Source organism: Glutamicibacter soli, from assembly GCF_003309065.1.
GTDB classification, from domain to species: Bacteria; Actinomycetota; Actinomycetes; order Actinomycetales; family Micrococcaceae; genus Glutamicibacter; species Glutamicibacter soli.
This window is the reverse complement of the sequence record NZ_POAF01000008.1, coordinates 1-57671: the sequence shown is the minus strand read 5'-3', so window position 1 is coordinate 57671 and position 57671 is coordinate 1. Positions and strand designations below refer to the sequence as shown.

At 65.1% G+C, this 57671-nt stretch carries 50 protein-coding genes, 1 tRNA gene and 1 pseudogene (1 of these 52 running past the window's edge); 19 read left to right on the top strand and 33 right to left on the bottom strand.

What is annotated here, in order from left to right; all coding sequences use genetic code 11:
- Positions 1-2520: the 3' portion of an FHA domain-containing protein gene (locus C1H84_RS15505; protein ID WP_113607908.1), read on the top strand. 1203 nt of this gene lie to the left of the window's left edge; the window shows 2520 of its 3723 coding nt (coding positions 1204-3723); the start codon falls outside the window, past its left edge; its stop codon occupies positions 2518-2520.
- On the opposite strand, the gene C1H84_RS15500 is transcribed toward C1H84_RS15505, so the two are convergent.
- The gene (locus C1H84_RS15500) at positions 2521-2934 is read right to left on the bottom strand and encodes a hypothetical protein (RefSeq protein WP_113607907.1); all 414 of its coding nucleotides are present in this window, start codon (positions 2932-2934) and stop codon (positions 2521-2523) included.
- Positions 2935-3283: 349 nt separating this feature from the next.
- Here C1H84_RS15500 and C1H84_RS15495 point away from each other — a divergent pair, with 349 nt between their 5' ends.
- Together C1H84_RS15495 and C1H84_RS15490 are read left to right on the top strand one after the other, a co-directional pair.
- Entirely contained in the window at positions 3284-3532 is a 249-nt protein-coding gene (locus C1H84_RS15495) for a WhiB family transcriptional regulator (RefSeq protein ID WP_047118688.1), read from the top strand.
- A gap of 202 nt (positions 3533-3734) precedes the next feature.
- Positions 3735-5954 (top strand): Stk1 family PASTA domain-containing Ser/Thr kinase, encoded by a 2220-nt coding sequence (locus C1H84_RS15490; RefSeq protein WP_113607906.1) that lies wholly within the window; start codon positions 3735-3737, stop codon positions 5952-5954.
- 88 nt (positions 5955-6042) lie between these two features.
- Here C1H84_RS15490 and C1H84_RS15485 read toward each other — a convergent pair whose 3' ends face one another.
- Together C1H84_RS15485 and C1H84_RS15480 are read right to left on the bottom strand one after the other, a co-directional pair.
- The gene (locus tag C1H84_RS15485) at positions 6043-7434 is read right to left on the bottom strand and encodes a class II 3-deoxy-7-phosphoheptulonate synthase (RefSeq protein WP_047118686.1); all 1392 of its coding nucleotides are present in this window, start codon (positions 7432-7434) and stop codon (positions 6043-6045) included.
- Between the two features lie 104 nt (positions 7435-7538).
- A complete protein-coding gene (locus C1H84_RS15480) occupies positions 7539-8213 on the bottom strand; it encodes a lysophospholipid acyltransferase family protein (RefSeq protein WP_047118685.1) in 675 nt (224 codons plus the stop codon).
- Positions 8214-8358: 145 nt separating this feature from the next.
- Here C1H84_RS15480 and C1H84_RS15475 point away from each other — a divergent pair, with 145 nt between their 5' ends.
- The 3 genes from C1H84_RS15475 to C1H84_RS15465 all read left to right on the top strand — a co-directional run bounded on the left by C1H84_RS15475 (position 8359) and on the right by C1H84_RS15465 (position 11484).
- Positions 8359-9132, top strand: a complete 774-nt coding sequence (locus C1H84_RS15475) for an alpha/beta hydrolase (RefSeq protein ID WP_113607905.1) — start codon at positions 8359-8361, stop codon at positions 9130-9132.
- Positions 9129-9563, top strand: a complete 435-nt coding sequence (locus C1H84_RS15470; RefSeq protein ID WP_113607904.1) for a hypothetical protein — start codon at positions 9129-9131, stop codon at positions 9561-9563. The genes C1H84_RS15475 and C1H84_RS15470 overlap by 4 nt, the downstream gene beginning before the upstream one ends.
- A 109-nt stretch (positions 9564-9672) precedes the next feature.
- Complete coding sequence (locus C1H84_RS15465; protein ID WP_047118682.1) at positions 9673-11484, top strand: AMP-dependent synthetase/ligase; 1812 nt, start codon at positions 9673-9675, stop codon at positions 11482-11484.
- On the opposite strand, the gene C1H84_RS15460 is transcribed toward C1H84_RS15465, so the two are convergent.
- Together C1H84_RS15460 and C1H84_RS15455 are read right to left on the bottom strand one after the other, a co-directional pair.
- Positions 11457-11999 (bottom strand): hypothetical protein, encoded by a 543-nt coding sequence (locus C1H84_RS15460; RefSeq protein ID WP_113607903.1) that lies wholly within the window; start codon positions 11997-11999, stop codon positions 11457-11459. The two genes, C1H84_RS15465 and C1H84_RS15460, sit on opposite strands and share 28 nt — an antisense overlap.
- 134 nt (positions 12000-12133) lie before the next feature.
- Positions 12134-15586, bottom strand: coding sequence for a pyruvate carboxylase (locus C1H84_RS15455; RefSeq protein ID WP_113607902.1), 3453 nt, complete (start codon positions 15584-15586; stop codon positions 12134-12136).
- Between the two features lie 352 nt (positions 15587-15938).
- On the opposite strand from C1H84_RS15455, the gene C1H84_RS15450 reads away from it, so the two are divergent.
- Entirely contained in the window at positions 15939-16754 is an 816-nt protein-coding gene (locus tag C1H84_RS15450) for a ParA family protein (RefSeq protein WP_047120635.1), read from the top strand.
- Between the two features lie 97 nt (positions 16755-16851).
- On the opposite strand, the gene C1H84_RS15445 is transcribed toward C1H84_RS15450, so the two are convergent.
- The 4 genes from C1H84_RS15445 to C1H84_RS15430 form a co-directional block, all read right to left on the bottom strand.
- Positions 16852-17442, bottom strand: a complete 591-nt coding sequence (locus C1H84_RS15445) for a MerR family transcriptional regulator (RefSeq protein ID WP_047118679.1) — start codon at positions 17440-17442, stop codon at positions 16852-16854.
- A 247-nt stretch (positions 17443-17689) separates the two neighbouring features.
- Positions 17690-18172 carry a bifunctional nuclease family protein gene (locus tag C1H84_RS15440; RefSeq protein WP_113607901.1) on the bottom strand — a complete coding sequence of 161 codons (483 nt, stop codon included), beginning with the start codon at positions 18170-18172 and terminating at the stop codon, positions 17690-17692.
- 41 nt (positions 18173-18213) lie between these two features.
- Positions 18214-18969, bottom strand: a complete 756-nt coding sequence (gene ftsR / locus C1H84_RS15435; protein ID WP_244910926.1) for a transcriptional regulator FtsR — start codon at positions 18967-18969, stop codon at positions 18214-18216.
- 74 nt (positions 18970-19043) lie between these two features.
- Positions 19044-19496 (bottom strand): FHA domain-containing protein, encoded by a 453-nt coding sequence (locus tag C1H84_RS15430; RefSeq protein WP_047118677.1) that lies wholly within the window; start codon positions 19494-19496, stop codon positions 19044-19046.
- Between the two features lie 238 nt (positions 19497-19734).
- Here C1H84_RS15430 and C1H84_RS15425 point away from each other — a divergent pair, with 238 nt between their 5' ends.
- A complete protein-coding gene (locus tag C1H84_RS15425; RefSeq protein WP_047118676.1) occupies positions 19735-20094 on the top strand; it encodes a DUF488 domain-containing protein in 360 nt (119 codons plus the stop codon).
- 193 nt (positions 20095-20287) lie between these two features.
- Here C1H84_RS15425 and C1H84_RS15420 read toward each other — a convergent pair whose 3' ends face one another.
- Together C1H84_RS15420 and C1H84_RS15415 are read right to left on the bottom strand one after the other, a co-directional pair.
- Entirely contained in the window at positions 20288-22177 is a 1890-nt protein-coding gene (locus C1H84_RS15420) for an FAD-binding monooxygenase (RefSeq protein ID WP_113607946.1), read from the bottom strand.
- Between the two features lie 150 nt (positions 22178-22327).
- Positions 22328-24043 (bottom strand): ABC-F family ATP-binding cassette domain-containing protein, encoded by a 1716-nt coding sequence (locus C1H84_RS15415; RefSeq protein WP_181728170.1) that lies wholly within the window; start codon positions 24041-24043, stop codon positions 22328-22330.
- Positions 24044-24276: 233 nt separating this feature from the next.
- Between C1H84_RS15415 and C1H84_RS15410 the strand changes: the two genes are divergently transcribed.
- On the top strand, positions 24277-24732 hold the full coding sequence (locus C1H84_RS15410) for a hypothetical protein (RefSeq protein ID WP_047118674.1): 456 nt from the start codon (positions 24277-24279) through the stop codon (positions 24730-24732).
- 26 nt (positions 24733-24758) lie between these two features.
- On the opposite strand, the gene C1H84_RS15405 is transcribed toward C1H84_RS15410, so the two are convergent.
- The 9 genes from C1H84_RS15405 to C1H84_RS15365 all read right to left on the bottom strand — a co-directional run bounded on the left by C1H84_RS15405 (position 24759) and on the right by C1H84_RS15365 (position 32827).
- Positions 24759-25589: a PhzF family phenazine biosynthesis protein gene (locus tag C1H84_RS15405; RefSeq protein ID WP_113607898.1), complete on the bottom strand. Its 831-nt coding sequence runs from the start codon at positions 25587-25589 to the stop codon at positions 24759-24761.
- Between the two features lie 74 nt (positions 25590-25663).
- Positions 25664-25740: transfer RNA gene (locus C1H84_RS15400), tRNA-Pro, on the bottom strand.
- A 102-nt stretch (positions 25741-25842) separates the two neighbouring features.
- Positions 25843-27375 (bottom strand): ribosome biogenesis GTPase Der, encoded by a 1533-nt coding sequence (gene der, locus C1H84_RS15395; RefSeq protein ID WP_113607897.1) that lies wholly within the window; start codon positions 27373-27375, stop codon positions 25843-25845.
- A 66-nt stretch (positions 27376-27441) separates the two neighbouring features.
- Complete coding sequence (gene cmk, locus C1H84_RS15390; protein WP_231735975.1) at positions 27442-28137, bottom strand: (d)CMP kinase; 696 nt, start codon at positions 28135-28137, stop codon at positions 27442-27444.
- On the bottom strand, positions 28134-29234 hold the full coding sequence (locus C1H84_RS15385) for a prephenate dehydrogenase (protein WP_047118670.1): 1101 nt from the start codon (positions 29232-29234) through the stop codon (positions 28134-28136). The genes cmk and C1H84_RS15385 overlap by 4 nt, the downstream gene beginning before the upstream one ends.
- A gap of 3 nt (positions 29235-29237) precedes the next feature.
- Positions 29238-30371 carry a pseudouridine synthase gene (locus C1H84_RS15380; protein ID WP_053797755.1) on the bottom strand — a complete coding sequence of 378 codons (1134 nt, stop codon included), beginning with the start codon at positions 30369-30371 and terminating at the stop codon, positions 29238-29240.
- Between the two features lie 98 nt (positions 30372-30469).
- Positions 30470-31060, bottom strand: a complete 591-nt coding sequence (gene scpB, locus C1H84_RS15375; protein ID WP_047118668.1) for an SMC-Scp complex subunit ScpB — start codon at positions 31058-31060, stop codon at positions 30470-30472.
- Complete coding sequence (locus C1H84_RS15370; RefSeq protein WP_047118667.1) at positions 31053-31970, bottom strand: segregation and condensation protein A; 918 nt, start codon at positions 31968-31970, stop codon at positions 31053-31055. The genes scpB and C1H84_RS15370 overlap by 8 nt, the downstream gene beginning before the upstream one ends.
- A complete protein-coding gene (locus C1H84_RS15365) occupies positions 31970-32827 on the bottom strand; it encodes a ParA family protein (protein WP_047120632.1) in 858 nt (285 codons plus the stop codon). The genes C1H84_RS15370 and C1H84_RS15365 overlap by 1 nt, the downstream gene beginning before the upstream one ends.
- Positions 32828-33161: 334 nt before the next feature.
- Between C1H84_RS15365 and C1H84_RS15360 the strand changes: the two genes are divergently transcribed.
- Positions 33162-33518, top strand: coding sequence for a VOC family protein (locus tag C1H84_RS15360; protein ID WP_113607895.1), 357 nt, complete (start codon positions 33162-33164; stop codon positions 33516-33518).
- Positions 33519-33661: 143 nt separating this feature from the next.
- Here the strand turns inward: C1H84_RS15360 and C1H84_RS15355 are convergent, their stop codons facing one another.
- Positions 33662-34963, bottom strand: coding sequence for a cation:dicarboxylate symporter family transporter (locus C1H84_RS15355; protein ID WP_047118666.1), 1302 nt, complete (start codon positions 34961-34963; stop codon positions 33662-33664).
- A gap of 69 nt (positions 34964-35032) precedes the next feature.
- Here C1H84_RS15355 and C1H84_RS15350 point away from each other — a divergent pair, with 69 nt between their 5' ends.
- From C1H84_RS15350 to C1H84_RS15340, 3 genes are all read left to right on the top strand, one after another.
- The gene (locus C1H84_RS15350) at positions 35033-36844 is read left to right on the top strand and encodes a sensor histidine kinase (RefSeq protein ID WP_052772298.1); all 1812 of its coding nucleotides are present in this window, start codon (positions 35033-35035) and stop codon (positions 36842-36844) included.
- 36 nt (positions 36845-36880) lie between these two features.
- Positions 36881-37639, top strand: coding sequence for a response regulator (locus C1H84_RS15345; protein ID WP_425323572.1), 759 nt, complete (start codon positions 36881-36883; stop codon positions 37637-37639).
- Between the two features lie 67 nt (positions 37640-37706).
- Positions 37707-38447 carry a VIT1/CCC1 transporter family protein gene (locus C1H84_RS15340; protein WP_053797753.1) on the top strand — a complete coding sequence of 247 codons (741 nt, stop codon included), beginning with the start codon at positions 37707-37709 and terminating at the stop codon, positions 38445-38447.
- Positions 38448-38528: 81 nt separating this feature from the next.
- Here the strand turns inward: C1H84_RS15340 and C1H84_RS15335 are convergent, their stop codons facing one another.
- A complete protein-coding gene (locus C1H84_RS15335; RefSeq protein ID WP_113607894.1) occupies positions 38529-40445 on the bottom strand; it encodes an AMP-binding protein in 1917 nt (638 codons plus the stop codon).
- Positions 40446-40632: 187 nt separating this feature from the next.
- Between C1H84_RS15335 and C1H84_RS15330 the strand changes: the two genes are divergently transcribed.
- The 6 genes from C1H84_RS15330 (at position 40633) to C1H84_RS15305 (ending at position 45907) form a co-directional block, all read left to right on the top strand.
- Positions 40633-41277, top strand: a complete 645-nt coding sequence (locus tag C1H84_RS15330; protein ID WP_047118663.1) for a GntR family transcriptional regulator — start codon at positions 40633-40635, stop codon at positions 41275-41277.
- A gap of 7 nt (positions 41278-41284) precedes the next feature.
- The gene (locus tag C1H84_RS15325; RefSeq protein ID WP_047118662.1) at positions 41285-42802 is read left to right on the top strand and encodes an MmgE/PrpD family protein; all 1518 of its coding nucleotides are present in this window, start codon (positions 41285-41287) and stop codon (positions 42800-42802) included.
- Between the two features lie 2 nt (positions 42803-42804).
- Positions 42805-43734 (top strand): methylisocitrate lyase, encoded by a 930-nt coding sequence (gene prpB / locus C1H84_RS15320; protein WP_053797750.1) that lies wholly within the window; start codon positions 42805-42807, stop codon positions 43732-43734.
- A gap of 112 nt (positions 43735-43846) precedes the next feature.
- Entirely contained in the window at positions 43847-44989 is a 1143-nt protein-coding gene (locus C1H84_RS15315) for a bifunctional 2-methylcitrate synthase/citrate synthase (RefSeq protein ID WP_113607893.1), read from the top strand.
- Between the two features lie 166 nt (positions 44990-45155).
- Positions 45156-45653: a DUF2975 domain-containing protein gene (locus tag C1H84_RS15310; protein ID WP_146956135.1), complete on the top strand. Its 498-nt coding sequence runs from the start codon at positions 45156-45158 to the stop codon at positions 45651-45653.
- Positions 45653-45907: a helix-turn-helix domain-containing protein gene (locus C1H84_RS15305; RefSeq protein WP_053797747.1), complete on the top strand. Its 255-nt coding sequence runs from the start codon at positions 45653-45655 to the stop codon at positions 45905-45907. The genes C1H84_RS15310 and C1H84_RS15305 overlap by 1 nt, the downstream gene beginning before the upstream one ends.
- Here C1H84_RS15305 and C1H84_RS15300 read toward each other — a convergent pair.
- The 11 genes and pseudogenes from C1H84_RS15300 to C1H84_RS18715 form a co-directional block, all read right to left on the bottom strand.
- Positions 45894-46391 carry an 8-oxo-dGTP diphosphatase gene (locus C1H84_RS15300; RefSeq protein WP_053797746.1) on the bottom strand — a complete coding sequence of 166 codons (498 nt, stop codon included), beginning with the start codon at positions 46389-46391 and terminating at the stop codon, positions 45894-45896. The genes C1H84_RS15305 and C1H84_RS15300 overlap by 14 nt on opposite strands.
- A gap of 21 nt (positions 46392-46412) precedes the next feature.
- Positions 46413-47399 carry a site-specific tyrosine recombinase XerD gene (gene xerD, locus C1H84_RS15295; protein WP_053797745.1) on the bottom strand — a complete coding sequence of 329 codons (987 nt, stop codon included), beginning with the start codon at positions 47397-47399 and terminating at the stop codon, positions 46413-46415.
- The gene (locus C1H84_RS15290) at positions 47353-48015 is read right to left on the bottom strand and encodes an NUDIX domain-containing protein (RefSeq protein WP_053797744.1); all 663 of its coding nucleotides are present in this window, start codon (positions 48013-48015) and stop codon (positions 47353-47355) included. Before C1H84_RS15290 ends, xerD begins: the two co-directional genes overlap by 47 nt.
- Before the next feature lie 155 nt (positions 48016-48170).
- Positions 48171-49853, bottom strand: a complete 1683-nt coding sequence (locus C1H84_RS15285; RefSeq protein ID WP_047118654.1) for a CTP synthase — start codon at positions 49851-49853, stop codon at positions 48171-48173.
- Between the two features lie 107 nt (positions 49854-49960).
- The gene (gene recN, locus C1H84_RS15280; RefSeq protein ID WP_113607891.1) at positions 49961-51715 is read right to left on the bottom strand and encodes a DNA repair protein RecN; all 1755 of its coding nucleotides are present in this window, start codon (positions 51713-51715) and stop codon (positions 49961-49963) included.
- Between the two features lie 125 nt (positions 51716-51840).
- Positions 51841-52869 carry an NAD kinase gene (locus tag C1H84_RS15275; protein WP_047118652.1) on the bottom strand — a complete coding sequence of 343 codons (1029 nt, stop codon included), beginning with the start codon at positions 52867-52869 and terminating at the stop codon, positions 51841-51843.
- 91 nt (positions 52870-52960) lie between these two features.
- Positions 52961-53752: a TlyA family RNA methyltransferase gene (locus tag C1H84_RS15270; protein ID WP_113607890.1), complete on the bottom strand. Its 792-nt coding sequence runs from the start codon at positions 53750-53752 to the stop codon at positions 52961-52963.
- A complete protein-coding gene (locus C1H84_RS15265; protein WP_047118650.1) occupies positions 53749-53952 on the bottom strand; it encodes a hypothetical protein in 204 nt (67 codons plus the stop codon). Before C1H84_RS15265 ends, C1H84_RS15270 begins: the two co-directional genes overlap by 4 nt.
- A complete protein-coding gene (locus C1H84_RS15260; protein WP_047118649.1) occupies positions 53949-54965 on the bottom strand; it encodes an HAD-IIA family hydrolase in 1017 nt (338 codons plus the stop codon). The genes C1H84_RS15265 and C1H84_RS15260 overlap by 4 nt, the downstream gene beginning before the upstream one ends.
- Before the next feature lie 46 nt (positions 54966-55011).
- The gene (locus C1H84_RS18335; RefSeq protein ID WP_047120628.1) at positions 55012-55818 is read right to left on the bottom strand and encodes a tetratricopeptide repeat protein; all 807 of its coding nucleotides are present in this window, start codon (positions 55816-55818) and stop codon (positions 55012-55014) included.
- A 630-nt stretch (positions 55819-56448) separates the two neighbouring features.
- Positions 56449-57318, bottom strand: a pseudogene (locus C1H84_RS18715) (hypothetical protein); the annotation flags it as partial.
- Between the last annotated feature and the right edge of the window lie 353 nt (positions 57319-57671).

The window sequence follows — 57671 nt, the reverse complement described above, 5'->3', positions numbered from 1 at the left end:
GCACGCCAGGGCACCGCCGGGCAGCTGGCTCGGCACGCTGAGCCGCCTTCCGGTGCCGCCGGGGCATCGGGCGGTCTCGGGAACACGGCAGCGCCGGAACCGATGATCGAACGGATTTTCCTGACCATGCTCAGCCCGGTCCGGCTGCCGCGCACCTTGGTGATCAGCCTTCATCCGGTGCCCGCGGCGCAGTGCGACTACTGGGTTGATCCGGTGGGTTGCCGCGCCCAGCTGCCCGACGGGAGCCTGCATCTGGAATCGCCGGACCGCTTGGATGCGGGGAGGCTGGCCCGGATCGTCCAGGCCTGCCTGGCGCTCCGCCCGGATGAACCCGCGCCAGCCGGGCCGCCGCCGGAGCAGGCAAGATTGGCCGCGGTGATCGGAGAGGATGATTCCCATGGGCAGCAGCTGCTGGACTTCGACGCGGACGGGCCGCATGTGCTGGTGTGCGGCACCACCGGGTCGGGCAAGTCCGAGGCCTTGCGGCGGATCATCGCAGATCTGGCCGGCCGGTGCAGCCCCGAGCAGCTGGCGTTCGCCCTGGTCGACTTCAAGGGCGGCGCGGGCTTGGCGGTTTTCGAGCCGCTGCCCCACGTGCAGCTGTCGGCCAGCGACCTGGATGCCGCCGGAGCCCAGCGGACCTTGGCGCAGCTGGAGCGGGAGGTGGCCCGCCGTGAACGCCTGCTGGCAGCGCATGGTTGCAGCGACCGCTCGGAGTACGTCCGGCTGGCCGATGTGCCCGCGCTGCCCCGGCTGCTGGTGGTGGTCGACGAATTCAGGGTGTTCACCGAATCCCTGCCCGAAGCCGCCGCGCGCATCGACCGGCTGGCGGCGGTCGGCAGGTCCTTGGGCATCCATCTGCTGCTGAGCACCCAGCGGGCCGCCGGCTCGCTGTCCGGGCAGACCCGCGCGAACCTGAACACCGTCATTGCGTTGCGGGTCCACGACGCGGCCGAGTCCATGGAACTGGTCGGTTCCCCGGCCGCCGCCCGGCTGTCCGGCCCGGGCAGCGCGATCATCGCGGGTCCCGGTCATGCCAACCGCCAGGTCCAGTTCGCCCTGGCGGTCAGCCCCGCCCCGCACGGGAGCGTTGCCGAACGCGGCCCCGGGAACCTGGTGCTGCATCCCGTGGGAAGCTTCGGCCGGCCTGATCCCGAGGCGGAAGGACAAGCCCTGCGCCAGCAGGTGCGCCTGCTGGCCGAACGCTGGGAGCATTCGCACCTTCCACCGTGCCCCTTTGCCCCGCAGCTGCCGCCGCCCCAGAGTGCGGCGCCGTTGCCGGAGCAGTGGGAGGGCGCCGAGGGCGGCACCATCTACTGCGGAGTCGTCGACAACCTCGCCGCGGGCCGGCTGGAGGACTTGAGCGTAGATCCAGCCCGCGGCCAGGGATTGCTGGTGTGCGGCGTCCCGGAGGCCGGCGGCCGCCGCCTGCTCGAGGGGTTCGCCCGCCTGGAGCGCCGGATCCTGTGCTTCGGCGAGGCCCTGTTCCCGGATCCCGCCTTAATGCCCGGGGTGCGCACCGTGGGTGGAGAAGACCAGTATCAATTCCTGGAAGCGCTCGACTATCTTGAGTCGCTGCCCCCTGACCGCCTGACGCTGGTGCTGGTGCACGGCATCGCCCGGCTGCAGTCCCAACTGGATCCGGCAGTCTTCCAGCGATTCGACCAGGCGCTCATCGAACTGTTGCGGCATGGAGCTTCGGCCCCGGCGCAGCTGGTCCTGCTGGCCGACCGCGACCTGAATCTGCTCAAGGCCGCCGGGCTGTGCGCCGAGCAATGGTACTTCCCGCTTAATGCCACCGATTCCCTGCGCATGTCCTGGCCCAAGCTTCCGCCTGCCAGCCAGTTGCCAGGCCGAGGGGTCAGGTTCAGTCCCGCCAACGGGCCGATGACCATCCAGTTGACGGCCGTGACCGCCAAGCAGGAACCGGATTGCCTGCCCGGGACTTTGTGGCCCGCGCAGCAGCCGTTCGTGGGCGATGGGAATCCGCGCGATCTTGCGGTGGGGCGGACCGCATTCACCGGGCAGGCTTTCGGCTTCGACCAAGCCCAAACGGCACTGGCCATCTGCCCTCGCGAACGCGACAGGCAGGAGCTCGCTGCCTTCCTGGCCGAACGCTGGCAGGCGGCCATGGTGGATGGCGCCGCGCCCTGGCTGCGCTGGGTCCAGGAGTTCGAAGCTGAAGGTGCGGGACCTGCAGCGCCAACGATCTGCGTCGTGCTGCACGACACTTCCGACCCTAGGCTTGCCGAGCTGCGCCAGCGAACCGCCGCGCTGGGCACCCGGGCGGTGCTGTTTCTCCCTCCCTCGGCCAGGCTCGCCTACGATCTGGGGTTGCCGGGCATGATGCTCGATGACCGGCAGGCGATTGCCGTGGAGGCATGCCATCCGCAGGACCTGTTGCCGCTGGCCTGGCGCCCGCTGCCCCCTGCGGCAGGCCGCGGCTCGTGCGGGAAAAGGCAATGGCGCGCGATCGCCGGCTTTGCCGGGCAACCACGCGCCATCATCATCGGGCCATGACTACTGCGAGGGACGGTCTCCGAGGAATTGAGTGGTCTTCGGCGCGAACAGCAGCACTACGGTCGTTCCGGCCACAATGATCGACAAAACCGCCGCGGAAATGACGATCGGCATATCGGACTGGAAGAAGGAGACCGAGAGGATCAACTGGAACAATTGCCAGACGATGATCGGGGCTCGGGTGTACGCCCTGCCGCGGAAGAAGTTGATGGCCACCGAGCCCTGCCAGATGGCCAGGAAGAGGCACAGCGCAAGCATGAAAAGACGCCCGCCGATGTTCACCGCGCCATCCGAGGTGAGGTGGATGGCGTAGTTGACGGCGTAGGCAAGCACCGCTAGCGCCTCGAACATCACCAGTGCTGCGACGGCAATGACACTGCTCGGACGCGGGATCTTAGTTTCTTCGTTGCTCACCCCAACCATTTTCGTTGAGGCGCTTGCGGAACTCAAACGACAGCGCCGCAACGGGCTTGTAGCCCCTGCCACATCCGCGTCAACTAGCCTAAGCCTAGGCCGATTTCCATGTGAGAAAGCACTCAGGCAATACGACATATTTCGCATCACTGACCCTTGTTTACTTTCTCGTAACATGAAAACCTTATGTGGTTGGCAAAACGATGACCCCGTCGTTCACGTCCGACGATGCGAAAAGCACTACGGCATTAACACCGTCCCCCGCTGACCTTTCCAAGGCGGGGCGTTCGTGTGTTCAGATCATGAGCATTTCGTCCCCCCTCAAAGATTTCAAGGAGCATCAATAAGCATGGATTGGCGTAGCCGCGCGGCGTGTCTGGATAAGGACCCGGAACTTTTCTTCCCGGTGGGTAACACCGGTCCGGCCCTCTTACAGATCGAAGAGGCCAAAAGCGTCTGCCGTCGGTGCGAAGTGACCGAAACCTGCTTACAGTGGGCCATCGAGTCCGGTCAGGACGCTGGTGTGTGGGGTGGAATGAGCGAAGACGAACGTCGCGCTCTGAAGCGCCGCGCTGCACGTGCCCGCCGCGCATCCTAAGAGACCGCTCCCGAGGTAGATCTCGCAACCCGGGAAGCTGCACGAAATCCGCCAGAGGTAGACACCACTGGCGGATTTCGGCTTTAAACCGGAAATTCTCAGGTCGGCTGGGTACATTAAAAGGTAGTAATCATGTTCGAAAGGAGCAGTGGGTGAATCACGCCTATGCGGCGCGCCATCCCAAGTCAGGAGTGCGTGCACCATGAGCCCTGCTCTTGCCGACCCCAATCTGGGTACGACCCTCGATGACCGTTACCGCATCGACCACCTGCTCGCGCTGGGCGGGATGTCCAGGATCTACCGCGCCATGGACAAGCGCCTGCACCGCGCGGTGGTCGTGAAGATCCTGAACGACAACTTCGCCAGCGAGTCCACCGTCCGCGAGCGCTTCGAATCAGAAGCCGTGATCGCAGCGAACATCACCCACCCGAACGTGGTGTCGATCCGCGACCACAACGTCACGGACAACATCGTCTACCTGGTGATGGAGTACGTCCGCGGACGCAACCTCGACCAGGTGATCTCCGAACGCGGTCGGTTCACGCCGCGCCAGATGCTCAGCGTGCTGGAGCAGGTCTGCCACGGGCTGGGCGCCGCCCACTCAGAAGGCATCATCCACCGCGACATGAAGCCGGCGAACGTGCTGCTGGCGGATACCGGCGAGGTCAAGGTGACCGACTTCGGGCTGGCCCGCGCGGCCAGCGCCCACACCCAGTCCGCAACGCTGGTGGCCACCCTTTCCCATGTCTCCCCGGAGCTGGTCTCCGGCGCACCGGCCGATTCGCGCAGCGACATCTATGCGGTCGGCATCATGATCTACCAAATGCTCACCGGGCGCCTGCCGTATTCGGAAACCAATGCGGCCGCGCTGATGAAGCACCATCTGGACTCCCCCATGCCGCTGCCCTCGGATGTCGTGCCCGGGCTGGCCACCGATCTGGACGAGCTGGTGCAGTGGTGCACCGAGAAGGACCCCGAGAAGCGGCCGCAGAACGCCGAGCTGCTGCTGGACGAGGTCATCCAGATCCGTTCGACGCTCAGCGAAGAGCAGCTGGACTTCGACGCGGACACGCTGGGTGGCATCGAGGACCTGACCCCTGGCTCCATGTCGCACATGCCCACCACCGTGCAGCAGCGCCTGGACGACTGGCAGCGCGAGCGCGAGGAAGCCCGCGAACGCCGTTGGCGGCTGCAGGGAACCGGCGCCACGGCGGACGGCTATTCGCTGGACGCACAGCTCGATTCCGAAGCGACCACCATCATCGCCGCGTCGGATGCCACCGAGGTGCTGGATCTGCGCGATGCGCAGGCCACCGTGGTCCACGCCCCAACGGCCGGCGCAGGCTCCCCTGGAGCAGATGCCACCGCCGCCTACTCGCGGACAGACATCGAAACCTTCGGTGCCGATGAGCCCAACGAGCAGGATCCACAGCCGGCCGCGCGCTCCCCGCGCGGCGAGAAGCGTGCCACCAAGGCGGCGCAGAAGCAGTGGCGCAAGGAAGCCCAGGTGCCCACGCACCGGCTGCGCAAGCCCAGGACCGCAGCGCAGAAGACCGGGTTCATCGCGGCATGGGTGCTGATCGTGGCGCTGGTGGCCGCCGCAGGCTGGTTCTTCGGGCGCGGCCCCGGAACGGTGATCCGCATCCCGTCGCTGAACGGCCTGCTGCAGGAACAGGCGGTTTCGCAGATGTCCGAGCAGGGCGTCCCGGTCAGGCTCGGCTCCGCCTTCGACGACGAGATCGCCATCGGGCGCGTCGTCGACTCGCATCCGGCCACCGGCGAGAACATCATGAAGTTCCAGGGGGTCGAGCTGATCGTCTCGCAGGGCCCCGAACGCTTCGAGATCCCGCAGGTAGAGGGCAAGAGCCTCCAGTCGGCCACCGAGCTGCTGGCCGAGCACGAGCTGGCCAAGGTCAAGGAGGTCCGCGAATACTCCTCAGAGGTGGAGAAGGGCAAGGTCATCTCCTCCTCGCCGGCCGCGGGCAAGACCGCCGCGCGCAAGGACGCCATCACACTGACGGTGTCCAAGGGACCGGCCCCGGTGCAGGTTCCGGCGCTGCAGGGCTTAAGCGAAGACGACGCCGCTGCGGCCCTCGAGTCAGCGGGACTGCGCCTGCAGGTGGGCGATCCGGTGTATTCCCGCGAGGTCCCTTCGGGCCTGGTCGCCGCGCAGTCACCTCAGAACGGCACCGCCGAGGTGGGAAGCTCCGTGACCGTGAACCTGTCGCAGGGCCCGGAGTTCGCCCAGGTCCCCTCGGTGATCGGTCTGGGTGTCGAGGAGGCGACCCGCGTGCTGGAAGAGGCAGGGTTCACCGTCAAGGCGCACCATGTGCTCGGCGACTTCTCGCAGACGGTGCGCATGCAGTCGCCGCTGAACCAGAGCATCGAGCTGGGCAGCGAAATCAGCATCTACGCGTTCTAGCAGGCAACAGCCGGTGCACGCAAAAGGTCTGGCCCATCATCCCCCCGAGGGGTGACGGGCCAGACCTTTTCAGTTCTCCGGTGCGCGCCTAGCGGCGAGCGCGGCTCTGCAGTGCCGAGGAGACCAGGAAGGCCATTTCCAGGGACTGGCGGTGGTTCAGGCGAGGATCGCAGACCGACTCGTAGAGCTCGTCGAAGTCCTCTTCGCGGATCGGATCGGCGCCGCCGAGGCACTCGGCCACATCGTCGCCGGTCATCTCCACGTGCAGGCCGCCCGGGTTGGTGCCCAGCGAGTCGTGCACCTCGAAGAAACCGCGGACCTCGTCCATGACGTCGTCGAAGTTGCGGGTCTTGTAGCCGTTCTTGCTGGTGACGGTGTTTCCGTGCATCGGGTCGGTGACCCACAGGACCTGCGCACCGGTGGCGGTGACCTTCTCCACCAGGTTCGGCAGCTTCTCGCGGATGTTCTTGGCGCCCATGCGGGTGATGAACGTCAGGCGGCCGGGCTCGCGGTTCGGATCCAGCTTCTCGATCAGGGCCAGGGTGTCCTCGACCGAGGTGTTCGGGCCGAGCTTCACGCCGATCGGGTTGCGCACGCGGGACAGGAAGTCCACGTGGGCGTGGTCCAGCTGGCGGGTGCGCTCACCGATCCACAGGAAGTGCCCGCTGGTGTCGTACGGCAGGCCGGTACGCGAATCGGTACGGGTCAGCGCACGCTCGTAGTCCAGCAGCAGCGCCTCGTGGGAGGCGAAGAACTCGGTACGGGTCAGGCCCTCGAAGCCGGCGCCGCAGGCGTCCATGAAGCGGATGGCGGAGTCGATTTCGCCAGCCAGCTGCTCGTAGGCCGAGTGCGCCGGATTGGCCATGAAGCCGCGGTTCCAGGAATGCACGCTGCGCAGGTCGGCGAAGCCGCCCTGGGTGAACGCGCGGATCAGGTTCAGCGTGGCCGAGGAGGTGTTGTAGGCCTGGACCAGGCGCTTCGGGTCGTGGGCACGGGACTCCGGGGTGAAGTCGTAGCCGTTGACGATGTCACCGCGGAACGCCGGCAGGGTGACGCCGTCGCGGGTCTCGTCGTTCGAGGAACGCGGCTTGGCGAACTGTCCGGCCATGCGGCCCATCTTGATCACCGGCATCGAGGCGCCGTAGGTCAGCACGACGGCCATCTGCAAAATGGTGCGCACGCGGGCGGAAATCTTGTCCGCGGTAGCGTCGGCGAAGGTCTCGGCGCAGTCGCCGCCCTGAAGCAGGAAGGCCTTGCCCTGGGCCGCCTGAGCCAGGCGTTCACGCAGAACGTCGACCTCGCCGGCAAAAACCAGTGGCGGACGCGAACCCAGTTCAGCAATGGAAGCACTATAGTCCGGGTGCTCACTCCAGGTGGGCTGTTGGGCAATAGGCAGATCACGCCACAGATCAAGTTGCGGGTCGGTGGCGGGGCCGGCTACGGATGAGCCGGGCAATGGGGTTCGGTTTTCTTCGCTCACCTTGACAAGTCTACGTGCCTTGCGCGCAAAGCACCGCGTGCAATGTAACAACCGGACGTAACACAGGGCACGCTCCCCGCTGGTTCCCCTGCCCCGGGCGCCGGCTACTTCTTTTTGGCCTTGGTCGGCGCGTAGACGTCGACGTAGCTCTGCCCGGACAGCACGTTGATGGCCTTGCGGATGTCGTCTGCCACCTGGCGCAGCACCGCCGGGTCACCTGACTGCTCGGCGAGGTGGGAGAAGTCCAGCGGCTTGCCGATCTTGATGCCGATGCGGCCCGGGTGCGGCAGGCGCTGGCCGATGGGCTGCACCTTGTCTGTGTTGATCATGGCGATCGGGATCACCGGCACGCGGGATTCCAGGGCCAGCTTGGCGACGCCGAGCTTCGCCCGGTAGAGCCGGCCGTCGGGTGAACGGGTGCCTTCGGGGTAGATGCCCAGCAGCTTGCCCTCGGCCAGGGCGGTATTGGCGCTGGCCAGGGAGGCGGCCGAGCCACGGCCGCCCGAACGGTCCATCGGCAGCTGGTTGATGTTGCGGAAGAACCAGGCGACAAGCCGTCCCTTGGGGCCCTTGCCGTTGAAGTAGTCGTCCTTGGCCAGGAACACGACCGGCCGCTCGATCATCGCCGGCAGGAACACCGAATCACTGACCGAGAGGTGGTTGGAGGCAAGGATCGCGCCGCCCGCGACGGGAATATTATTGATGCCCTGGATGTCAATCTTGAAGAAGATTCGCAGCAGCGGCTTGACCGCGAAGCGTTTCAGAAAGTCGTACAGCACGATGGGGCGGTTCCTTCTTCTCGTCATCAGGCGTCGTGGGCGGACACGCCCGTCGAGGTGTTGACTGGCGTGGGTCCGCACCCTTCAATTGTGCACTACGCTCGAATAAGAATGCAGTACAACGCAGCACCTCAAGGGGGACGTGATGAGCCACGACGTACATCAGGGCGCGGCTGGCCAGCCGGCAAGGAAGCCTGCCGTACTGCTGATCCACGGGTTCACCGGATCCAGGACCGCCATGCTGCCGTGGGCGCAGGCGCTCGAGTCCGCCGGATTCGACACCCTGTGCCCGGTCCTGCCCGGCCATGAGACCTCCTGGCAGGACATGATCGGCCGGAATTTCTCCGAATGGATCCTGGCCACCGAGCAGTCGTTCGACGAACTTGAAGCAACGCACGAGCAGGTGTTCGTCGCAGGGCTGTCGATGGGCGGCGCGCTGGCGTTGCACCTGGCTACCCGGCGCAACGTCGCCGGGGTTTCGCTGGTGAATCCGGGGCTGGTCGTGGACAGTCCGCTGGCCCCCTATACCAAGTACCTGCGGCGTATGGTGCGTTCGGTCGCCCCGATCAGCAACGACATCGCCAAACGCGGGGCCGACGAAAAGGCCTACGGGCGCACCCCGGTGGCCGCGGTGCACCAGCTGTACCAGCTGTTCGCGCAGACCCGCAGCAGGCTTGGCCTGGTCACCGCGCCGGTCCAGCTGTTCCGTTCGACGGTGGACAACGTGGTCTCCGACGCCTCGGTGCACGCGCTGACCGAAGGGCTGAACCCCGGCACCCTGGCCGAACACCACCAGCTGCTGCATTCGAAGCATGTCGCGACCCTTGACTACGACGCCGCGCAGATTTTCGAGGAATCCGCCCGGTTCTTCCACCACCTAGCCGCGCAGGCCACGCACTCCCCGAAGGGCAGGCCATGAACCCTGCAGAAAATAAGCCGTCCGGCGCCGACGATCCGCGCTGGGACGAACTCGTTGAGAATTTCCGCACCCTGGACCAGGGCGCCCCGCGCGAACCGAGCGCCGCAGAGCGCCAGGCCGAGCTGCGCCAACTGTTCTCCACCGGCCCCGGCGCGGTCACCGGCCCCCGCGACTACGAGGTCGAGGAGACCGAGGAGGAGTTCATCCCCGACGAGCCGGCGGCGCTGGGCTCCGGCAACCCGATGGTCAACCTCGCCTGGACGATGGCCGCCGGCGGGCCCATCGGCTTGCTGCTGTGCGTGATCTTTTTCCGCTCGGCCCCGACCTTCGTCTACATCGGCCTGGTCGCGCTGTCGATCATCGGCGTGATCTACCTACTCAGAAGGCTACCTACCGAACGCGATCCGGGAGATGATGGAGCAAGGGTCTGATCGACTTTGAACCCGAGGAACGCTAGGTTACTGTAGAGTAATAACAATGTGATGCGGATTACCCCGCATTGCCCACCGGGTCACACCGAGTTCAGGAGATGAGACACAGATGCGCGAATACAGCACTCCGCTACGCATCCACTCGCCGGCAGAGTCGAACATCACCGACCTGCTGCTGCGCCACGCGAATTCAGCTGCTAATCCGGCGCTCTTCTCCAAACCGGCTCCCGGCGGCACCTGGCAGGACGTCACCGCCTCGCAATTCGCCGCGGAGGCCGCAGCCATCGCCAAGGGCTTCATCGCCAACGGCATCAAGGCCGGCGACCGCATCGCCCTGATGGCGCGTACCCGCTACGAATGGACGCTCGTCGACTTCGCGATCTGGTACGCGGGCTGCGTCACCGTCCCGATCTACGAGACCTCCTCCCCTAGCCAGGTCGCCTGGATCGCCGCGGATTCCGAAACCGTGGCAGTGGTCGTGGAAAGCCCCGCCCACGAAGCGGTGGTCCGCGAAGCCGCCCACCAGGAGCAGCTCGAATGCCTGGACCACGTCTGGCAGTTCGACGAGGGCCTGGCCCAGTTGGCCGAGGACGGCAAGGACGTCAGCGACGAAGAGCTGGAGCAGCGACGTTCCTCGGCGAACCTGCAGGACATCGCGACCATCATCTACACCTCGGGCACCACCGGACGGCCCAAGGGCTGCGAACTGACCCACTCCAATTTCGTCGAGCTCGCGGAGAACGCGGTGGCTGAACTGCCGGCGGCCGTGTATCCCGGCGCTTCCACCATCATGTTCCTGCCGCTGGCCCACGTCTTCGCGCGCTTCATTTCGGTGGTCAACGTGGCCGCAGGCTGCCGCACCGGCCACACCCCTGACGTCAAGCACCTGCTCGAAGACCTTCAGTCCTTCAAGCCGAACTTCATCCTGGCCGTGCCGCGCGTGTTCGAGAAGGTCTACAACTCGGCTATGCTCAAGGCCGAGGATGGCGGCAAGTCCAAGATCTTCCACGCGGGCGTGGATGTCGCGGTGAAGTACTCGCGGGCCGAACAGTCCGGCAAGATCCCGCTGGGCCTCAACTTGAAGCACAAGCTCTTCGACGCACTGCTCTACAAGAAGCTGCGCGGGGCCATGGGCGGCAACATCCGCCACGCGGTTTCCGGCGGCGGGCCGCTGGGAGAGCGCCTGGGCCACTTCTTCAATGGCATCGGCGTCACGGTGCTCGAAGGCTACGGCCTGACCGAGACCACCGCCCCGGTCACCGTGAACACCCTGGACCGCATCAAGATCGGCACCGTGGGCAAGCCGCTGCCGGGCAACGCGGTGCGCATCGCCGAGGACGGGGAGATCCTGGCCAAGGGCGTGTGCGTCATGCGCGGCTACCGCAACCGCCCCGACCTGGAAGCCGAGACCTTCACCGACGGCTGGCTGCATACCGGAGACATTGGCGAGCTCGATTCGGACGGGTTCTTGAAGATCACCGGCCGCAAGAAGGAAATCATCGTCACCGCCAGCGGCAAGAACGTCATCCCCGCAATGCTCGAGGACCAGATCCGCGCCGATGCGCTGGTTTCCCAGTGCGTCGTCGTCGGCGAGGGGCGCCCGTTCATCTCGGCCCTGGTCACGCTGGATCCCGAGGCGGTGCCGGGCTGGCTGGAACGCCACCACCTGGACAAGAACCTGTCCATGGACGAGCTGTCCACGCACCCCGAAGTGCTGCAGGCCATCCAGAAGATCATCGACAAGGCGAACACCTCGGTCAGCCGGGCTGAATCCATCCGCGCGTTCCGCGTCGTCTCCGAGGACTTCACCGAGTCCTCCGGACACCTGACCCCGTCGATGAAGATCAAGCGCGCCGTGGTCCTCAGCGACTACGATGCGCTGATCGAGGACATCTACTCGGCACCCAGGCCCGTGGCATAGTCCAGCACGGCTCCGGCAAGCTCCCACGATGCGCGGGAGGAAGCGGCCCAGGGAAACCTGAGGCCGCTTTTCCGTGCCTCGGCGGCGAAATGCCGCTCAAGCACCACACGGGCGAAGGCCGGCGCCGGGCGGTTCTTGGGCTGGTGGCCCAGCTGGGCGAAGACGAGGTTCTCGGCCAGCGCGCGGCGCCCGTTGGCCAGCAGCCATTCAACCAGATCCATGAGCCGGTCCTCGGTCTCGGAGCTCGCGTCCCCCAGCACCACCAGCACGTCGATTCCGGTGAACTTGCCGTCCATGACCGCGGCAACCCGCTGCGGTCCTGCGGTGGCGACTCGGGAGGGCAGCTGCAGTTCGGCAAATTGCTCGGCCAGCTGCTCGGCGAGCTCCGCCAGCGGCAGGGCCGGGTCCAGGGTGAACAGCAGCACGCCCAGTTCGGCGCGCAGGGCGGCGACCTCCTTGGCCTGCTGCTGCCGTGCGGCAGGGACGCCGTCGGAAGTGTTCCTGCCAGCTTTCATATTCCCTCCTGGGTAGTTCGTGGCCGGCGCCGGGTGGGGTGCCGCCTCCATGATCGTGCCATAAACAAGCCGTGGCCCACGACTTTCGTCGTGGGCCACGGCTTGTTTACGGCAGGTTCGCGTTGCCTAAGATGCTACTTCGGTTCGATGACCACCAGCAGATCCCCGCCTTGGACCTGGCTGGTGCCGTTCAGGGTGATCTGGGTGACGACGCCGGAAGCGTTGGCGGTGATGCCTGCTTCCATCTTCATCGCCTCGATGGTCGCCACCGACTGGCCGGCTTCGATCAGGTCGCCGACCTGGACGCTGACGGTCACGGCGCCGGCGAACGGCGCGGCCACGTGGCCGGCGTTGTTCGGGTCGGCCTTCGGTGCGGACTTGACGGTGGATTCCACCGACTCGTCGCGGACCTTGATCTGGCGGGACTGGCCGTTGAGCGTGACCACAACGGTGCGCATGCCCTTTTCGTCGGCTTCCGAGACGGAGACCAGCTTGACCAGCAGGCGCACGCCGGTGCCCAGCGAGATGACGTGCTCGTGGCCGCGGACCAGGCCGAAGAGGTAGTCGCGGGTGTGCAGCACCGACAGGTCGCCGTAGTTCTCCACCGAGGCCGCGAAGTCGCGGGTCGGGCCGGCGAACAGCAGGCGGTTCAGGGTTCCGCGGATTGTGTCCGAGTCGCTGGTCAGCGCCGCGGCATCCTCTGCGCTCAGGTCCTCGATGTGGGACTTCACGTTGCGGCCCTGCAGCGCCTTGGTGCGGAACGGCTCAGGCCAGCCGCCTGGAGGGTTGCCCAGCTCGCCCGAGAGGAACTGGATGACCGAATCCGGGATGTCGTAGTTCTGCGGGTTGGCCTCGAAGTCCGCGGCCGGAACGCCGGAGCCGACCAGCTGCAGCGCCAGGTCGCCGACCACCTTGGAGGACGGGGTCACCTTGACCACGTTGCCCAGCATTTCGTTGACTGCGGCGTACATCGATTCAATGGCCTCGAAGCGCTCGCCCAGGCCCAGTGCGATGGCCTGCTGGCGCAGGTTCGAGAGCTGGCCGCCGGGGATTTCGTGCTGGTACACGCGGCCGGTCGGCGCCGGCAGGCCCGACTCGAACGGCTTGTACATGGCGCGCACGGCTTCCCAGTACGGTTCCAGCGAGGCGACGGCGTCCAGGGACAGGCCCGGGTCGCGTTCGGTGTTCTCCAGCGCGGCAATCAGCGCGGAGGCCGAAGGCTGGGAGGTGGTGCCGGCCATGGCGGCGCTGGCCACGTCCACTGCGTCCACGCCGGCGTTGATGGCTGCCATCAAGGTGGCCATCTGACCGCCGGAAGTGTCGTGGGTGTGCAGGTGCACCGGCAGATCGAAGCGCTCGCGCAGCGCGGTGACCAGCTTGGCCGCCGCGGCCGGGCGCAGCAGGCCTGCCATGTCCTTGATCGCGATGATGTGGGCTCCGGCGTCGACGATCTGCTGCGCCAGGTCCAGGTAGTAGTCCAGGGTGTAGAGCTTCTCGTTGGCATCCAGCAGGTTGCCGGTGTAGCACAGGGCCACCTCCGCGACCGCGGTGCCGGTCTCGCGCACTGCCTTGATGGCCGGGGCCATCTGGGACACGTCGTTCAGCGCGTCGAAGATGCGGAAGATGTCGATGCCCGCGGCGGCGGCCTCCTTCACGAAGGCGTCGGTCACCTCGGTCGGGTACGGGGTGTAGCCCACGGTGTTGCGGCCGCGCAGCAGCATCTGCAGCGGGATGTTCGGCAGCTCGGCGCGCAGCAGCTCAAGGCGCTTCCACGGATCCTCGCCCAGGAAGCGCAGCGACACGTCGTAGGTCGCACCGCCCCAGACCTCCATGGAGAACAGCTGCGGCACGGTGTGCGCGTAGGCGGGCGCGGCGGCCAGCAGGTCCCGGGTACGCACGCGGGTGGCCAGCAGCGACTGGTGCGCGTCGCGGAACGTGGTGTCGGTGATGCCCACGGCGGTGGACTCGCGCAGCGCCTTGGCGAAGCCTTCCGGACCCAGCTCCAGCAGCTTCTGGCGCCAGCCGTCGGCCGGGTGCGCGGTCTTCGACGGGCCGTCGAACGGCGAACGCTCCGGCTCGTCGGACTTGTCGCCCGGGAAGGTCGGCAGCTTCTTGCGCGGGTCGATGCCTTCGATGCGCGCCCCGTTGGGCTGGTTCACGGTCACGTGCGCCAGGTAGTTCAGCGCCTTGGTGCCGCGGTCCTGGGACTCGTTGCCGGTCAGCAGGTCCGGGCGCGAGTCGATGAAGTCGGTGGCGACGTCGCCGGCGATGAACTGCGGGTCGTTGAGCACGTTCTGGATGAACGGGATGTTGGTGGCCACGCCGCGGACGCGGAATTCGGCCAGTGCGCGGCGGGCGCGGGCCACGGCGGTGGCGTAGTCGCGGCCGCGGCAGGTCAGCTTCACCAGCATCGAGTCGAAGTGCGGGGAGACCTCGGCGCCGGTGTAGATGGTGCCGCCGTCCAGGCGCACGCCCGAACCGCCGGCGGAGCGGTACACGGTGATGGTTCCGACGTCCGGGCGGAAGCCGTTGGCCGGATCCTCCGTGGTGATGCGGGACTGCAGGGCCCAGCCGCGGACCTGGATGGAGTCCTGGGAGATGCCCAGATCGGCCAGCGATTCACCCGAGGCGATGCGCATCTGCGCCTGCACCAGGTCGATGTCGGTGACTTCCTCGGTCACGGTGTGCTCCACCTGGATGCGCGGGTTCATCTCGATGAACACGTGCTGCCCGGCTCGCTCGCCCACGGTGTCGACCAGGAACTCGACGGTGCCGGCGTTCTGGTAGCCCAGGGCCTCGGCGAACTTCACGGCGTCGCGGAACAGCGCCTGGCGGATGCTCTCATCCAGATTCGGCGCCGGCGCGATCTCCACGACCTTCTGGTGGCGGCGCTGCAGCGAGCAGTCGCGCTCGTGCAGGTGCACGATGTTGCCCTGCTCGTCGGCCAGGATCTGCACCTCGATGTGGCGCGGGCGCAGCACTGCTTGCTCCAGGAAGACGGTCGAGTCGCCGAAGGCGGTGCCGGCTTCGCGCATGGCGGCGCCCAGCGCCTCGGGCAGGTCTTCGCGCTTGTCGACGCGGCGCATGCCGCGTCCGCCGCCGCCTGCAACGGCCTTGACGAAGATCGGGAACCCGATCTTGTCAGCTTCGGCAATGAGCAGCTCAGCATCGTCGCTGGGCTCGGAGGAGGCAAGCACCGGAATGCCGGCAGCCTTGGCGGCCTTCAGTGCTGCAACCTTGTTGCCTGCAAGTTCAAGAATTTCGGCCTTCGGGCCAACGAACTTAATGCCGTTCTCGGCAGCGGCGCGGGCCAGGTCGGGGTTTTCCGACATGAAGCCGTAGCCTGGGTAGATTGCATCTGCGCCGGCTTCCTTGGCGACGCGGATGATCTCGTCAATATTCAGGTAGGCGCGGACCGGATGGCCCTCTTCGCCGATCTGGTAGGCCTCGTCGGCCTTCTGGCGGTGAACGGAGTTGCGGTCTTCGTGCGGGTAGACTGCAACGGTTTTTGCGCCTAGTTCGTAGCCTGCACGGAAAGCGCGGATTGCGATTTCCCCGCGGTTGGCGACCAAGATTTTTTCAAACATAGTGTCCCTACATCGAATCAGCACACATGGGTCCGGGCCGCGTTTCGGAAGGCAACTCCCGGAACTTCGATGGCCCGAGACCGGTGTGTCGGGTCTCTCAAAAATGCTCGTTCGAGCACGTTCTTCAATCACCCTACACGGACGAGGCCTAGATCACCCAAACATTTCTCCCTGTGGTCTGACCATAGGAAATATTGACCGGTGCTGAAGTTTTAATCACTAAGTTATGTCAAACCTCGAAATCGACCGTTGCAAAGTCGGGGAATCCACGCCGGGCACACTATGATGAGGAGAGACTAAAATATTCGGCGGGACGTTCAAGAATCGAACAGCGAAAGGCGTGGTCTGGTCCGTGCACGTAGTGAGCATCAGCAGCCTCAAGGGTGGTGTAGGAAAGACCTCCGTAACACTCGGTTTGGCTTCGGCAGCACTGGCCGCAGGGATTCCGACCCTCGTAATCGATCTCGACCCGCATGCAGACGCAAGCACCGGTCTTGGTGTGCGCGCCAACGGCAAGCAGCCTATCGGGCAGATGCTGAAGAACGCCCGGCGCGTGCGGCTGCAGGACAACGTGGTTGCGTCCGCCTGGCAGTCGAAGGCCGCTGAAAAGAAGTCCCGTACCCGCATTCCAGTTCTGGACGTTGCGGTGGGTGACGCGTTCACTGGGATCTACGACCGACCGGACCTGCGAACCAGGGATCTTCGACGCCTCACCCAGCTGCTCAGCCGCACTAGCGGCTACCAGCTGGTCCTCATTGACTGCCCGCCATCGCTGAACGGCTTGACCCGCATGGCATGGAGCGCCTCGGATCAGCTGGTCCTCGTAGCCGAACCGAGCCTGTTCTCCGTTGCCGGAACCGAACGCACCCAGCGTGCCCTGGAACTGTTCCGCCGCGAGTTCGCCCCGTCGCTGGGCCCCGTGAGCGTTGTCGCCAACCGTGTGCGCAAGGACTCCGCCGAGCACACCTTCCGCCTGTCTGAAATGCGCCAGATGTTCGGCGATTCCATGGTCAAGCCTGAAATCCCCGAACACCCGGAATGGCAGCAGATCCAGGGTGCAGCGTACTCGGTGCATCAATGGCCTTCCAAGACCACCGCACCGATGCTCACGCAGTTCGACGCCCTGCTCAAGGACGTCATGGAGAAGGCTGCCCTCCCGAACTCCTAATGGGCTCGAAGCCAGACGTCAAACAAAAAGGCATGGTCCGGACTTCCCGAGGGAAGTCCGGACCATGCCTTTAATGTCTATTAGCCTGGCGCACCTGCTAGCCGACCTGGCGAGCCGCCTTGGCTGCGCGGCGTGCTGCCAGCTCATCTTCCGGCGCTTGCTGCTCGGAGTTCTCCGAGGGAAGCTGCGCCAGCGAACCTTCAACCTCGCGCCAAACTCGGCCTACCGCAATACCGAAGACGCCCTGCCCCTTCTGGACGAGGTCGATGACCTCGTCGGCGCTGGTGCACTCGTAGACCGAGGCACCATCGCTCATCAGGGTGATCTGTGCAAGATCTTCAACACCGCGTTCACGCAAGTGAAGGACCGCAGTGCGGATCTGCTGCAGTGATACCCCGGTGTCCAGCAGGCGCTTAACGACCTTGAGGACTAGGATGTCGCGGAACGAATACAGCCGATGGCTGCCCGATCCCTTGGCGCCCCTCACGGCTGGCTCGACGAGCCCGGTGCGGGCCCAGTAGTCGAGCTGCCGGTAGGTGATTCCTGCGGCCTTGCAGACGATTGGCCCGCGGTAGCCCGCGTGCTCGTCCAGTTGCGGCAGGTCATCCGTGAAGAGCAGGCCTTGGGCATTGGATCGCTGAACGCCGCCGCGAGCCCCGTGATGTGGGCCTGTCTGGCTTGTCTCCATCCAATTGCTCCTTGCGTGTAAGCACGTACCGTTTGCGAGTGTCAAAATATTCGCCGTCCGGCAGGGTGCGAGTGATGAACGACCACGAAACCGGGTGAGCGAAAAATATCCCTATGCAATGACGGTACGGCCATATTCAACCCGGGTCAAAGACCTTCAAGTTTAACTTTAAGGCGTGTCGGAATTTACCGGCGACCTCCCGCAGCACAGCAGTCCGGATGCCAAGCGGCAAAGTCGGTCTGGCGGGCTAGGAGGAGAAGTCTTCCGGGTCGATGTTGTCGAGGAATTCACGGAACTCGCGCATCTGCTCTTCCGGGGCTTCTTCGTCTTCTGCGGCCCCTTCGATGATGACTCCGGCTTCCTGCATGACCTCTTCGGTGCACTTGATGGGGCACTGCACGCGCACCGCCAGGGCTACCGCGTCGGAAGATCGGGAGTCCACGCGCTTGCCGTTGGAGAGCACGAGTTCGGCGGCGAAGACGGCGTTCTGGACCGAAATGATTTCAACCCGGTCCAGGGTGATGCCCAGCGCTTCGAAGACGTTGATCATCAAATCGTGGGTCATGGGGCGCGGAGGGGTCAGCCCCTGCTCCGACATCGCGATGGCCGATGCTTCGGGTGCACCGATCCACAACGGCAGATAAAGTTCTTTTTCGTGTTGCTTAAGCAGCAGCAGCGGTTGATTCGCCGGCAGTTGAATGCGGATTCCCGCAAACTCCAGATCCAGCATGATAGCCCCCTGAGGGTTGAAAACTCGTTGCTGACTTCAGCTTAGCGATCGATCTGGGAAATAGCACGCTGCACCAGAGCTTCATGCAGCTCCAGGCACTGGCGTGAAATTTCCTGGGCTTCTTCGGCAGCCCGCGCCCTGGCGGATACTTCGGGCTTGCGTAGCTCGTTGCCCACGATCGATTCGATCAGCGAGAATTCGCGTTCAGCAGCGGTGCGGAACTGGCGCAGGTGGCGCGGCTCGATGCCGTGGTTGGAAAGCTGGACTGCAGACTTGGTGATGCGGATGCCGTTGGAATCGAACAGTCCGCCCTGCGTCTCGATCAGCCCGAACTTCATCAGGTCGTGGATGAGTGTCTCGCTGGCACCGGTGATTCCTTGCAATTCCGCCATGGATACCGAGCGGGAATGGTTTTCCACGGCTTCGGCCATGTCCTTGCCGACGGCGACCGGCGCCACCGGAGCGCCGCCTGGCAGTGCTGCCGGGGCTTCGCCGCGGTCCAGGGCGTCCAGATGGTCCTTGATGACCTTCAATGGCAGGTACTGGTCGCGCTGTACGGACAGGATGAAGCGCAGCCTGCTGACATCGCTAGCGCTGTACTTGCGGTAGCCCGCCGAGGTGCGCTGCGGGATGATCAGGCCCTTGTCTTCGAGGAAGCGGATCTTCGAGGCGGTGACCCGCGGAAATTCATCCTTGAGCTCGGCCAGCACCTCGCCGATGTTGAGCGCAGCCTGCCGCACGCCCTCGTGACGGATCGCCTCGAGTCGTGGGCTACTGGCTGCATTGAACATCGGCAAAGAACTAACACCTCGATGATTACGTGGTTGCCGGCGCGATCGATGCAGGCAACAAGACCTCTAACTGAACCAGTTTAAAGGTTAGGCACGCTTTGGTAGAAATTGAGTCGGAACTTCCCGATCTGAACCTGGACACCGTTGGTCAGGGTAATGGAGTCTATGCGGTCGCCGTTGATGTAGGTGCCGTTCAGCGAACCGATATCGGTCAGCGTGAAGCCCTTCTCGGTGCGGGTGAACTTGGCGTGGCGGCGCGAGACCGTGACGTCGTCAAGGAAGATGTCAGCGTTCGGGTGGCGGCCGGCGATGCTTTCGTCGGTGTCCAGCAGGAAGCGGGCGCCCTTGTTCGGTCCGGTGTGGGCTACCAGCAGTGCGGAGCCGGACGGGAGCGCGGCGACGGCGCGCTTTTCATCCTCGCTCAGCGTGTAGATGACGGCAGGCTCGGAGGAGCTCTGGAACGAGGGAAGCGAAATATTGGTCGTCTCGGACGCAGACTCGTTGTGCGGGGTTACCGGCCCATTTTCCGACATTTGTGGTCCTCCAGAAGTTCTGCGTTAAGTTCGTGCAAGACGACCTTGAATCAACATTAGTTCGATACGCTCTACCAAACTATTTCCAGATTAGCCTACTCAAGAGGTCGGCGATAACAGAAAAGCCGATATTTCCAGCTCCCCCCATGCTCATTCGTGGGATCATGCAAGTATTGGAGATGGTTCGGGGTCCAAAACATCCGCGGGCCCCGTGGTGCGTAGTGAAAGGGTGAGCGTCATGACCAGGATTCTCCTGAAGCGTGCCTATGCGGATCCTTCGGATTCAGATGGCTACCGGATTCTGGTGGATCGCCTCTGGCCTCGTGGTTTGACCAAGCAGCAACTGGAAATCGAGAAATGGGCCAAGGCGGTGACTCCGAGCTCGGAGCTGCGCAAGGCCTGGCACCACGACCCTGAGCGGTTCTCCGAGTTCGCCGAACACTACCGGCAGGAGCTGAACCAGAATCCTGCGGTGGACGAATTCCTGGAGCTGCTAGCGCAGCACCCGACGGTGACGTTTGTTTACGGAGCGAAAAACGAAGAGGTCAATCACGCGGTGGTGCTGCGGGACTATCTTCTTCCGCAGCTCCAGTCGTAGCAGCGGGTACAAAGCACACGCCGTCGACACAGGCCATGTCCGATTCGACGACGTTCTGCAGGTTGAACGAAAATTCCTGGCTCATGTTTCCCCTTGATGGATTGCCTTCGTCAAGAATCAACTCCCGGCCGGGCGTAAAAATTCCGAAGCGGGCCCTCGGGAGCCCTGAGGCACCCGCTGGCCCGCTTCTGACCTAGCGCTGTTCGCGCAGCACAGGGGTGAAGAAGTCGCGCAGCTGGTCGGTTGCCTGCAGCGGCAGGATGTTGGCCACGTACATGTCGGGTCGCACGATCACGATGGCTCCCTCGTCGGCGATGCCGCGCTGGGCGAAGATGCTGTTGCCTTCCAGCGCCGTGTACACCTTCTGGTAGTCCATCAGGCCGAACTGGCCGCAGTGCGGGCGGAAGACCGCTGGCGCGTCATTGAGGTTGATGGTGGTGTAGTCCTGGCGGTAGATGACCTTGACGTCGAAAATCGAATCTATGTCGGCGCCGGCCGGAGTGAAGCGTCGCAAGGGCGAATCCTCCGAGTCCAGCAGCCAGTCCGACAGTTTCGCCACGGCCGATACGGCACCGGCCGCCGCCTGGTCGGCGAAGACGTAGATGCGGTAGCGGCCGTCGGCGCGGTGGTGGTGGCCCAAGTGCACCGGGTTGTTGTCACCAAGCCGCATGACCTCGGCCGACTTGAAGCGCTTGCCCACCGGGAATCCCGTGGCCAGGTGCTGGAACTCGTTCACGGCAGTCAGCTCCGACGGCTGGTATTCGGTCATGAAGCCGGCCGGGAATTCAGCGGTGCGGACGTAGAATTCGGCGACGCCTTCCTCGCCTTCGAGCTCCTCGGGCTTTGCGGCCATCAGCGAGGACCACTTCTTGTCGAAATCGATCAGGTCCTTGGCGATGACCTTGCGCTCGGCGGAATACGTGGACAGCAAGCTTTGCGGGGACCGTCCGCTGAGCACGTAGCCCAGTTTCCAGGCCAGGTTGAAGCCGTCCTGCATGGACACGTTCATGCCTTGGCCCGCCTTGGCCGAGTGCGTGTGGCAGGCGTCGCCGGCAATGAAGACCCGAGGATCCCGCATTCCGATCTCCTCCAGCGGCACATCGTCGAAGCGGTCGGTGAGGCGGTGACCGACCTCGTAAACGCTGTGCCAGGCAACGTTCTTCACGTCCAGCGTGTAGGGCTGCAGAATCGCCCGCGCGCGCTGGATGATCTCATCCAGCGAGGTCTGCCGCACCTTTCCGTTGTCGTCTTCCGCTACCTCGCCCAGGTCGACGTAGAGGCGGAACAGCTGGCCGCCCTCGCGCGGGATCAGCAGGATCGACCCGTTGCTCGAATGAATGGCCGACTTGGTGCGCACGTCCGGGAAATCGGTCAGGGCCAAGGTGTCCATGACGCCCCACGCGTGATTCGCCTTGTCGCCCGACAAGGTCGCGCCGATGGAACGGCGCACCCCGCTGCGGGCGCCGTCCGCACCGACCACGTACTTGGCGCGGACCTCGCGGCTTTGCCCCTGGTTGTTCTCTCCGGTTCCGGTGACGGTGACCTTGACCGGGTACTCCCCCTCGTCTTCGATCACCAGGGTCTCGAAGTCCCAGCCGTAGTCCGGTTCGATGCGCGCGGATGAGTTCCGGGCGAAGTCGGCGAAGTAGTCGATGACGCGAGCCTGGTTCACCACCAGGTGGGGGAATTCGCTGACACCACTCGCGTCGTCCGGGGTGCGGTCGGTACGGATGATGTGCTTTGGGTTCTGCGGGTCCGGGTTCCAGAAGGTGGTTTCGGTGATGCGGTAGGCTTCGGCGGTGATGCTCTCAGCGAAGCCGAAGGCCTGGAACGTCTCTACTGTGCGCGACTGGATGCCGTCGGCCTGGCCGATCTGCAGGCGGTGCGGACGGCGGTCGATGATGCGGGTGTGCACGTCCGGGAACTGGGAGAGCTGGGCTGCGGTGATGATGCCGGCCGGGCCTGCACCCACAATGAGCACGTCCATGGTGTCGGGAAGATCGACGGGCCGGTCAATTCCGGTCCCCGCCGCAGGCTTGATGCGCGGATCTTCCGAGACGTATCCATTGTGATGAAACTGCACTGTTTCTCCCCATTCAGCTGAGTCGAGCAAATCATATGTTCAATAATCGAACGCGACGTTCTCATATCGCACTATTACTGTAGCCGAGGCGTGAACCAAGGCACAACAAGACACTTCACAAAAGGCGGGCGCCATGCAGGCACCAGCGGTTCATCGGTCGAAGCGCACCCGTCCCTGCTTGACTTCAAGGAACCGGACACCGCGATGCACACCTTGCTTTTCCCTCCAGCGTCGGTCGTGGGTCACTGTGACAACGGCTCCGGGATAATCCGCCACCGCATCTTCCAACTGCTCGACCAGGTCCGGAGAAAGGTGGTTGGTCGGCTCGTCCAACAGCAGCAGGTCCGCTTCCCGGCTGACCGCGATGGCCAGTTCGAGACGGCGGCGTTGTCCGGCTGACAGCGCCCTGGGGTGCACAAAGAGATCGCGCGGGGCGAAGAGCCCGAGCGTGAAAATCCGCGACACCGCCTCGTCCTGGTAGATCCCCAGCGCGGCGGCGAACGCCTCGATCACGGTTTCCCCGGGCAGCTTGCCGAGTTCCTGCCGCAGCCATCCGATGCGCAGCCCTTCCCGGCGGCTGACCAGGCCTCGCTCTACGGGCAGCTCTCCGGCCAGCACCTTCAGCAGCGTGGTTTTGCCGGCGCCGTTGGGTCCGCCCACAAGCCAGCGGTCCCCCGCGGCCAGCGTCATTTCGCCAAGAACGAGCCGCGGGACTCCCCGCCGCGCCGCACCGGTGGAGTGTAGCAAGGGCTGCCGCGGTTCTTCGGGGGTGTCCCCGCCGTGCGGCATCCTGAATTCGAGTTGTTCCGCCGGCCTGGGCGCGGGGTTTGACTCAAGTTCTTCGATCCGGGATTTTGCCTGCCGGATCCTGCTGGTTGATCCGTGGTCCCTGCTGCGCAGCCTGAAGGAGCCGTGCCCAAAACCAGCTTTGTCCTGCTTTCGCGGGATGGCCGCCACGCGTGCGGCGTTCTTCGCGACCAGGGTTTCGGAGCGTTCAAGCTCGTCGCGCCAGCTGTCGAAGGCGGCGATGGCGGCGGCCCGTTCGGCGGCCTTGGCCCGCAGGAATCCCCGGTAGCCGTCGCCGTAGGCTGTCAGGCCGCGGTTTTCGACCAGGATGATGCGCCGGGCGAAACGCTCCAGGAAGACTCGATCGTGGCTGACGAGCACCAGTGCGCCGCGGTGCCGCCGGAGCGTGGTTTCCAGCCAGTGCAGCGCGGTGTCATCGAGGTCGTTGGTCGGTTCGTCGAGCAGCAGCAGTTGCGCACCGGAGCTGAGCACGCAGGCCAGCGCCAACCGCGAGCGCTGGCCCCCGGACAACGTGCCAACCGGCGTCCCTCGGGGAATGCCTCCGAGCCCGAGCTGCTGCAACGAACTGTCCAGCCGCGGACCGACGGAGTATCCGTCGGCCGCCTCGTACAGGTCGGTCACCAGCTGGAGCTGGGCCAGCAGCCGTTCAGCCTCGGCGTCTTCGGCTTGCGCGAGCCGGGCCCCGATGGCGCCGATCAGTTCTTCCAGCTGCCGCAGCCGGTGATGGTAAGAGTCGATGACCTCGGCGATGCTGGCGGTGCCAGGTAATTGCGGATTCTGCGCGGCGTAGGCGATGGCGCCGGGCACGGTGGCGCGCCGCTCACCGCGGTCAGGCGCAAGCGTGCCTGACAATACACGCAGGAGCGTTGATTTTCCCGAGCCGTTGTCGCCGAGCACCGCGATCCGATCGGCCGGTCCGATCGCTAAGTCGATGTTTTCCAGGACGTCGCGGTCGCCGAAGCTCACGCTCAGGTCCAGAAGTTGGCAGGTGAATTCCGCTGAGGGCACCGCGGCCTGCTCAGCCGCAGGGATATTCGAGGGGTCGTGTTGTCGGGTCATGGCCATCCGTCATCTGCTGGCGGCCCGCGAATCAGGCGGAACCGGTACGTTCAAGGGTGCCGCCGCAGGTGACCTGCGGCGGATCAGAACTGTCCATCGCGGAGCACGGCTCAACGCGGCGGCAGTCTTAATGATGCAACGTACCCATGGATTCAGCCTACTCTCAGCCGCTGGCGCGGGCAATGAGAGCGTGCGGCAACTAGAATTCAGAGTGCGGCAATCCAGGAGGTTCAATGCGCAGGCTCGCAGTTCCCAGCGTCCTGCTGCTCGTCTGCGCCCTGGTTGGTTGCGCGCCGCTGGAGTTCGAGCCGAGTTCGCCCACGGCCCCGGCGGTATCCCCCAAAGAGCAGACCGAGCTGGAGCGGAAACGCGGCGAAGCCGTTGAGGGCCAACGCTGGGCGGACCAGCTGATGGAAGCCTATTGGCTGCGCGATGATTCCTCGGTGCAGCTGTGGATGCCGGGGACCGCCGAACGCCAGATCGTCAGCTGGGGAGCCTCGAAGCCCGGCGAGCTGGAACTGAGTGTGAACGGCTCGGAACCCACCACGGATCGGGATCTGAAATATTTCGCGTTGCGGCTGCTGGAAGAGTTTGGCGATCCGTCGCTGAAGTCCGTGACGGTGTCCGTGCTGGGAACCGAGGTGAGCGTGGTGGCCAGAACCGAGGAGCTTGACACCAGCCAGGCCTGAATCCGGCAGGACTGCCGCCGCGGTGCTCAGAGCTCTATTTGGCCGTCGATCAGCACGTGGGTTGCGCCTCCGGTCCACAAGGTTCCGTCCTCCTGCTGGAATCGAACCAGTCCGCGACGGCCCAGCACGGTGCCCTGGCGGTTGCAGAACGGGACTTCGGCCAGCTGGTGCGCGACGAGCCACTCGGCCGCGGCGGCGTTCAGGCTCCCGGTGACCGGGTCTTCGCGCAAGACGCCGTCGGCGAACTTCAGCGCGCGGACCTCGAAGCCACCGGACTCCAGCGGTCCCAGCACCCCGATCTTCCACATGCCGGGATGGCGCGACGCATCCGGCGCCAGCGCCAGCACCGCGTCGGCGTCCTCCAACAGCACCGCGCGCCACCCCGGACCGTTGTCTGCCCAGAAGGCGGCGGTGATCGCCTCGGCGTCGATGCCCAGGATCTCGCTGATCTTCCGGACTTCTGCCTCCTCCAGCGCCTCGGAGCGCAGCAACGCAGGGCTCTGGAAGAACAGCAGCTCGTCCTGCACCCGCACGGGAACCGGGCCCGTCTGGCATTCGGCGATCACCTCGGCAGCGTTTTGCGGTCTCCCGCCGGCGGCCAGCCAGGCTTTCACCGTGCCCAGGGTGGGGTGGCCGGCGAAGGGGAACTCCTGCTCGCCGGCGAAGATCCTGAAACGGAAATCCGCGCGCCCGTCGCTGGGCGGCAGCACGAAGGTGACCTCGGAGAGGTTGGACCAGCTGGAGTAGTCCTGCATCTGCGCGGTGTCCAGCCCTTCGCCGTCCAGCACGACCCCCAGCGGGTTGCCCTTGTACGGGTCTCGGCTGAACACGTCGACCTGCATGAATCTGCGGCGCATCGTTTTTCCCTTGCTCGGCGGGCAGTTTTCGGGCATGAAAAACCCCGGCGAGAATCTCGCCGGGGTTGATCCGCTGGTCGGGCTAACAAGATTTGAACTTGCGACCTCCTGACCCCCAGTCAGGCGCGCTACCAAGCTGCGCCATAGCCCGATGCCTTCGCAGCCGTTATCCCCAAGTCGTGAGAACCAAGGGTGCCGTCTGCGAAAAGCTCCTAGATAAGCCTACACCAAGTCGGGTGGACTTTTCGAACCGTTACCTGTTGCGGCCGCGGCGTTCGCGGATTCGCATCGATACTTCGATCGGGCTGCCGTCGAAACCAAAGGTCTCACGCAGGCGACGGGTGATGAAGCGGCGGTAGCCCGGATCCAGGAATCCGGTGGTGAACAGCACGAACTTCGGCGGGCGGGCCGAAGCCTGGGTGCCGAACAGGATGCGTGGCTGCTTGCCGCCGCGCACCGGGTGCGGGTGGGCCGCGACGAGCTCACCCAGGAAGGCGTTGAGCTTGCCGGTCGGGATGCGCTTGTCCCAGGATTCCAGCGCGGTGTGCAGCGCCGGGATCATCTTGTCCTTGTGCCAGCCGGTCTTGGCCGACATGTTCACCCGCGGCGCCCAGTGGATGTGGGCCAGGTCGCGGTCGATTTCCTGCTCCAGGTAGTAGCGGCGGTCCTCATCCACCTCGTCCCACTTGTTGAAGACCACCACCAGCGCGCGGCCGGCCTCGATGGCCAGCTGGATGATGCGCACGTCCTGCTCGGACACGGTTTCGTTCGCGGCCAGCAGCACCACGGCGACCTCGGCCTTCTCCAGGGCTGACTGGGTGCGCAGCGAGGCGTAGTAGTCCGAGCCGACGGCCATGTGCTGACGGCGGCGGATGCCCGCGGTGTCCACGAAGCGCCAGACTTCCCCGCCCAGTTCGACCAGTTCGTCCACCGGGTCGCGGGTGGTGCCCGCGTAGTCGTCGACCACCACGCGCTCGGAGCCTGCGAGCTTGTTCAGCAGCGAGCTCTTGCCCACGTTCGGGCGGCCGATCAGCGCGATGCGGCGCGGGCCGCCGGAGGGGATGACTCCCCCGTAGGCCGAGTGGGTGGGCAGCTTCTCCATGACCGCGTCCAGCAGGTCGGCGGTGCCGCGGCCGTGCAGCGCGGAAACCGGCCACGGCTGGCCGAAGCCCAGGCCCCAGAGCACTGCGGCCTCGGCTTCCTGGTTGAAGTCGTCGACCTTGTTGGCCACGAGGAAGACCGGCTTGCCCTTGCGGCGCAGCATCTTCACCACTGCCTCGTCGGTGGCGGTGGCCCCCACATGGGAGTCGACCACAAACATGATGGCGTCGGCCACGTCGGCGGCGATCTCGGCCTGCTCGGCCACGGAGGCGTGGATGCCCTTGGCATCGTGCTCCCAGCCACCGGTGTCCACAATGGTGAACGGGCGTCCCATCCACTCGGCGGAGTAGGACACGCGGTCGCGGGTCACGCCCGGGGTGTCTTCGACGACCGCTTCGCGGCGGCCGATAATGCGATTGACTAGGGTGGACTTGCCCACGTTGGGGCGCCCGATGACGGCGAGCACCGGCGGGATGACAACGTCCTTCTCATCCTCGTCGTACTCGTCCAGGCCCGCGAGCAACGCGGCGTCCTCGTCGTCCAGGTCGTAGTCGTCCAGGCCCGAAAGCAGGGCCTGGGTGCGAATCGCGGCGTCTTCTTCGCTCAGTTCGGCAAGGCGCTCGGCGATATCGTCGTCTCCAACGGGGATGTATTCCTCGTCGTGGGTGGAGTTGTTCTCGCTCATGATTTTCCCTTCACAGCGATCGGTAATCTTCATCGGCTCTCGCCGAGGATGGGCACCAGCTCGTGGCTAGTTGGTGGTGGCGGTCTCGACGGCGTCGAGCACGGCGGCAATGGTCTGTTCGAAATCCAGGTCCGAGGAATCCACGGTCATCACGCCGTCCGCGGCCTGGGTGAAGTTCACCACGGTCGAGTCCTTGGCGTCGCGCGCCAGCACCTGGGTAGCCAGCTGCGCGTCGTTCTGGGTGCCGCCCAGCTGCAGTCCGCGGCGGCGCAGGCGCGCCTCCTCGGACGCGGTGAGCAGGATGCGGGCGTGGGCGTGGGGGGCGACCACGGTGGTGATGTCGCGGCCCTCGGCCACGATGCGGGTGTTCGCAGCGATAATCTCCTGCTGGCGGCGCACCAGTTCGGCGCGGGCCTCCAAGTTGGTGGCAACCGTGGAGACCTGCTCGGAGATGCGCGGTTCGCGGATGGCGGCGGTCACGTCGGTGTCCCCGATGACCACCAGTTCGGCGTCCGGGTCCACCGAGATGCTCAGCTTGGCGTCGCGCACTGCCTGGGCCACGGCGGCGGCGTCGGCCAGGTCGGTGCCGTCAGCGAGCACCGAGTAGGTGATCGCCCGGTACATCGCTCCGGTGTCAAGGTAGGCAGCGCCCAGCTTGCGGGCCACTGCCTTGGACACCGAGGACTTGCCCGAACCGCTGGGTCCGTCGATGGCGACGACGAGCTTGGCGTCCGCGAGGTCCTGGTTGTTCTCGATGCTCACTGGGCAACCTTCCATCCGTTGAAAATCAATGCGTTTATCAGTTCGTCTCGGCGCCCCGGCAGCACCGAGACGTCCACCAGTCCGACCTGATGGCCCGCGGAGTGCTCCATGCGCAGGTCCTCGATGTTGATCCCGGCCTCGCCGATCTGCGCCAGCAGCGCGGCGATCTGCCCGGGCTTGTCATCCACGACCACGGTGACCAGGGCGAAGGCCTGCGGCGGGGCGCCGTGCTTGCCCGGGATGCGGGCGCGGCCGGCGTTGCCCTCGGTCATCAGCTGCGAGAGGTCAAGCAGCGCGCCGGGTTCCTCCGGGTGCTGCAGGGTGTTGATCAGCCGGTCCAGGTCTTCCTTCATGCCGGTCAGGATCGGGATCAGCGCCTTGGAGTTGTGCGCGAAGATCTGGATCCACAGCTTCTCGTCGCTGGCGGCGATGCGCGTGGTGTCGCGCAGCCCATTGCCGGCCAGGGCCAGCTGGTGGCCCTCGGCGTTCAGCAGCCGGGAGGCGATCATCGAACTGGCGGCCTGCGGGAAGTGGCTGATCAGCGCCACCGACTCGTCGTGCTCGGTCACCGACATGCGGTGCATGGTCGCGCCCAGGTCGATGGCCAGCGATTCGGCGGCAATGACGCGGTCCGGCTGCGCGTTCTGGTGTGCGCAGATGACCCACGGCATGGCGGTGAACAGCTCGCCGCGGGCGGCGGCCGGGCCCGACTTCTCGCGTCCGGCCATCGGGTGGGTGCCCACGTAGCGCGAGGTTTCCGCCTCGCCCAGCCGCTCGTCGGCAAGCACCGCGTCCAGGATCGAGCCCTTGACGCTGGCGATGTCCACCACGGTGGCGTTCGGGTAGGCCAGCAGGGCGTCGCCGACCAGACGGGCGGTGACGTCCGGCGGTGCGCCGATGACCACGAGCTCCGGAGCGATCTTCTCCCCGTGCAGCACCACGCCGGCGCCGATGTCCTGGGCCACGCCCTGGGCGGTCGGCGAAATGTCCTGCAGGTAGACGCTCACGCCCTTGGCGCGCAGCCCCAGTCCCACGGAGGTGCCCAGCAGTCCGGTGCCGATGACCAGCACCGGCCCGGCGAGGTGTGAGGTGGCCATGGGCTACATCCCCACCATTTTCATCAGGTGGCCGACTTCCTGGTTGCCCAGGGAGCGGATGACGCCCTGCTTCTGGTCGCCGAGCTGGATCGGGCCGATGGCCACGCGCACCAGGCGCTCGACCGGGTGGCCCACGGCGTCGAACATGCGGCGCACGATGCGGTTGCGGCCCGAGTGCAGGGTCACTTCCACCATCACGTGCTTCGGGGACTGGTCGATCAGCTTGAAGTCGTCGACCTTGATCCAGCCGTCCTCCAGCTTGACGCCGTCGCGCAGCTGCTTGCCCACGGAGCGCGGCAGCGGGCCGGGGACCTGCACCAGGTAGGTCTTGGGGACCTCGTACTTCGGGTGCTGCAGGCGGTTGGCCAGCTCCCCGTCGTTGGTCAGGATGAGCAGGCCCTCGGTCTTGTAGTCCAGGCGGCCGACGTGGAACAGGCGCTGGGAGAGGTGCTCGTTCTTGAAGTAGTCCGCAATGGTGCGGCGGCCCTCGGGGTCGTCCATGGTGCACATGACGTGCTTGGGCTTGTTGAAGACGTAGTAGCGGGCGGCCTTGTTCAGCTGGATGCGCATGCCGTCCACGTGGATGGAGTCCTTCGCCGGGTCAATGCGGGTGCCCAGCTCGACGACCAGGTTGCCGTTGACCTCCACGCGGCCTTCGAGGATCATCTCCTCGCAGACGCGGCGCGAAGCGACCCCGGCGTTGGCCATGGCCTTCTGCAGGCGCACGCCGTCCATCAACTCGCCGTACTGGGCGCGGGCGGCCTGGCTCTCGGCGCGGGCCTGGGCGCGGGCGCGCTGGGTCGGGCGGGCGTAGTTGGTCGGCACCGAGTTGCCGAAGCGCTCCTTGGAGAAGGCGCGCTCGGAGTTCTTGCGCGCCGCCGAGGTGTTGCGCTTGGCCGAGCCGCCGGCCTGCTTGGATCCACCGGACTTGGCGCCCGCGGACTTGCCGTAGGGCTTGGAGTCGGCCGGCTTGCCGTAGGGCTTGGCCGGGCCGGAGCCCGGGCGTCCACCGGTCTTGCCGAAGGACTTGCCGCCGGCGCCGGGCTTGCCGCCCTGTCCCGAACGGGAACCGGCTGGCTTGCCGAAGTTTGAATTGTTGCCGCGTGGGTTGCGGCCGGAGGAGGATCCCCTGCTCATGCTAAGACTTGTCCCTTGCTGTTACGTATTCGCGCGCCTGCGGCCGGTGGGCCTAGGCGTCGTTGGTCCTGTCGGGCAATGCTGCACAGCTGCATTGCCTAGTCGTCGTAGGTTGCCGAATCCAGCGATTCGAGATCGGCCACCCCGGGCAGATACGGGGACAGCGCGGGCAGCTCCTGGAGCGAGCCCAGTCCCAGTCGTTCCAGGAAGTATTCGGTCGTTTGGTAGAGCGTCGCTCCACCATCGCCCATCTCCGGATACTCCGTGATCAATCCGCGGGTGAGCAGTGTGCGCACCACCGAATCGACGTTGACACCTCGAATCGCCGAAATACGTCCACGCGAGACCGGCTGTCGGTAAGCGATGACAGCCAGGGTTTCTAGGGCGGCCTGTGACAGGCGTGCTGTTTGCCCGTCGAGCACATAACTGGAGACGAAATCGGCATAATCGGCCCGCGAATAGAAGCGCCACCCGGAGGCGACGCGTCGCAGTTCAAATCCGCGCGGGCGATCCTTACTATCATACTCGTTCGCCAGGTTCTCCAAGGCGGCAGCGATCCGGGGTACCGGCACCTCGAAGATTTCGGCCAAACGCGCCGAGGATACGGGGGTATCTGCGACCATCAGCACCGCTTCGAGCCCCGATTCCAGGCCTCCGGGAAGCTGGTCAATGGGTGCAATCTCACTCATGATCCGCCTCACCACTCCCCTCGTAGTCGTCCTGCACCGCGTCGGCGTCGAAGTCAGACTCCCCGGCCAGGCTGATCTGCAGCGGGCCGAGCGGGTCCAGCTGCTCGAAGCTGATGACCTTTTGCCTGAACATCTCCAACAATGCCAGAAAACGCACCACGACCACCAGATGCTCGGCGGCGTCGGCGACCAGCGCGGTAAAGTCCATGGCCCCGTGCGCGGCCAGCAGTTCCGCGATGGACTCCGCCTCGGCGGCGATGGTGACGTTCGCTCCATGCAGGTGGCCGAGCCCCACTTCGGTGATCGGCTCGGGCTTCGGCGCCAGCGCGCCGGCGGCGATCTGGGCGAAGCGTTCGGGGCCGATCGAGAAGATCAGCTCGGGCAGCAGCGCGGCGAATTCCGGCTCCAGCGCCACCTCGCGCGGACGGCGCGAGCCTTCGGACTCGTAGCGCTCCCCCAGGAAGGCGGCGGCGTGCTTGAACGCCTTGTACTGCAGCAGCCGCGCAAACAGCAGGTCCCTGGCTTCGAGCAGCTCGAAGTCCTCCTCGTCGGCCATTTCCCCGCGCGGCAGCAGCCGGGCGGCCTTCAGATCGAGCAGCGTGGAGGCGACGACCAGGAATTCGGTCGTTTCATCCAGGATCTTCATCCCGTCGCTGCCGGCTTCGCGACTGCTGTCCTGCAGCTCGCGCAGGTAGGCGATGAATTCGTCCGTCACTTCGGCGAGCGCCACCTCGGTGATGTCCAGTTCGCGTTTGGTGATCAGGTGCAGCAGGACGTCAAAGGGCCCGTTGAAATTTGCCAGGGCAAGGCGAAAACCGCCAGCCGATTCCCCCTGGCCCGTGTCGGGGCTTTCGTCGGGGGTGCCGGTGGCGGTTTGTTCGCGTTGGTCCTCGCTGAGCATGGTGCTCATTACGGGGCACCACCACGCCAGATCAGCTCGCGGGCCAGGTTGCGGTAGGCCTCCGCGCCGGGGTGGTTGGCGGCGTAGGAGGTGATCGGCTCTGCGGCCACGTTCGCGTCGGCGAACTTGATGGTGCGCTTGATGACGGTTTCGAAGAGCTTGTCGCCGAAAGCCTCATCCAGGCGGGTGATGACCTCGCGGCTGTGCAGGGTGCGGGCGTCGTACATGGTGGCCAGCACGCCGTCGAGTTCCAGCACCTGGTTCAGGCGGTCCTTGACCTTGTCGATGGTTTCCATCAGCAGGGCCACGGCGCGCAGTGCGAAGAATTCGGCGGTCAGCGGGATGATCACGCCGTGGGCGGCGGTCAGCGCGTTGATGGTCAGCAGGCCGAGGGATGGCTGGCAGTCGATGAGCACCACGTCGTAGTCGTCGATCACGTGGCGCAGCGCGCGTTCGAGCACCTGCTCGCGGGCGACCTCGTTGACCAGCTGCACCTCGGCGGCGGACAGGTCGATGTTCGCCGGGAGCAGGTCGATGTTCTCCACATCGGTCTGGCGGATCGCGTCGGTGATCTTCACATTGCGGTCCATCAGCACGTTGTAGACGGTGACGTCCATTTCATGCGGGTTGGTGCCGAAGCCCGCGGACAACGCGCCCTGCGGGTCGAAGTCCACCAGCAGCACCTTGCGGCCGTACTCGGCGAGCGCTGCGGCCAGGTTGATGGTCGAGGTGGTTTTGCCCACCCCGCCTTTCTGGTTCACCATGGCGATGACGCGTGCCGGGCCGTGGGACGGCAGGGCGGCGGGTACGGGGAATTCCGAGAGTGGTTTGCCGGTGGGGCCCACCGGGCGGGGCTCCTTGAGCATCCCGGCACCGCGGACCTTGCTTGCCTGTTCCTCGCTCACGATGGGTCAACCACACTTCCCGTTATTCCTGACAAAAACTTCGAGCTTTCGGCTCATTTAAAGGTTATCGGGCGGGAGGGACATTCGGCGTATTTTCAACTTTTTCACGGCGAGCCTTTACCTTGAACCTTAACTCAAATGTTGTATGGACGCTGGGTATTTTCTCCGACGCTCCGAAAGGCAGCGAACCCCGGACTCGGGGTCCTCGCGAGGGCACGGACCGTTGCGGACAACGTACCCGAGTGCTCGAATCATTGGCGACTGCACTATGGCCACATCGCAAAAGGAGATTGGGATGTTCAAAAGCTTGCTTGCCAATTGCACGGTTTCGGATCTAAAACGCGCCGAGCAGTGGTACATGAGACTGCTTTCCCGCGAGCCGGACCGCCGCCCGATGGATGGGCTGCTGGAATGGCACCTCGGTCACGGGTTCGGGCTTCAAGTCTGGCATGAGCCTGAACGCGCCGGCCGCTCTACGGTCGTGTTGGAAGTTTCCAATCTCGATTCGGAGGCACTTCGGCTATCCAAGGCGGGATTCGTCCATGGCGGACCGGAACAGGGCGGTGGGGCACGGATCCTGCAGCTGGCAGATCCCGATGGCAATCGGATAGTCATCGCCGGCCCCGGCGTCATTCCGGACCCCGGCGAGTGAACGCACGGCCAATCTCAGTTCCACACCGTGCATAACCCGTGGCCTGTGCAGAGCGGCGTTCCAGTGGCGGTTAATGAGAAACATCCGCCCTCCCGCTGGGTGCGGGAGGGCGGATGCTTGCGAGGCTGGTGGCCGGTTGGCGGCTAGTGCATGCTTTCTTCCATGAGCGCCTCGTCGAACGGGCGCTGTCCGGAGAGCACTGCCTTGGCCTGGTCCAGGTCTACCTCGTGGGTCCACTTGCCGATCAGCAAGGTGGCTACCGCGTTGCCGGTGAAGTTGGTCAGCGCTCGGGCCTCGGACATGAACTTGTCGATGCCCACGATCACGCCCATGCCGCCGAGCAGCTCCGGGCGGTGCGCCTGCAGGCCAGCGGCCAAGGTGGCCAGGCCGGCGCCGGTCACGCCGGCTGCGCCCTTCGAGGCGATGATCATGAAGACCAGCAGGCCGATCTGCTCACCGAGGTTCATCGGCATGCCCATGGCCGTCGAGACGAACAGCGCCGACATGGTCAGGTAGATGGCAGTGCCGTCGAGGTTGAACGAGTAGCCGGTCGGGACGGTGATGCCGACCACCGGCTTCGAGACACCCACGTGCTCCATCTTGGCGATCAGGCGCGGCAGGGCCGACTCGGAGGAGGAGGTCGAGAAGATCAGCAGGTACTCGCGGGCCAGGTACTTCAGCAGCAGGAAGATGTTCAGGCCGGTGACCAGGCGCAGCATGGTGCCCAGCACGAAGACGATGAAGATGATGCAGGTCAGGTAGAACGCGCCCATGAGGATGGCCATGGAACCGATGGCGGCCCAGCCGGTGGCGCCCACGACGGCGGCGATGGCGCCGAAGGCACCGATCGGCGCAACCCACATGATCATCATCATGATGCGGAAGACGACCTTCTGGATGGCCTGGATGCCGTGCAGCACCGGTTCGCCACTCTTGCCCATGCCCTGCAGCGCGAAACCTACGAACAGTGCGACCACCAGGGTCGGCAGCACCGGCAGGGATCCCGGGATCAGCGACATGAAGAAGTCGACGGTGCCGTTTTCGGTCTTCGGCTTGTTCGGATCGTAGGGCTGCAAATCAAGGCCCTCGCCCGGGTGGATGATGTTGCCCACGACCAGGCCCAGGGCCAGCGCGAAGGTGGACATGCCGATGAAGTACAGCAGCGCCAAGCCGCCGACCTTGCCCACGGTCGCAGCCTTGGCGATGGAACCGATGCCGAGCACGATGGTGCAGAAGATCACCGGGGCGATGATCATCTTGATCAGGGCGACGAACCCGTCGCCCAGCGGCTTCAGGGCCTTGCCCAGATCAGGGGCGACCAGGCCGATGATGGCGCCGAGCACCACCGCGGCGATCACCGAGATGTAGAGCCAGTGCGTCCGGTCCTTCTTCTTTGCCTGCTGCGGCGCATCGGATGCCGCCGAATCGTGCTCGGTGATAGCCATGAAAGTGACCTGTCTTGTGAGTGGGAACCGCGACGGCGTCGTTGCCGGACGGCATTCCGTAGAATCGTTATGTCCATCGTGCGCGCCTTCGTGATTTTCATCTCCGTTGAGTTCATATTGGTCACGCACACCAGTGCAGCCACGGCCGGCCGGCCGCGCGGCGGCCACGCGAAGGGGGAAGCCTTGACCGATCATTTCGCCGATCACCCCTTGCCCCGCCCGCTGGATTCCCGCAACGACCCGGCCCCGCTGACCCGCGACGGCTGGTCCTTCGCGGTGCTGATCTTCTCGGCGCAGATGCTCGTGGTGCTGCTGGTGGTCGCCGGGCTGGCGATCGCCACCTACCAGCAGCAGAACCGGGTAATCCTGGAGGACAAGCAGTCAACGGTGGCGGCCATCTCCATCACCCTGGCCAACGACCCGTTCGTCAGCCAGGCCCTGGCGGGCAAGAACCCCACCGAACAGCTGCAGCCCTATGCGAACGAGATCCTGAACCGCGCCCCGGTGGTGGACTTCATCACGATCATGACCCCCGACCGGATCCGCGTCACCCACCCCGACCCGGAGCAGATCGGCAGACCCTATTCCGGCTCCACCAGCCAGGCGCTGCACGGTGAGGTCTACAACGAGCAGGCCGTGGGCACGCTGGGCAACTCGGTACGCACCATCGCCCCGGTCTACCACCAGGGCAGGCTCGTGGGCATGGTGTCCACCGGCATCACGCTGCACAACCTGCAGCTGATCTACCGCAGCGAAATCCCGCAGATCCTGCTGGTCTCCGCGCTGACCCTGCTGCTGGCAGGCTTCAGCGCCTGGTTCTTCTCCCGTTACGTCAACCAGGCCACCCTGGGTTTCGGCCCGCACGGGCTGCGCCGGCTGTACGCGTTCTACTTCTCCGCCCTGCACTCGGTGCGCGAGGGGCTGGTGCTGCTGGACCGTCGGCACCGCATCGTGCTGTACAACCAGGAAGCGGCCCGGCTGCTGGGCTTGCCCGAAGAAGTCCCCGGCGAGGGCATGGATCCGCAGGAAGTGCAGATGCCCGAGACCCTGCGCGAGCTGATGGTCACCGGGCGCAGCTGCAAGGACGAAATCCATCTGGGCGCCCACACCGTGCTGTCAGTTTCCCAAGGCCCGGCGAAGCTGACCAATACGAACCTGCCGCGCGTGGGTGGTTCCTGGCGCGGCTGGTTCGGCATCCAGCCGCTGACCGGGCAGGTGCTCACGCTGCGCGACCTGACCGAGGTGCAGGAACTGGCCGGCGAGCTGCAGTCGCTGAAGACCTTCTCCACCGCGTTGCGCGCCCAGACCCACGAGCACGCCAACCGGCTGCACACCATCGCCACGCTGATCGAGAACGGCAAGGTCGACCAGGCGCTGGCCTTCGCGGTGGACGACCGGCAGCACTCGCAGCAGCTGACCGACGCGATCGTGCACAGCATCGACGACGTCTACCTCTCCAGCCTGCTCGTGGCCAAGGCCGCCCAGGCCCACGAACGCGGCATCCAGCTGGACATCAGCGCGCAGGGCGTGATGCCCACCGACGCGTTCGCCGCCACCGACATCGTCACCATCGTCGGCAACCTGCTGGACAACGCGCTGGACGTCTCGGTAGGCACCGAGGATGCCACGGTCTGGGTGGAGGTCACCGCACTGGACGACGAGCTGATCATTTCGGTGGCCGACTCCGGACCTGGCATCGAGCCCGAGTTCCTGGAGAACCTGCTGCGCTTCGGGGTCAGCACCAAGTCCGGGGCGCAGCCGCGCGGGCTCGGGCTGGCCCTGGTCCAGCAGGCGGTGCTGCGCCTGGATGGCACAATGAATGTGGACAACGACGCCGGGGCGATCTTCACAGTGACCTTGCCCTTCACCCCGCGCAGCTAGCCCGCGCCGAGGGCACAACGATTTCGGGAGGAGCCGATGGGCACCATGCAGACCGCGAACACCCCCGGGCCGGGAACCCTGCACCCGCTGCGGGTGCTGGTCGTCGACGACGAACCCGACACCGCCGCCGCCCACGCGGCCTTCGTCAACCGCATCGAGGGCTTCACCGCGGCAGCGGTGGCGGGCAACGGGCAGCAGGCGCTGAGCCTGCTGGCCGACGCGGTGCAGGCCGGCGAGCCCTTCGACCTAGTGCTGCTGGACATGACGCTGCCCGACCTGCACGGCATCGACGTGGCCAAGCGCATGCGCGGGCGCGGGCTGACCACCGACATCATCGCCATCACCGCGGTGCGCGACCTGGCGGTGGTGCGCTCGGCGGTGGCCACCGGCATCACCCAGTACCTGATCAAGCCCTTCACCTTCGCGGTGTTCGCCGAAAAGCTGGAAAACCACCGCCGCTTCATCGCCTCCATGCGCTCCACCGGGCCGGACGCCAGCCAGGCGGCCCTGGACACCGCCTTCTCCGCGCTGCGCACTTCGAGCGCCTCCACCACGCTGCCCAAGGGGCTGATCCCCGAAACCCTGGCGCAGATCAGCGAGCATCTGAATGCGAGCGCCGGCACAGCCTTCTCCGCCACCGAGCTGGCGGACCAGCTGGGCATGTCCCGGGTCACCGCCCGCCGCTACCTGGAACACCTGGCCGAGTCGAAGGCCGCGGTCAAGCAGCCCCGGCACGGCACCCGCGGACGCCCGGAATACGAGTACAGGGCCGCGTCCGCGTTCTCCGGCAGGTAACCCATACCAAACTTACCCAAGCCAAACCATCCTTGTCAGCGCCCGATCCACGGCGCATGATGGCAGTATGAGCAATGAAAACCAGGAGATCATCTCCGCGATCCAGCACCCCGGCGAAGCCCACGGCGAGCAGAACGTGGGCCAGCGGCTGAACTGGCTGCGCGCCGGAGTGCTCGGCGCCAACGACGGCATCGTGTCAGTGGCCGGCGTGGTGGTGGGTGTCGCCGCGGCCACCCCGAACAATCTGGCAGCCATCGCCACCGCTGGCATCGCGGCCCTGGTCGCCGGCGCCTTCTCCATGGCCGGAGGCGAATACGTCTCGGTCAGCACCCAGCGGGACACCGAGCGCGCTCTGCTGGCCAAGGAACAACGCGAGCTGCGCGAGCAGCCGGAGGAGGAACTTCAGGAGCTCGCCGGGCTGTACCGCCAGCGCGGGCTGTCCGAAGAGCTGGCCCTGCAGGTCGCCCGGGAGCTGACCAGCCACAACGCGTTGGCGGCGCACGCGGAGGTGGAGCTGGGCATCGACCCGCAGGAGCTGACCAGCCCGTGGCATGCCGCGCTGTCCTCCTTCATCGCCTTCACCGTCGGCGCGCTGATCCCGCTGGCCATGATCCTGCTGCCCTTCGGCAGCGAAATCATCAACACCGCGTTGGCTGTGGTGCTGGGACTGTTCCTCACCGGCTGGATCAGCGCGCGGCTGGGCGGCGCCCCGCTGGTTCCGGCCATCGTGCGCAATGTCCTGATGGGTTCGGCCACCATGGCCGCCACCTACCTGATCGGCCTGCTCTTCGGCGTCGCGGTCAGCTGAGGCTTCCGCCCCGATTAAACACCCGTGCCCTGCCTGCGACGATTCGCACGCAGGGCACGGGTGCTTCGGGGTCGCCGGGCTCTAGGCTTCCGGACGCAGCAGCGGCATCAGGTCATCGAGCACCGCGGTGTCCTCGATGGTCGAAGGCACGGTGTATTCCTTGCCGTCGGCAATCTGGCGCATGGTCTTGCGCAGGATCTTGCCCGAGCGGGTCTTGGGCAGCGCGGCGACCACGGTGACCTCGCGGAAGTCGGCCACCGGGCCGATGTGCTGACGCACCAGGGCCACGATTTCCTTCTTCAGCGCTTCCTCGTCGGCTTCGACGCCGGACTTGAGCACCACGTAGCCGCTGGCCCGCTGGCCCTTGAGCGCGTCGGCCAGGCCGATGACCGCGCATTCGGCCACGGCCGGGTGGCTGGAGAGCACCTGCTCCATGGCGCCGGTGGACAGCCGGTGGCCCGACACGTTGATCACGTCGTCGGTGCGGCCCATTACGAACAGGTAGCCGTCCTCGTCCAGGAAACCCGAGTCGCCGGTGAGGTAGTAGCCTTCCAGCTGGCTCAGGTAGGTGTCGATGAAACGCTGGTCGTCGCCCCACAGGGTGACCAGGGCGCCCGGAGGCAGCGGCAGGCGCACCACGATGTTGCCTTCCTCGCCGGTGGGCACCTCCTCGCCCAGGGCGTCGCGGATCTGCACGTCGAAGCCCGGCACCGGGGTGGTGGGGCTGCCGGCCTTGGCGGGAAGCTGTTCCAGGCCCAGCGGGTTGGAGGCGATCGGCCAGCCGGTTTCGGTCTGCCACCAGTTGTCCACCACCGGGATGTTCAGCAGCTCGGAGGTGAAGTGGTAGGTGTCCGGGTCAAGGCGTTCGCCGGCCACGAACAGCGCCCGCAGGCTGGACAGGTCGTGGGAGGTCATCAACCCGCCGGTCGGATCCGCCTTGCGCACCGCGCGCAGCGCGGTCGGGGCGGTGAACATGGTGGTGACCTTGTGGTCTGCGATGATGCGGCCGAACACGCCGGCATCCGGGGTGCCCACCGGCTTGCCCTCGTAGAGCACCGTGGTGGCGCCGGCGATCAGCGGCGCGTAGACGATGTAGGAGTGTCCCACGACCCAGCCCACGTCCGAGGCGGTGAACATGGTGTCCCCCGGGTGCACGTCGTAGATGGCGTTCATGGAGAACTGCAGCGCGGTGGCGTAGCCGCCCGTGTCGCGCACCACGCCCTTGGGGGCGCCGGTGGTTCCGGAGGTGTACAGCACGTACAGCGGGTGGGTGGACGGCACCGAGACCGGCGCGGCAGGCTGCGCGGTTTCAGCCAGCTGGTCCCAGTCAAGCCAGTTGATGTCCTGCCCGTTGATCGGCTTGCCGTGGTATTCCTCGATCGAGTGGGCGAAGCCGTCGCGGTGCGCGACGATGACGTCCTTGACCGCAGGCTCGGCGAGGCTCAGCGCCTCGGCGACGGCCGGCAGGTACTCGATGCGGCGCGAAGGCTCGATGCCGCCGGTCGCTGCCACGATGGCCACCGGCGCGCAGTCGGTGATGCGCGCTGCCAGTTCCTTGGGGGCGAAGCCGCCGAAGACCACCGAGTGCACCGCGCCGATGCGGGCGCAGGCAAGCATGGAGACCAGGGCCTGCGGAACCATCGGCATGTAGATCAGCACGCGGTCCCCGGTCTTGACTCCGCGTGCGAGCAGCACGCCGGCGAAGATCTCGACCTCGCGCAGCAGCTGCGCATAGGTATAGGTCTGGACTGTCCCGAGCATGGCCGAATCGTAGATCAATGCGGCCTGGTCGCCGCGTCCGGCGGCCACGTGGCGATCCAGCGCATTGACCGACAGGTTCAGCATGCCGTCGGGGAACCAGCTGTACAGCGGCTTGCGCGAAGCATCGACGGCTGATGACGGCACCGTATCCCATTGGATATCCTTGGCGGCCTCAAGCCAGAATGTCTCCGGATCAGTGCTCGCTTGATCAAAGGCCTGGCGGTAGGTCTGCGCCATGGTGTTCTCCTCCGGCGTCGGGCGTCGCTGCCCGGCGTCCTGTTAAATATCTGGACTCGTCCTCGTATACATAAGCCTATGACTACAGTCACACAATCACAACATCCGTGTATACATATTTCGTACTTTTCTAAAATATTTTCCGAGCTTTGCCCCATTTGACTGGGTTTGTGTATACACTCGAAGCATGAGAGCAAGTGACAAGGTCTACGAGAGCCTGCGCACCGACATCGTCGAGTGGCGCTTGCACCCGGGAACCGTGCTTGCCGAGGTTGAACAGTCGGAACGACTAGGTGTTTCCCGCACTCCGGTACGCGAAGCCCTGGCCCGATTGGTGGCCGACGGATTGGCGGTTCCTCAGCGGGGCCGCGGAGTGGTGGTTTCAGAGGTCAGCGAAGACCATCTGGAAGATCTCTTCGTGCTGCGCCGCGCACTGGAAATCACCAGCGCCAGGCAGGCCGCCTTGTCGGAAAACCGTGCTCAGTTCGCATCCCTGGCCGAGGATTTCGACCGGTCGGTGCATCTGGCGGATCTCTCCGGGGCCCGCGACGACTACTACCAGCTGGTCGCCCGACTCGACGAGATGGTCGACGACGCGGCCAACAACCCGTACCTGGCCACCGCGCTGCGCACCCTGCGCGTGCATCTGCAACGGGTGCGCCGGCTGGCCAAGGACAATCCCGACAGGCTGCGCGACTCGGCCCGCGAACACGCGGCCATCGCCTGGGCGATTGCCGAGGGGAACGCAGAGGTGGCGGCGGCCGCCACCACCGTTCACCTCCACAAATCTTTTACACACATCAAGACATACACAGTTGGATCCGAAAGGTAGCATCTCCATGATCAACCACCCAGTACGCGTATACCGCTCCGAGGAAAACCTGGCCCGCGAAGACCAGCTGGCCCACAAGATCGCCACCGTCGCCGCCGACCCGGTCGAGGTCACCAGCGAAGTCACCGAGATGATCATCAACCGCATCATCGACAACGCCTCGGTGGCCATCGCGTCGCTGAACCGCGGCCCGATCGTCGCGGCCCGCGCCCAGGCGCTGACCCACGCGCCGTCCACCGGCGGCCAGGGCGCCTCGGTGTTCGGCATCTCCGAGAAGGTCTCCCCCGAGTGGGCTGCCTGGGCCAACGGCGTGGCAGTGCGCGAGCTCGACTACCATGACACCTTCCTGGCCGCCGAGTACTCCCACCCGGGCGACAACATCCCGCCGATCCTGGCCGTGGCGCAGCACACCGGCGCTTCGGGCAAGGACCTGATCCGCGGCATCGCCACCGGCTACGAGATCCAGGTCGACCTGGTCAAGGCCATCTGCCTGCACAAGCACAAGATCGACCACGTGGCGCACCTGGGCCCATCGGCCGCAGCCGGCATCGGCACCCTGCTGGGCCTGGACGTCGAGACCATCTTCCAGGCCGTTGGCCAGGGCCTGCACACGACCACCGCCACCCGCCAGTCGCGCAAGGGCGAAATCTCCACCTGGAAGGCCCACGCCCCGGCCTTCGCCGGCAAGATGGCAGTTGAGGCAGCCGACCGCGCCATGCGCGGCCAGACCTCCCCAGTGCCGATCTACGAAGGCGAAGACGGCGTCATCGCCTGGATGCTGGACGGGCCGGACGCAGCCTACGAGGTTCCGCTGCCAGAGGCCGGCGAAGCCAAGCGCGCCATCCTCGACACCTACACCAAGGAGCACTCGGCCGAGTACCAGGCGCAGGCCTGGATCGACCTGGCCCGCAAGCTGCACGGCGAGCACCCGGAAGCCGCGGATCCGAAGAACGTGAAGTCGGTGCTGATCAAGACCAGCCACCATACCCACTACGTCATCGGCTCCGGCGCCAACGACCCGCAGAAGTACGATCCGACCGCTTCGCGCGAGACCCTGGACCACTCGATCCCGTACATCTTCACCGTTGCACTGCAGGACGGCGCATGGCACCACGTGGATTCCTACTCCCCTGAGCGTGCCGGCCGCGCCGACACCGTTGAGCTGTGGAACAAGGTGACCACCGAGGAAGACGCCGAGTGGACCCGCCGCTACCACTCGCTGGACATCGCAGAGAAGGCCTTCGGCGGTTCGGTGGAAATCACCCTGAACGACGGTACCGTGATCACCGATGAGATCGCCGTCGCCGACGCGCACCCGCTGGGCGCACGTCCGTTCGCCCGCGAGCAGTACATCAACAAGTTCCGCACCCTGGCCGAGGGCCTGGTCGACGAGGCGGAGATCAACCGCTTCATCGCCGCCGCCGAGAACCTGGAGAACCTTGCAGCCGGCGAGCTGGACCAGCTGAACATCCAGGCCGCCGACGGTGTCATCAACCTGGAAACCGCACCTAAGGGACTGTTCTAATCATGTTGTACTCAACCAAGACCCCAGCCGCGAAGCGCGTAGCGCTGCGCGAAATGCTGACCCCGGGAGCTGCCCGCCAGTTCCCCGGAGCCTTCAACCCGCTCTCGGCCAAGCTGATCAGCGAGAAGAACTTCGACGGCGTCTACATCTCCGGTGCGGTGCTGGCCAATGACCTGGGCCTGCCGGACATCGGCCTGACCTCGCTGACCGAGGTCGCCACCCGCGCCGGGCAGATCGCCCGCATGACCGACCTCCCGTCGATCGTTGACGCCGACACCGGCTTCGGCGAGCCGATGAACGTGGCCCGCACCATCCAGGAGCTGGAATACGCCGGCCTGGCCGGTTGCCACATCGAGGACCAGTTCAACCCGAAGCGCTGCGGGCACCTGGATGGCAAGAACGTGGTGGATACCGAAACCATGCTCAAGCGCATCGCTGCCGCCGCCGACGCACGCATCGACGAGAACTTCCTGATCATGGCCCGCACGGACATCCGTGCGGTCGAGGGCCTGGCTTCGGCCGTGGACCGCGCCAAGGCCATGGTGGATGCCGGCGCGGACGCGATCTTCCCGGAGGCCATGAAGAACGTGGCCGAGTTCGAGGCGATCTGCAATGCAGTGGACGTGCCGGTGCTGGCCAACATGACCGAGTTCGGCAAGTCCGAGCTGTTCAACCGCCAGGAACTGGCAGATGCCGGCGTCGCGCTGATCATCTACCCGGTCACCCTGCTGCGCAGCGCCATGGGCGCGGCGGAGCGGGTGCTGGACGCGATCAGCGAAGACGGCACCCAGCAGCGCGAAGTGGATAACATGTTAACCAGGTCACGTCTGTACGAGCTGGTGGACTACGAAGCCTACAACCGGTTCGACACCGGAATCTTCAACTTCCAGGTCCCAACCCTGGACATCGATTCCAACAGCGCGAATCTCTAAACAGGAGCCACCGCACTGTGGCAGCGTCCGGTTGCGCGGGCCGTCTGAATTCTTCGACGGCCCGCGCTACCGGCCTAAAAGTCTTGAAAGACAATTCAGGAGGAGTACGACCATGAGCACGAGCACCGAAGACATCAAGAAGGGTCTGGCTGGAGTCGTCGTCGACTACACCGCCGTATCCAAGGTCAACCCAGAGACCAACTCCCTGCTCTACCGCGGCTACCCGGTACAGGACCTTGCAGCATCCAAGTCCTTCGAAGAGGTTGCCCTGCTGCTGTGGAACGGCGAACTGCCGTCCCAGAGCGAACTGACCGAATTCACAGCCTTCGAGCGCGCCAACCGCACGCTGGATCCGGCCGTCAAGGCCGCCATCGACCTGTTGCCGGCCGACTGCCACCCGATGGACGTGGGCCGCACCGCGGTCTCCGTGATCGGCGCCAACCACTCGCAGTCGGAGAACTCCTCCGTCGAAGCCGAGCTACTGAAGTCCAAGGAGCTGTTCGCGGCCTTCCCTGCTGTCGTGGCCTACGACCAGCGCCGCCGCCGCGGCCTGGACGTCGTCCCGCCGCGCGACGATCTGGATTACGCAGCCAACTTCCTGTGGATGACCTTCGGCGAAGAAGCAGCGCCTGAGGTCGTCGACGCTTTCCGCGTCTCCATGGTGCTGTACGCGGAGCACTCGTTCAACGCGTCGACCTTCACCGCTCGCGTGATCACCTCGACCCTGTCGGACCTGCACTCGGCAGTCACCGGCGCCATCGGCGCCCTGAAGGGCCCGCTGCACGGCGGCGCCAACGAGGCCGTCATGCACACCTTCACCGAGATCGGCATCGACAAGGACGAGTCCCGCGAGAACGCCGCCAAGCGCGCCAAGGCCTGGATGGAAGAGGCCCTGGCAGCCAAGAAGAAGGTCATGGGCTTCGGCCACCGCGTCTACAAGCACGGCGACTCCCGCGTTCCGACCATGAAGGCCGCACTGGATCGCATGATCGAGCACTACGGCCGCCACGAAATGCTGGGCCTCTACGACGGCCTGGAAGCTGCCATGGACGAGGCCAAAGCCATCAAGCCGAATCTGGACTACCCGGCAGGCCCGACCTACCACCTGATGGGCTTCGACACCGAGATGTTCACCCCGATCTTCATCGCGGCGCGCATCACCGGCTGGACCGCACACATCATGGAGCAGCGCGCCTCGAACGCCCTGATCCGCCCGCTCTCTGCCTACAACGGCCCGGAGCAGCGCGCACTGTAAAAAGTAGCGCCTTGCCGCCGGCCCGGACCTCGCGTCCGGGCCGGCGTTTTTGTGTCCGCAGCACGTCCCCACGGACGAGCACCTCCGCTCGGGATTGCCTAGATAACGATCAGGAGTTATCGTTTAACGATAGATACCATCTGTAAAACGATAAGTGAGGTGAACCGTGAGCCGATTCAGCATTGTGGCACTCAGGGGGATTTTGGCTGTGGTCCTGGCCGGGACGCTTTTTGTCCAATTGGTCATGGTGCCGATGATCGCGGTGAACGAGGTGTCGCACCCCGGAGCTCCGGATGTGCCCGCGGTCGCGCTGCTCGCGTACTTGGTTCTGGCCGGGATCGTCATCGAGATCTGCTCGGTCTGCGTCTGGAAGCTGGCCACCCGCGTGGCCCGCAGCACGGTGTTCGACCCTGCATCGTCCAAATACGTCGGACCGATCATCTGGTCGATCGCCGCCGGATCGCTGGCCACCTTCGCCCTTGCAGCCCTGCTGGCGCCCGGCGAGGATATCGCCCCGGGAATGGTCCTGCTCATCGGCGGCTTCGGAATCCTGCTGGCCGGAATCTCGGTGATCGTGTTCGTCTTGCGCCAGCTGCTCCTCCAGGCCACGCAGACCGAAGCGCAGGCCGCCGCCCTGCGCACCGAGCTCGGCGGTGTCATCTGATGGGCATCCGTGTCGATATCGACGTCATGCTCGCCAAGCGGAAGATGGCGGTCGGAGAGCTGGCTGAACGGATCGGCATCACTCCGGCCAATCTGGCGGTATTGAAGAACGGGCGGGCCAAGGCGGTCCGCTTCACGACCTTGCAGTCGTTGTGCGAGGTCCTGGGCTGCCAGCCCGGGGACCTGCTCGTCTACGAACCCGACACCGCCCAAGCCGAAGCCGGGCAGGACACCACGCCCGCTACCAGGGGGTGATCTGCACCGACTCGACGCCGAGGTTGTCCTGCGCCATGATTACTGTCGCGGTGAACATCTCCCCGCCGATGATGAGCGGAAGCCAGTGCTCCGCGTCCTGCCACATGTGATCGACCGGCAGGTTGGCCACCGGGTACCAGCGCGGTTCCAGCTCCTCGCTGGCCACCGGCTCACCCTGGTAGCTGGTGGCCAGGAAGACTTGGCAGTCCATGTCCGAGGCAGGCCGTACGGGAAAACGGAACAGGATCGTGGCTCGGTGGACCGGGGCGCTTTCTGTGACTTGCAGCCCCGTCTCCTCTTCCAGCTCCCGGATCGCGGCGGCCGCGGCCTGCTCCCCCGGCTCGATTTTTCCGCCGGGGGCCACCATGTTGCCGGCTCCGAAGCCGGTGAGCTTGCGGCCCAGCAGCACCTCCTGCCGCTCGCCCTGGCCGCGCAGGACCAGCATCAGCACCACCGGCTGGGGATGGGTCTTGTTTGCGCTCATGATTGCTCTCCTGCTGGGACTCTAGTTCACGCGCGGGTGCGCCAGCTGATAGGCCTCGCGCAGTGAATCGACGCTGACCTTGGTGTAGATCTGGGTGGTGGTCACCGATGCGTGTCCCAACAGCTCCTGCACCACGCGCACGTCCGCACCGCCCTCCAGCAGGTGGGTGGCGAATGAATGGCGCAAGGTGTGCGGCGAGACTTCGGTGCTGATACCGGCCCGCTGCGCGGCCTTGGACAGGATCATCCAGACGGACTGCCTGGAGAGCCGCCCGCCGCGCTGGTTCAGGAACAAGGCGGGAGTGCCTTTGCCCTTGGCCGCCAAGCCGGGACGGGCGCGGACCAGGTAGTCGCTGACCGCGCGCTGGGCATAGGCCCCCACGGGGACTACTCGTTCCTTGGAGCCCTTGCCGAACAGCCTGACGACCGAGTCATCGGAAAAATGCAGATCGTCTACGTCCAGCGCGACCACTTCGGAAATGCGCGCCCCGGTGGAGTACAGGAATTCAAGGATTGCGCGGTCGCGTAGCCCGGCCGGGGTGTCCACCGCGATTGACTCGAGGATGCTCGTGACCTCGGCGATGGAAATGGCCTTGGGCAGCGATTGTCCCACCGCGGGAGGCTGCACCTCGCGCGCCGGATTAGGGGCGCAAATGCCTTCCAGTTCCCAGTACTTGTGCAGCTGCCGCACCGCCACGGTATGGCGGGCCACCGAGCGGGCGCCGAGCGGTGGGTGCACCTCGTCGCCACGAGCCAGCTGCTGCAGGTACCCGTTGACGTGCGCCTCGGTGATGGCGTCGGGAGTTCCCACGCCGGCCTCTTCCAGCGTTTCAAGATAGCGGGTCAAATCCCGCCGGTACGAGGACAGCGTGTTCTCGGCCAAGCCGCGTTCAATCGCCAGGTGCTGCAGATAACGGCGCAAACCGGGGGCCAGCGAGGGGCCCAAAGCGGTTTCGGCTGGCTTACTGATTGCGAAGCCCCGGGTGCACGTCGAAGGGCTCCTCGGCATCGCGCAGCGTGGCATAGCCAGTGGCGCGGGCCGCGTTGGCCGCCAGCAGGCCGATGACCGCCGTCGGGTTGTGGATCTTTCCGGCTAGCACCTGGGCGATGGCTTCGTCCAGCGGCACCCATTCGGTGATCATTTCTGCTTCCTCGTCGGTACGGGTGTGGCGATGGTCTTCGGGGACCAGCTCGACTCCGCGGGCCAGATAGATGCGCACGGCTTCGGAGGATGAGCCCGGGCTCAGGAACACGTCGGTGAGGATCGACCACTGCTGCGCGGTGCGGTCGGCTTCTTCCCACAGCTCGCGCTTGGCGGCGTCCAGTGGCGGCTCCCCCGCGATGTCCAGCAGACCGGCTGGCAGCTCCCACAAACGCATCCCCACCGGGTGCCGGTACTGGTTGACCATGAGCACACGTTCGCTCTCGTCGATCACCAGCACGGTGACCGCTCCGGGGTGCTCGATGTAGTCGCGTTCGATGACGGCGCCTTCGTCGGACAGCTCCACGGAATCATGCAGCACATTCCAGATCCGGCCTTCGTACACGGTTTCGCGGGCGACCAGTGTGCGCGGGGAAAGTTCGTCCGAGATCTGCTGGCTCTGCACGTTGTGGTCCTTGCTCATGAAACTTGGTTCTCCTGTACTAGACGGCGGGTCCGAAAATTCGGCTGGCTCCATGTCCAGCTTAAATGCATACGCGCCGGTCACGATGACCGGCGCGTATGGCTTCAGCTCTGACGCTGCCTGCGAGGCGCCGTCAGCGGCTGAAGTGTGGCTGTTTAGACGTCGCGCTGAGCGATTGCCGCTTCCACCAGACCAGCGAACAGCGGGTGCGGGCGGGTTGGGCGGCTGGAGAGCTCAGGGTGGGCCTGGGTGGAAACGTAGTAAGGATGAACGTCCTTCGGCAGTTCCACGTACTCGACCAGGCTGTTGTCCGGCGAAGTTCCGGAGAAGACCAGGCCTGCTTCCTCCAGCTGCGCGCGGTAGGCATTGTTGACCTCGTAGCGGTGGCGGTGGCGCTCTGCGACCTCGGTCTTGCCGTAGGTCTCGGCGACGACGGAGCCTTCCAGCAGCTTCGCGTCGTATAAGCCAAGACGCATGGTGCCGCCCAGGTCGCCCTTGCCCTCGACGATGTCCAGCTGCTCTTCCATGGTCGCGATGACCGGGGTCGAGGATGCTGGATCGAATTCGGTCGAGGAAGCCTCCGGCAAACCAGCCATGTTGCGAGCGTACTCGATCACCATGGACTGCAGGCCAAGGCATAGGCCCAGAGTAGGCAGCTTGTTCTCGCGGGCGAACTTCAGTGCGCCGAGCTTGCCTTCAAGGCCGCGGATGCCGAAGCCGCCCGGGACGCAGATCGCCTCCGCGCCGGCCAGCGCCTTCTTGGCACCGGCTTCGGTGGCGCATTCGTCGGATGGGACCCAACGGATGTTGACCTTGGCCTGATTGGCGAAGCCGCCAGCCTTCAGTGCTTCGGTGACGGACAGGTAGGCGTCCGGCAGGTCGATGTACTTGCCGACCAGCGCGATGGTCAGTTCGGTCTTCGGATTGTGCACCACGTCCAGCAGGCGGTCCCAGTCTTCCCAGTCCACATCACGGAACTTCAGGTCAAGGGTCTGCACAATGTAGGCATCCAGGCCCTGGGCGTGGATGACCTTCGGAATGTCGTAGATGCTCGGGGCATCGGCGCAGTTGATAACCGCTTCGGTATCCACGTCGCAGGTGCGGCCGAGCTTGGCGCGCATCTCGTCCGGGATCTCGCGATCCGATCGGATGACCAGCGAGTCAGGCTGAATGCCGATCGAGCGCAGGGCTGCGACCGAGTGCTGAGTAGGCTTGGTCTTCAGTTCCTGGCTTGGGCCGATGTACGGAACCAGGGAAACATGGACGAAGAACGCGTTCTTTCGGCCGATGTCCTGGCGTACCTGGCGTGCTGCCTCCAGGAATGGCTGGGACTCGATATCGCCAACGGTGCCGCCGATTTCGGTGATGATGACGTCGGGAGCCGACTTGCCTTCACCCGGTTCGGTGGCGGCCAAGCGCATACGGCGCTTGATCTCGTCGGTGATGTGAGGGATGACCTGGACGGTGTCGCCAAGGTACTCGCCGCGGCGTTCGCGTTCGAGGACGGTGGAGTAAACCTGTCCGGTGGTCACGTTGGCGCTGCCCGGTAGGTTCTCATCCAGGAAACGCTCGTAGTGTCCGATATCCAGATCGGTTTCGGCGCCGTCATCGGTAACGAAGACTTCACCGTGCTGGAAGGGGTTCATGGTACCTGGATCGACGTTCAGGTACGGATCGAGCTTCTGCATGGTCACAGAAAGACCACGAGCTCGAAGAAGATGTCCAAGGCTGGATGCCGTCAAACCCTTACCCAGGGAGGAGGCCACACCGCCGGTGACGAAGATATGCTTTGTCGTTTCAGACGACCGAGAATCACGAGTATTATTACGCTGCACCACGGGATTTCATCCTATCACCATTCTTTTACCAAGCATCCACACTCACTGTAGTGCACGGGTTCGCGAAGCCCTAGTTTGCTTCGAGATTTGCGCGCCGACGTTGAAAATCAAGGCTTCTTCGATTCGCTGGCGGTGAGCGAACACACTAATTTTTGCGCATCCGCCAGCAATTCTTCAGCATGCGCCTGCGCCGTATCGGATTCTTCCTGCCCGGCAAGCATGCGCGCCAGCTCGCGGATGCGGGCTGGCTCATCGAGAGCGACGACGTCGCTGGCGGTGAACCCGGCCCCAGCGTTGGATTTAGCATCCGAATTCTTGATGACACGGATGTGCCGGTCGGCGTAGGCGGCGACCTGCGGCAGGTGGGTCACGACGATAACCTGGACATGACGGGCCAGCATGGCCAAACGTTCGCCGATGCTGACCGCCGCCTTGCCGCCGACGCCTTGGTCGACCTCGTCGAAGATAAACGTCGGCACGGGATCCACGGCCGCCAGCACCACTTCGATGGCCAGCATGACGCGGGAGAGCTCGCCGCCGCTGGCGCCCTTGCCCAGCGGGCGCGCAGAAGCCCCGGCATGCGGCGCGAGCAGCATGGAAATCGAATCCTGGCCGAAGGCTCCCGGTTCTTCGAGTTCGTTGACCTCAATGACGAGCTTGGCATCAGGCATGGCCAGTGCGGTCAACTCCGCCGAAACTCGGGTCGACAGCTTCTTGGCGGCCTTGCGGCGGGCGTCGGAAAGGTCGGAGGCTAGCGCCGCGACCTTCTGTTCCAGCGCGACGACCTCATCTTGGAGCACTTCGATGCGCGAGTCATCCCCTCCCAGAGATTCCAGGCGTTTACGAGCGGTCTGCGCCCACTCGATGACTTCGTCGATGCTGGGTGCGTATTTGCGCAACAGCTTGCCCAGGTCTGCGCGGCGCGCCTCGACCTGCGCCAGCAGCTCGGGGCCTTCCTCGTCCAGATCCGCCACGTAACCGGCAAGATCGCTGGAAAGCTCCGACGCCAGAATGCCGAGTTCAGCGGCCCGTTCAGCAAATCCGGAGAGCACCGGGTCGTCCCCGCTCGCCTGGACCAACACTCCCCTGGCTGTTTCAACAAGGGTGGTGATTCCAGGGCTCTCGAAGTCCTCGGAGTCGATGACAGCCTGGGCCTGCAGGCTGGCGTTGCGCAGGGACTCGATATTGCCCAGCTTCATGGACTGCTCGCGCAACATGTCGTCTTCTCCGGGCTGCGGATCCAGCGAGTCGATTTCATCCAGTGCCAGGCGGAGGTTCTCGGCCTCCCGCACCCGGTTGCGCGAATCCTGCGTCAACGAGGCCAGCTCCTTGGTGGCTGCGCGCCATTGGCGGTAGCTGCGCTGGTAGCTGCCGAGGATACGGGCTACGCCGCTGCCGGCAAATCGGTCGAGCGCGTCACGCTGGGCCCCGGGCTCCTTAAGGCGGATCTGGTCGGACTGGCCGTGCACGGCCACAAGCTCCTGGCCCAGTTCAGCCAGCAAGCCGACAGGCGCGCTGCGCCCGCCTACGGTGGCCCGTGAGCGCCCCTGCGCCGACAGCGACCGCGAGAGCAGCAGTTCACTGCACTGGCCAGCCGGTTCGATGAAGGCGCCGGCCTGGGCGGCCGCGTCGAGCACGTGGTGGTCAGGGTCCAAGTGGATGACGGCCTCCGCCAGGGCATGGTCAGCCCCGGTGCGCACGGCGCCGGCATCTGCGCGGCGTCCCAGCAGCAACGAGAGCGCGGTGATCACCATCGTCTTGCCTGCACCGGTTTCACCGGTGACAACCGTCAGCCCGGGGCCGAGCGGCAGGGTGGCATTGGTGATGACGCCCAGGTTGGAGATCGAGATTTCCTGAATCATGGCCTGCTCCCGAAAGTCGAGTTCAAGTTCAAACGTGCACGATTAGTATATGTGTTCTAAGCGCACTTTCGTAGCTAGATTCGAAGAAGTGGAAAACTTATGGCGTTTTCCGCTGCAGGGAAGGTCTATGGGCGAGGCTCGTCCCCGCTGCCGACCATGGGGATTCCGGGCTCGTCCTTATGGTGCGGTTCGACGCTCTGCAGACCCGGACCGATCACCGGAAGCGCGGTGGTGGCGGCCCGCCGCATGTCGTCCTTGGCCGGCCCGCGCCAGCCGGTGATCGGCAGTTCGAACTTGTTCACCAGGCGCTCGGAGAACGGGGTGGTATTCAACCGCGCAAGGCGCACCGGCGTGTCGCTGCGCGTGACCTCGATACGCGCTCCCGGCGGCAGGTCGATGGTGCGGCGGCCGTCGCACCACAGCACTGCTCCTGCATCCGTGCGCGTGAGCATTTCCACGGCCATCACCGAGTCGGGCGACACGACCAAGGGTTTGGCGAAGAGCGCGTGGGCGGAGATCGGAACCATGATCAGTGCAGCCACGTCTGGCCAGACCACTGGGCCGCCGGCAGAGAAGGAGTAGGCCGTCGAGCCAGTCGGAGTGGCCATGACGACGCCGTCGCACCCGAAGGTGGAAATCGGTCGGCCATCGACCTCGATGACCACCTCGACCATGCGTTCACGGTTGGCCTTTTCCACCGCTGCTTCGTTCAGCGCCCAGGTTTCGGCCAGGCAGATATTGTCTTGCCAGACCTTGACCTCAATGGTCATGCGCTCCTCGACGGTGTAGGTCTTCTCGACCAGCGCCTTGACGGTGGCTGCCAATTCGGTGCGCTCAGCTTCGGCCAAGAATCCCACGTGGCCCAGGTTCACGCCGACCAGCGGCAAAGGGGCGGCGCGGACCAATTCCGCGGCGCGCAGCACCGATCCATCGCCGCCGAGGACCACACCCAACTCGATGTCTTCCACCGCGCAGTCGTCATGCAGGATTTCAACACCGGGAACAGGCTCTCCGACAGCGCGAATCACCGCTTCCTGGTCCTTGGCCCGCATGACCGGTACGGTTCCGGCTTCGGCAAGCAGTTCGCAGGTTTCCAGCGCTGCAGCGATCGCTTCTTTTCGGCCGGTGTGGGCGAAGACTAGGATCTTGCGCAAGGCGGCGTGCCCCTCTCAACAGTGATGAGTGATTGGCTCTGCGATATGCAGTCGGTTTCCCTAAGTTCTCGGAAAACGCCGCATCTCTTAACTAAGAATAGTCAACGGCATGGATCATTGCGGATTTCTCGGCATCATCCTGCGATTTCGCTGCAGCGCTGAGCCAGAGGAAAAACTCCATGTTGCCGTCCTGGCCGGCCAGCGGGCTGCGCGCCAGACCTCGCAACGCGAGACCGCATTCAGCGGCCTTGGCGACCACTGATTCCACCGCGCCTTGGCGCAGCTGGGGGCTCGTGACAACGCCGGTGCGGTTCAGGTGTTCGCGCCCGACCTCGAACTGGGGCTTGACCATCAGCACCAGCGAGCCGCCGGGACGCGTCGCCCCGGCCAGCGCCTCGAGCACAAGGCGCAGCGAGATAAAGGACAAGTCCGCTACAACCAAGTCGACATCTCCACCGATATCCTCCGGCGTCAGGTATCTGACGTTCAGCCCCTCATGGACCGATACGCGGGGGTCAAACCGGATTTCGTCGACGAGTTGGCCATGGCCGACATCGGCGGCGACCACGTGGCCGGCTCCCCGCCGCAGCAAGACGTCAGTGAATCCTCCGGTGGAAGCCCCTGCGTCAAGGCAACGCAAACCTTCAGGAGAAATGGTGGTAAATACATCCAGGGCGCCGGCAAGTTTGTGCCCCGCCCGGGAAACGTAGTGCTCCCCTTCGACCTGGGTGAGCACTACTGACGTTGAGTCGGATACCTTCTTGGACGCCTTGGAGGTTTCCAGCCCATCCACGAGCACCCTGCCTGCCTCGATGAGCTTGGCGGCTTCGGTGCGCGAGCGCGCCAAGCCGCGTACCACCAGCTCCTGGTCCAGACGGTTCACGAGCCTGACTCCGATCGATTCAGTTCCTGCTGCAGGCCGCCGAGCAGCTGCTCGTAGATGCCCGCATGCTCGGTAACGTCATGGTCTGCCAGGGAGGAGAGCGCAGCTTCCAGCGCCTGCTCGTCGAACTGGGGCGCACCGCCGTGCATGGCGCCGGGGACCCCGGGACGCGGCGTCGGCGCGGAAGGAAGATCGCTCACTGCTTTTCACCGTTCTTGCGGCGCAGCATCTGCAAGCCGCGCGAGGTGAATTCGATTTCAGGGGATTCATGGGTGCTCTGGCGCGGGTGCGCGAGCCACCAGGCGTGGCAGGCCGCACGCCAGGCGTTGAGATCCGACTCGTTGCCGTCGACGGCGATCTTGCCGTTGTCGATGCGGGCCACCGCATCACCGACCTGCACGCCGTAGCCCAGCACCTTGATGGTCGGGTAGGGACGGTAGATGTCGGCCAGCGTGGCAATTAGGTAGTTCGGGCGTTGCTCCACCGGTGCACCGAGTGCGGTGGCAGGGGTATCGACACCCGTGAGCACCATGGCGGTGGAGAATCCGGCATGGAATCCGCCGAGGATATCGGTGTCAAGGCGGTCGCCGAGCACCAGCGGGCGCTTGGAATCCAGGCGGTCCGCGGCGCGGGAGAAGAGATAGGATTCGGGTTTGCCGGCCACACGGGGGGTTACCCCGGTGGCCAGCTTCACCGCGTGGACCAGCGATCCGTTACCCGGGGCAATGCCCTCGGCGCGCGGAATGGTCAGGTCCGTATTCGTGGCAACCCATTTGGCGCCGTTCTGGATTGCGTAGGAGGCCTCAGCCAGGTCGTTCCAGGAGACCTCTGGATCGAATCCCTGGATAACCGCTACCGGTTCGTCCTTGTGGGATTCGACCACTTCAAGGCCCCGTACGGCGATGCATTCTCGCAGATACGGGGAGCCCACCACCAGCACCCTGCTGCCGGGATTCAATTCACGGGCCAGCATCTCCGCCCCGGCATCTGCCGAGCCGAAGACCTGTTCCGCGCTAGTCTTCACGCCCAGCTGGCGCAGGTGCGCCGCGACCGACATGGGCGAACGTCCGGCGTTGTTCGTGATGAACGCGTGTGCCACGTTCACCTCGGCCAGCGCGTTCAGCGATTCCACTGCGTCGGGAATCGCGTTCGGTCCGGCGTACACGACGCCATCCAGGTCGGAGAGGACAGAATCAAATCCGGAGATCAGCATGGGGAGGTGGTTCCTACTTCATCAAACGACGGGTACTACTGCGAGTCTACTTTGCGGCGTCCTCGTCGGTGATCTCCGAGACCTCGTCGGAGATGTGATCAGCGTCAACCTCGGCCAGGCCGTCTTCCTCGTCGATACCGGTTTGCTCGGCGGCCGATTCGGTGTCGTCCTCTGCGTCGGATTCGGCGGTTTCCCCAGACGAAGCGCCCTCTTCAGGGGTTTCGTCGGAGTCAGCTGCTGCCTCGGAATCGACCAGATCACGGGCACGAGGAGCTTCTTCTTCCTCCTCGTCCATCTCGGGAGCAAGATCGACGATGAAGGACTCGGTCTCTTCCTCGATGCCCAGGGCACGTTCGGCTACTGCAACCTGCTTCTCCCAACGGGCGGCTTCCTCGGTGCGGCCGGCGGCTGCGAGCAGCTCGGCGTAGACGGCGAACAGGCGAGGGCTGAAGGAGAAGGCGCGGTTGAAGTTCAGCTGCTCCAGGGACTCCAGTGCGGCCAAGGCCTCATCAAGCTTGCCGAGGTCTGCGAAGCAGCCGGCCAGGACGATCTGCATCTCGACCTTGACCGATGGTTCCAGATTGGCGGACTCTTCGGATTGGGCCAGCTCGATGGCCTTCTCCACACGGCCCAGGCCGCGCAGCGAATCAGCGATCAGCGGCAGGTTGTAGTCCGAGCCGGAGATACGGCGGTGGGTGCGCAGCTCGCGCAGCGAATCGGCGTACTTGCCTGCGTGGTAGGCGGCGATGCCAACGGCCTCGCGGACCACCGCCACGCGTCCGCCACGGCGGGAAGCAGCCAGGGTGTGCTCGTAGGCCAGCTCTGGATCCTCTTCCAGCAGACGGCCGGCCATCACCAGGTGCTTGGCAACCCAGCTGGCGGACCGTTCTTCCAGGTAGCGCAGCTGGGCGCGGGCGACGCGGTCCAGTTCCTTGCCGGTGACGTCCTCATCGATCTCCGGGGACTGCGAGCGGTCTGCTCGGTTCGAAATACGCAGATCACCAGGGTTGTGCGCCTTCGGCTCTTGGGCACGGGGATCTTCGAACTTCTTCTCGCCACGAGGCTTGAAGTCACGATCGTTGCGCTTGAAATCGCCGCCACGATTGTCGTCGCGGCGCTTGAAGTCGCCTCGGTCGTTGCTGCGCTTGAAACCGCGATCATCATTGCGGTCATCGCGGCGCTTGAAGTCGCCTCGGTCGTTGCTGCGCTTGAAACCGCGATCATCATTGCGGTCATCGCGGCGCTTGAAGTCGCCTCGGTCGTTGCTGCGCTTGAAACCGCGATCATCATTGCGGTCATCGCGGCGCTTGAAGTCGCCTCGGTCGTTGCTGCGCTTGAAACCGCGATCATCATTGCGGTCATCGCGGCGCTTGAAGTCGCCTCGGTCGTTACTGCGCTTGAAACCGCGATCATCATTGCGGTCATCGCGGCGCTTGAAATCGCCGCCACGGTTGTCGTCATTACGGCGGAAGCCACCACGGTCATCATTGCGATCCCCGCGGAATCCGCCACGGTTATCGTCACGGCGCTTGAAGTCGCCCCCACGGTTGTCATCGCGACGTTCGCCACGGAAGCCACCGCGGCTGTCGTCGTTACGGCGGAAGCCACCGCGCTCGTCATTGCGGTCATCGCGGCGCTTGAAATCGCCGCCACGGTTGTCGTCGTTACGGCGGAAGCCACCACGATCATCATTGCGATCCCCGCGGAATCCACCACGGTTATCGTCACGGCGCTTGAAATCGCCACCACGGTTGTCATCGCGACGTTCGCCATGGAAGCCACCGCGGCTGTCGTCATTACGGCGGAAGCCACCACGATCATCATTGCGATCCCCGCGGAATCCGCCACGGTTATCGTCACGGCGCTTGAAATCGCCACCACGGTTGTCATCGCGACGCTCGCCACGGAAACCACCACGGCCATCGTTGCGGTCGCCACGGAATCCACCGCGGTTGTCGTCGTTACGGCGGAACCCACCACGATCCTCATTGCGATCCCCGCGGAACCCGCCACGGTTGTCATCGCGGCGCTCTCCACGGAAGCCACCGCGGTCATCGTTGCGGTCGCCGCGGAATCCACCGCGGTTATCATCGCGGCGCTTGAAGTCGCCGCCACGGTTGTCGTCATTTCGCTTGAATCCGCCACCGCGGTTATCGTCACGACGCTTGAAATCGCCGCCACGGTTGTCGTCACGGCGCTCACCACGGAATCCGCCACGATCATCGTTGCGCTTGAAACCGCTGTTGTTGTCATCGCGACGCTTGAAACCGTCGCGGGAGTTGTTGCGGTTTGAATCTGAGTTCCGGAAGTCGCCCTGTCCATTGTCGGAACTACGGCGGAAATCGTTAGACATTTAATGTCCCCTTCAGCGGATATCTCAATACCGCAACCTTCGTGTTCGCCTCAGCGAAACACTTCACTATTTACAAATCACCATGCATCAATGGCATGTACGTCTAGTTCAAGTCTACGGGAGTAAGCACTTCTACCATAGGGATTCGCCTCTAATGTGTGCAGACACTCATGTGACCAGAAGCAGCTACTAATCCGCACCCACCATTCGGGCGAGGCTCATGAATAGGCAGCAAGGAGTTCCGCCGCATGCCCAGGTATGTTGCTTCTTTCCCTGTTAAACAAAAAAGGGGGGAGCCACCGCTCCCCCACCCCACCGGCAGGCCGTCCCGGCCAGACCACCCGCCCCGTGGA

Excerpts from the sequence above, each read along its gene's own strand:
- C1H84_RS15465 (WP_047118682.1), top strand. The coding sequence starts at position 9,673 with ATGCGCGAATACAGCACTCCGCTACGCATCCACTCGCCGGCAGAGTCG.
- C1H84_RS15460 (WP_113607903.1), bottom strand. The coding sequence starts at position 11,999 with ATGAAAGCTGGCAGGAACACTTCCGACGGCGTCCCTGCCGCACGGCAG.
- C1H84_RS15305 (WP_053797747.1), top strand. The coding sequence starts at position 45,653 with ATGGGCATCCGTGTCGATATCGACGTCATGCTCGCCAAGCGGAAGATG.
- C1H84_RS15290 (WP_053797744.1), bottom strand. The coding sequence starts at position 48,015 with ATGAGCAAGGACCACAACGTGCAGAGCCAGCAGATCTCGGACGAACTT.
- C1H84_RS15355 (WP_047118666.1), bottom strand. The coding sequence starts at position 34,963 with ATGGCTATCACCGAGCACGATTCGGCGGCATCCGATGCGCCGCAGCAG.
- prpB (WP_053797750.1), top strand. The coding sequence starts at position 42,805 with ATGTTGTACTCAACCAAGACCCCAGCCGCGAAGCGCGTAGCGCTGCGC.
- C1H84_RS15260 (WP_047118649.1), bottom strand. The coding sequence starts at position 54,965 with ATGCTGATCTCCGGATTTGATTCTGTCCTCTCCGACCTGGATGGCGTC.
- recN (WP_113607891.1), bottom strand. The coding sequence starts at position 51,715 with ATGATTCAGGAAATCTCGATCTCCAACCTGGGCGTCATCACCAATGCC.
- C1H84_RS15415 (WP_181728170.1), bottom strand. The coding sequence starts at position 24,043 with ATGACCCGACAACACGACCCCTCGAATATCCCTGCGGCTGAGCAGGCC.
- der (WP_113607897.1), bottom strand. The coding sequence starts at position 27,375 with ATGAGCGAGAACAACTCCACCCACGACGAGGAATACATCCCCGTTGGA.
- C1H84_RS15370 (WP_047118667.1), bottom strand. The coding sequence starts at position 31,970 with ATGAGCACCATGCTCAGCGAGGACCAACGCGAACAAACCGCCACCGGC.
- C1H84_RS15380 (WP_053797755.1), bottom strand. The coding sequence starts at position 30,371 with ATGAGCAGGGGATCCTCCTCCGGCCGCAACCCACGCGGCAACAATTCA.
- C1H84_RS15445 (WP_047118679.1), bottom strand. The coding sequence starts at position 17,442 with ATGGAGACAAGCCAGACAGGCCCACATCACGGGGCTCGCGGCGGCGTT.
- C1H84_RS15365 (WP_047120632.1), bottom strand. The coding sequence starts at position 32,827 with ATGCTCAAGGAGCCCCGCCCGGTGGGCCCCACCGGCAAACCACTCTCG.
- C1H84_RS15350 (WP_052772298.1), top strand. The coding sequence starts at position 35,033 with ATGTCCATCGTGCGCGCCTTCGTGATTTTCATCTCCGTTGAGTTCATA.
- C1H84_RS15495 (WP_047118688.1), top strand. The coding sequence starts at position 3,284 with ATGGATTGGCGTAGCCGCGCGGCGTGTCTGGATAAGGACCCGGAACTT.
- C1H84_RS15405 (WP_113607898.1), bottom strand. The coding sequence starts at position 25,589 with ATGCGCCGCAGATTCATGCAGGTCGACGTGTTCAGCCGAGACCCGTAC.
- xerD (WP_053797745.1), bottom strand. The coding sequence starts at position 47,399 with ATGCCGAGGAGCCCTTCGACGTGCACCCGGGGCTTCGCAATCAGTAAG.
- C1H84_RS18335 (WP_047120628.1), bottom strand. The coding sequence starts at position 55,818 with ATGGCCGGCCGTCTGCTGGAAGAGGATCCAGAGCTGGCCTACGAGCAC.
- C1H84_RS15385 (WP_047118670.1), bottom strand. The coding sequence starts at position 29,234 with ATGGCCACCTCACACCTCGCCGGGCCGGTGCTGGTCATCGGCACCGGA.
- scpB (WP_047118668.1), bottom strand. The coding sequence starts at position 31,060 with ATGAGTGAGATTGCACCCATTGACCAGCTTCCCGGAGGCCTGGAATCG.
- C1H84_RS15475 (WP_113607905.1), top strand. The coding sequence starts at position 8,359 with ATGAGCCACGACGTACATCAGGGCGCGGCTGGCCAGCCGGCAAGGAAG.
- C1H84_RS15360 (WP_113607895.1), top strand. The coding sequence starts at position 33,162 with ATGTTCAAAAGCTTGCTTGCCAATTGCACGGTTTCGGATCTAAAACGC.
- C1H84_RS15490 (WP_113607906.1), top strand. The coding sequence starts at position 3,735 with ATGAGCCCTGCTCTTGCCGACCCCAATCTGGGTACGACCCTCGATGAC.
- C1H84_RS15335 (WP_113607894.1), bottom strand. The coding sequence starts at position 40,445 with ATGGCGCAGACCTACCGCCAGGCCTTTGATCAAGCGAGCACTGATCCG.
- C1H84_RS15440 (WP_113607901.1), bottom strand. The coding sequence starts at position 18,172 with ATGCTGGATCTGGAGTTTGCGGGAATCCGCATTCAACTGCCGGCGAAT.
- C1H84_RS15345 (WP_425323572.1), top strand. The coding sequence starts at position 36,881 with ATGGGCACCATGCAGACCGCGAACACCCCCGGGCCGGGAACCCTGCAC.
- C1H84_RS15455 (WP_113607902.1), bottom strand. The coding sequence starts at position 15,586 with ATGTTTGAAAAAATCTTGGTCGCCAACCGCGGGGAAATCGCAATCCGC.
- C1H84_RS15300 (WP_053797746.1), bottom strand. The coding sequence starts at position 46,391 with ATGAGCGCAAACAAGACCCATCCCCAGCCGGTGGTGCTGATGCTGGTC.
- C1H84_RS15425 (WP_047118676.1), top strand. The coding sequence starts at position 19,735 with ATGACCAGGATTCTCCTGAAGCGTGCCTATGCGGATCCTTCGGATTCA.
- C1H84_RS15330 (WP_047118663.1), top strand. The coding sequence starts at position 40,633 with ATGAGAGCAAGTGACAAGGTCTACGAGAGCCTGCGCACCGACATCGTC.
- C1H84_RS15340 (WP_053797753.1), top strand. The coding sequence starts at position 37,707 with ATGAGCAATGAAAACCAGGAGATCATCTCCGCGATCCAGCACCCCGGC.
- C1H84_RS15430 (WP_047118677.1), bottom strand. The coding sequence starts at position 19,496 with ATGTCGGAAAATGGGCCGGTAACCCCGCACAACGAGTCTGCGTCCGAG.
- C1H84_RS15470 (WP_113607904.1), top strand. The coding sequence starts at position 9,129 with ATGAACCCTGCAGAAAATAAGCCGTCCGGCGCCGACGATCCGCGCTGG.
- C1H84_RS15315 (WP_113607893.1), top strand. The coding sequence starts at position 43,847 with ATGAGCACGAGCACCGAAGACATCAAGAAGGGTCTGGCTGGAGTCGTC.
- C1H84_RS15410 (WP_047118674.1), top strand. The coding sequence starts at position 24,277 with ATGCGCAGGCTCGCAGTTCCCAGCGTCCTGCTGCTCGTCTGCGCCCTG.
- C1H84_RS15325 (WP_047118662.1), top strand. The coding sequence starts at position 41,285 with ATGATCAACCACCCAGTACGCGTATACCGCTCCGAGGAAAACCTGGCC.